Source organism: Microvirga massiliensis (assembly GCF_001006805.1).
In the GTDB taxonomy this organism is placed as follows: Bacteria; Pseudomonadota; Alphaproteobacteria; order Rhizobiales; family Beijerinckiaceae; genus Microvirga; species Microvirga massiliensis.
The window spans coordinates 121,683-169,870 of the sequence record NZ_LN811361.1; the positions used below are offsets into that span (position 1 = coordinate 121,683).

The 48,188-nt window shown below is 61.7% G+C and carries 39 protein-coding genes and 1 pseudogene; 18 read left to right on the forward strand and 22 right to left on the reverse strand.

Going from position 1 to position 48,188, the window contains the following annotated elements; translation table 11 throughout:
* Nucleotides 1-66: 66 nt before the first annotated feature.
* The gene (locus BN1233_RS30215; RefSeq protein ID WP_046867378.1) at nucleotides 67-396 is read right to left on the reverse strand and encodes a hypothetical protein; all 330 of its coding nucleotides are present in this window, start codon (nucleotides 394-396) and stop codon (nucleotides 67-69) included.
* A gap of 593 nt (nucleotides 397-989) precedes the next feature.
* Here BN1233_RS30215 and BN1233_RS30220 point away from each other — a divergent pair.
* Entirely contained in the window at nucleotides 990-1,790 is an 801-nt protein-coding gene (locus BN1233_RS30220) for an enoyl-CoA hydratase/isomerase family protein (RefSeq protein WP_046867379.1), read from the forward strand.
* A 56-nt stretch (nucleotides 1,791-1,846) separates the two neighbouring features.
* On the opposite strand, the gene BN1233_RS30225 is transcribed toward BN1233_RS30220, so the two are convergent.
* Nucleotides 1,847-3,070, reverse strand: coding sequence for an FAD-dependent monooxygenase (locus tag BN1233_RS30225; RefSeq protein ID WP_046867380.1), 1,224 nt, complete (start codon nucleotides 3,068-3,070; stop codon nucleotides 1,847-1,849).
* The gene (locus BN1233_RS30230; protein WP_046867381.1) at nucleotides 3,067-4,332 is read right to left on the reverse strand and encodes a GNAT family N-acetyltransferase; all 1,266 of its coding nucleotides are present in this window, start codon (nucleotides 4,330-4,332) and stop codon (nucleotides 3,067-3,069) included. Before BN1233_RS30230 ends, BN1233_RS30225 begins: the two co-directional genes overlap by 4 nt.
* 1,413 nt (nucleotides 4,333-5,745) lie before the next feature.
* Here BN1233_RS30230 and BN1233_RS30235 point away from each other — a divergent pair.
* Nucleotides 5,746-7,254 carry an amidase gene (locus BN1233_RS30235; RefSeq protein ID WP_046867382.1) on the forward strand — a complete coding sequence of 503 codons (1,509 nt, stop codon included), beginning with the start codon at nucleotides 5,746-5,748 and terminating at the stop codon, nucleotides 7,252-7,254.
* A 284-nt stretch (nucleotides 7,255-7,538) separates the two neighbouring features.
* Here BN1233_RS30235 and BN1233_RS30240 read toward each other — a convergent pair whose 3' ends face one another.
* From BN1233_RS30240 to BN1233_RS30285, 10 genes are all read right to left on the reverse strand, one after another.
* Nucleotides 7,539-8,834, reverse strand: a complete 1,296-nt coding sequence (locus tag BN1233_RS30240) for an amidohydrolase family protein (RefSeq protein ID WP_046867383.1) — start codon at nucleotides 8,832-8,834, stop codon at nucleotides 7,539-7,541.
* A gap of 9 nt (nucleotides 8,835-8,843) precedes the next feature.
* Nucleotides 8,844-9,788 carry an ABC transporter permease gene (locus tag BN1233_RS30245; protein ID WP_046867384.1) on the reverse strand — a complete coding sequence of 315 codons (945 nt, stop codon included), beginning with the start codon at nucleotides 9,786-9,788 and terminating at the stop codon, nucleotides 8,844-8,846.
* Complete coding sequence (locus BN1233_RS30250) at nucleotides 9,781-10,854, reverse strand: ABC transporter permease (protein ID WP_046867385.1); 1,074 nt, start codon at nucleotides 10,852-10,854, stop codon at nucleotides 9,781-9,783. The genes BN1233_RS30245 and BN1233_RS30250 overlap by 8 nt, the downstream gene beginning before the upstream one ends.
* Nucleotides 10,851-12,410: an ABC transporter ATP-binding protein gene (locus BN1233_RS30255; protein WP_046867386.1), complete on the reverse strand. Its 1,560-nt coding sequence runs from the start codon at nucleotides 12,408-12,410 to the stop codon at nucleotides 10,851-10,853. The genes BN1233_RS30250 and BN1233_RS30255 overlap by 4 nt, the downstream gene beginning before the upstream one ends.
* A 144-nt stretch (nucleotides 12,411-12,554) precedes the next feature.
* Nucleotides 12,555-13,559 carry a BMP family protein gene (locus tag BN1233_RS30260; RefSeq protein ID WP_046867387.1) on the reverse strand — a complete coding sequence of 335 codons (1,005 nt, stop codon included), beginning with the start codon at nucleotides 13,557-13,559 and terminating at the stop codon, nucleotides 12,555-12,557.
* 274 nt (nucleotides 13,560-13,833) lie between these two features.
* A complete protein-coding gene (locus BN1233_RS30265; protein WP_046867388.1) occupies nucleotides 13,834-15,381 on the reverse strand; it encodes a M81 family metallopeptidase in 1,548 nt (515 codons plus the stop codon).
* Between the two features lie 75 nt (nucleotides 15,382-15,456).
* Nucleotides 15,457-17,124: an ABC transporter ATP-binding protein gene (locus tag BN1233_RS30270; protein ID WP_244470808.1), complete on the reverse strand. Its 1,668-nt coding sequence runs from the start codon at nucleotides 17,122-17,124 to the stop codon at nucleotides 15,457-15,459.
* A complete protein-coding gene (locus tag BN1233_RS30275; protein WP_046867389.1) occupies nucleotides 17,121-18,017 on the reverse strand; it encodes an ABC transporter permease in 897 nt (298 codons plus the stop codon). The genes BN1233_RS30270 and BN1233_RS30275 overlap by 4 nt, the downstream gene beginning before the upstream one ends.
* A complete protein-coding gene (locus tag BN1233_RS30280; protein WP_046867390.1) occupies nucleotides 18,014-18,955 on the reverse strand; it encodes an ABC transporter permease in 942 nt (313 codons plus the stop codon). The genes BN1233_RS30275 and BN1233_RS30280 overlap by 4 nt, the downstream gene beginning before the upstream one ends.
* Before the next feature lie 116 nt (nucleotides 18,956-19,071).
* Nucleotides 19,072-20,658 carry an ABC transporter substrate-binding protein gene (locus tag BN1233_RS30285; protein ID WP_046867391.1) on the reverse strand — a complete coding sequence of 529 codons (1,587 nt, stop codon included), beginning with the start codon at nucleotides 20,656-20,658 and terminating at the stop codon, nucleotides 19,072-19,074.
* A 383-nt stretch (nucleotides 20,659-21,041) separates the two neighbouring features.
* Between BN1233_RS30285 and BN1233_RS30290 the strand changes: the two genes are divergently transcribed.
* Nucleotides 21,042-22,172: a M20 family metallopeptidase gene (locus tag BN1233_RS30290; protein ID WP_046867392.1), complete on the forward strand. Its 1,131-nt coding sequence runs from the start codon at nucleotides 21,042-21,044 to the stop codon at nucleotides 22,170-22,172.
* A 273-nt stretch (nucleotides 22,173-22,445) separates the two neighbouring features.
* On the opposite strand, the gene BN1233_RS43460 is transcribed toward BN1233_RS30290, so the two are convergent.
* The gene (locus BN1233_RS43460; RefSeq protein ID WP_147707630.1) at nucleotides 22,446-24,053 is read right to left on the reverse strand and encodes a HupE/UreJ family protein; all 1,608 of its coding nucleotides are present in this window, start codon (nucleotides 24,051-24,053) and stop codon (nucleotides 22,446-22,448) included.
* Here BN1233_RS43460 and BN1233_RS30300 point away from each other — a divergent pair.
* Complete coding sequence (locus BN1233_RS30300; RefSeq protein ID WP_052763995.1) at nucleotides 24,012-25,166, forward strand: NHL repeat-containing protein; 1,155 nt, start codon at nucleotides 24,012-24,014, stop codon at nucleotides 25,164-25,166. The two genes, BN1233_RS43460 and BN1233_RS30300, sit on opposite strands and share 42 nt — an antisense overlap.
* Before the next feature lie 240 nt (nucleotides 25,167-25,406).
* Here the strand turns inward: BN1233_RS30300 and BN1233_RS30305 are convergent, their stop codons facing one another.
* Nucleotides 25,407-26,060: a GntR family transcriptional regulator gene (locus BN1233_RS30305; protein ID WP_046867393.1), complete on the reverse strand. Its 654-nt coding sequence runs from the start codon at nucleotides 26,058-26,060 to the stop codon at nucleotides 25,407-25,409.
* A gap of 273 nt (nucleotides 26,061-26,333) precedes the next feature.
* Between BN1233_RS30305 and BN1233_RS30310 the strand changes: the two genes are divergently transcribed.
* The 5 genes from BN1233_RS30310 (at nucleotide 26,334) to BN1233_RS30330 (ending at nucleotide 34,116) form a co-directional block, all read left to right on the forward strand.
* The gene (locus BN1233_RS30310) at nucleotides 26,334-27,671 is read left to right on the forward strand and encodes an SLC13 family permease (RefSeq protein WP_425311756.1); all 1,338 of its coding nucleotides are present in this window, start codon (nucleotides 26,334-26,336) and stop codon (nucleotides 27,669-27,671) included.
* A gap of 96 nt (nucleotides 27,672-27,767) precedes the next feature.
* Entirely contained in the window at nucleotides 27,768-29,162 is a 1,395-nt protein-coding gene (locus BN1233_RS30315; RefSeq protein WP_046867395.1) for a malonyl-CoA decarboxylase, read from the forward strand.
* Nucleotides 29,155-30,687, forward strand: coding sequence for a malonate--CoA ligase (locus tag BN1233_RS30320; RefSeq protein WP_046867396.1), 1,533 nt, complete (start codon nucleotides 29,155-29,157; stop codon nucleotides 30,685-30,687). The genes BN1233_RS30315 and BN1233_RS30320 overlap by 8 nt, the downstream gene beginning before the upstream one ends.
* A gap of 135 nt (nucleotides 30,688-30,822) precedes the next feature.
* Nucleotides 30,823-32,421: an amidase gene (locus BN1233_RS30325; protein ID WP_244470809.1), complete on the forward strand. Its 1,599-nt coding sequence runs from the start codon at nucleotides 30,823-30,825 to the stop codon at nucleotides 32,419-32,421.
* Between the two features lie 498 nt (nucleotides 32,422-32,919).
* Complete coding sequence (locus BN1233_RS30330; RefSeq protein WP_046867397.1) at nucleotides 32,920-34,116, forward strand: MFS transporter; 1,197 nt, start codon at nucleotides 32,920-32,922, stop codon at nucleotides 34,114-34,116.
* 111 nt (nucleotides 34,117-34,227) lie between these two features.
* On the opposite strand, the gene BN1233_RS51265 is transcribed toward BN1233_RS30330, so the two are convergent.
* The 3 genes and pseudogenes from BN1233_RS51265 to BN1233_RS43465 all read right to left on the reverse strand — a co-directional run bounded on the left by BN1233_RS51265 (nucleotide 34,228) and on the right by BN1233_RS43465 (nucleotide 36,701).
* A complete protein-coding gene (locus BN1233_RS51265) occupies nucleotides 34,228-34,512 on the reverse strand; it encodes an MOSC domain-containing protein (RefSeq protein WP_425311757.1) in 285 nt (94 codons plus the stop codon).
* A pseudogene (locus BN1233_RS51270) lies at nucleotides 34,486-34,922 on the reverse strand (MOSC domain-containing protein); the annotation flags it as partial. The gene BN1233_RS51265 and the pseudogene BN1233_RS51270, both read right to left, overlap by 27 nt.
* A gap of 1,143 nt (nucleotides 34,923-36,065) precedes the next feature.
* Entirely contained in the window at nucleotides 36,066-36,701 is a 636-nt protein-coding gene (locus BN1233_RS43465) for a helix-turn-helix transcriptional regulator (RefSeq protein ID WP_052763982.1), read from the reverse strand.
* Nucleotides 36,702-37,746: 1,045 nt separating this feature from the next.
* Here BN1233_RS43465 and BN1233_RS47435 point away from each other — a divergent pair.
* Complete coding sequence (locus tag BN1233_RS47435; protein ID WP_147707632.1) at nucleotides 37,747-38,070, forward strand: hypothetical protein; 324 nt, start codon at nucleotides 37,747-37,749, stop codon at nucleotides 38,068-38,070.
* Between the two features lie 436 nt (nucleotides 38,071-38,506).
* Nucleotides 38,507-39,016, forward strand: coding sequence for a phasin family protein (locus BN1233_RS30355; RefSeq protein ID WP_046867400.1), 510 nt, complete (start codon nucleotides 38,507-38,509; stop codon nucleotides 39,014-39,016).
* A gap of 271 nt (nucleotides 39,017-39,287) precedes the next feature.
* Here the strand turns inward: BN1233_RS30355 and BN1233_RS30360 are convergent, their stop codons facing one another.
* Nucleotides 39,288-39,683, reverse strand: coding sequence for a response regulator (locus tag BN1233_RS30360; protein ID WP_046867401.1), 396 nt, complete (start codon nucleotides 39,681-39,683; stop codon nucleotides 39,288-39,290).
* Between the two features lie 306 nt (nucleotides 39,684-39,989).
* Between BN1233_RS30360 and BN1233_RS30365 the strand changes: the two genes are divergently transcribed.
* From BN1233_RS30365 to BN1233_RS30375, 3 genes are all read left to right on the forward strand, one after another.
* Entirely contained in the window at nucleotides 39,990-40,280 is a 291-nt protein-coding gene (locus BN1233_RS30365) for a hypothetical protein (RefSeq protein WP_046867402.1), read from the forward strand.
* A 625-nt stretch (nucleotides 40,281-40,905) separates the two neighbouring features.
* Nucleotides 40,906-41,178 carry a hypothetical protein gene (locus tag BN1233_RS30370; protein ID WP_046867403.1) on the forward strand — a complete coding sequence of 91 codons (273 nt, stop codon included), beginning with the start codon at nucleotides 40,906-40,908 and terminating at the stop codon, nucleotides 41,176-41,178.
* Nucleotides 41,179-41,444: 266 nt separating this feature from the next.
* Complete coding sequence (locus tag BN1233_RS30375; RefSeq protein WP_046867404.1) at nucleotides 41,445-41,687, forward strand: hypothetical protein; 243 nt, start codon at nucleotides 41,445-41,447, stop codon at nucleotides 41,685-41,687.
* A 287-nt stretch (nucleotides 41,688-41,974) separates the two neighbouring features.
* On the opposite strand, the gene BN1233_RS30380 is transcribed toward BN1233_RS30375, so the two are convergent.
* Together BN1233_RS30380 and BN1233_RS30385 are read right to left on the reverse strand one after the other, a co-directional pair.
* A complete protein-coding gene (locus BN1233_RS30380; RefSeq protein ID WP_046867513.1) occupies nucleotides 41,975-42,340 on the reverse strand; it encodes a hypothetical protein in 366 nt (121 codons plus the stop codon).
* A gap of 145 nt (nucleotides 42,341-42,485) precedes the next feature.
* Nucleotides 42,486-42,674 (reverse strand): hypothetical protein, encoded by a 189-nt coding sequence (locus BN1233_RS30385; RefSeq protein WP_046867405.1) that lies wholly within the window; start codon nucleotides 42,672-42,674, stop codon nucleotides 42,486-42,488.
* 801 nt (nucleotides 42,675-43,475) lie between these two features.
* Between BN1233_RS30385 and BN1233_RS30390 the strand changes: the two genes are divergently transcribed.
* The 4 genes from BN1233_RS30390 (at nucleotide 43,476) to BN1233_RS30405 (ending at nucleotide 47,135) form a co-directional block, all read left to right on the forward strand.
* A complete protein-coding gene (locus tag BN1233_RS30390; RefSeq protein WP_046867406.1) occupies nucleotides 43,476-43,967 on the forward strand; it encodes a Ros/MucR family transcriptional regulator in 492 nt (163 codons plus the stop codon).
* 171 nt (nucleotides 43,968-44,138) lie between these two features.
* Nucleotides 44,139-44,378: a type II toxin-antitoxin system ParD family antitoxin gene (locus BN1233_RS30395; RefSeq protein WP_244470810.1), complete on the forward strand. Its 240-nt coding sequence runs from the start codon at nucleotides 44,139-44,141 to the stop codon at nucleotides 44,376-44,378.
* Nucleotides 44,371-46,626 carry a PAS domain S-box protein gene (locus tag BN1233_RS30400; RefSeq protein WP_046867407.1) on the forward strand — a complete coding sequence of 752 codons (2,256 nt, stop codon included), beginning with the start codon at nucleotides 44,371-44,373 and terminating at the stop codon, nucleotides 46,624-46,626. The genes BN1233_RS30395 and BN1233_RS30400 overlap by 8 nt, the downstream gene beginning before the upstream one ends.
* A gap of 116 nt (nucleotides 46,627-46,742) precedes the next feature.
* Entirely contained in the window at nucleotides 46,743-47,135 is a 393-nt protein-coding gene (locus BN1233_RS30405; protein ID WP_053086452.1) for an HAD family hydrolase, read from the forward strand.
* 822 nt (nucleotides 47,136-47,957) lie between these two features.
* On the opposite strand, the gene BN1233_RS47440 is transcribed toward BN1233_RS30405, so the two are convergent.
* The gene (locus tag BN1233_RS47440) at nucleotides 47,958-48,125 is read right to left on the reverse strand and encodes a hypothetical protein (RefSeq protein WP_154678313.1); all 168 of its coding nucleotides are present in this window, start codon (nucleotides 48,123-48,125) and stop codon (nucleotides 47,958-47,960) included.
* Nucleotides 48,126-48,188: the final 63 nt, after the last annotated feature.

Genomic DNA, 48,188 nt, shown 5'->3' on the forward strand with positions numbered 1-48,188 from the left:
CACGGTGCGAGGCCTGCTTTGCAGCGAAGATCTCGACTTCGTATGAAACCCGATCGATCCCGGTGTCTATCGTTCGGTAAAGAATGTCAGGACAACCTTGCCCTTCTCGCCAATGAGGCAGACGAACCGGTTGGGCTTGGCGTTCTTGACGCGCTGAAGATTGGCCTCGCCCATGATCACCATCTTGATCGGGGTATCCTCGACCTTCGTATCGGCCTTGGCAATCGAGAGGCCGTCGATATCGAAAGTCAAATTCTCAATCGAGGGTGATTCCTCCTTCAGTGCTGCAAGGCCCGATACCCGGCAGGCCTCTACTTCCGGCCGGACTTGGGCGTAAGCGTGCGTGGCAAGTGACGAGCATGCGAAACATATCAGTCCAGCGATAGCGTATCGCATCGGTCATTCTCCTTGGAATCGATGGGCAGCACTCCGAACGACAGTTCGAAGCCACATGGAACGGGCAATTGCACCCGAGGCACAGATCAGCGCCGTGGCTTGGATGACGTGTCGATCGTGATGGTCTGGCCGGTTTTCGGATCGAGGATGGTCATGGAACTGCCCGCTCCGTGTCACGGTGGGGAAACGCTGCACGAGCGAATTCAGGCAATTTCGACTCGAATTGTAGTTAATGAAATCACACCGAGCAGAGCGCAGCCGAGGAAGCGGCATGGCCTATGCTATCCCACGGAACCTTCGGCGTGTTTCGGAGTTGCCGCCATGGTGCTTGCTTCTTGCCCGACCAAGCGCCACAGAGCCTCGTGCCCAACCTCCCGGTCGCGAGGCTCTTTTCATGAACAGCCCGAGACGAAGCCGAGTGTCGGACCGGCATGGAGGCCGTGGCGCCGAAGACCTCCACGATTACGAGCAAGTCAGCGCGTTCACTGGTTCCACATCGTGTCCCATCCGGGCATGCCGCACGTCTATGTCTGGACGAAGCGTCTGTTTGAGATTTCACTGGCAACAGTGGAGATCAGTCGGGGAGGACGGATATGAGCGACAGCACAGTCAGTATCGGAAGCTCGGGCGGAGTCACGGTCGAGCGCCGCGGCCGGATCGCGCTCATTCGGTTTACGGCCACTGCCCGTGTAAATCCGCTTTCGGTTCCTCTCATGCGGGATCTCATCACGGCGTGCCGCCTCTTCGATGACGACGCCCAGATGGGTGCCATCATCGTGACCGGACGACCGGATGCGTTCAGCGCCGGCCTCGATCTTCGATCGGACGAGACGCGAAGAATGGCGGAAGGCGGCCTGGACGGGCGCCGCGCGCTCGCCGACACCGGACGGCGGCTTCTGGATGCGGTGGCCAATCTCGCACCTGTGACCGTCGCGGCGATCGAGGGGCCGTGTCTCGGCGGTGGCCTCGCGCTTGCAGCGGCAGCCGATTTCCGGGTTGCCGGCCGGGGAGCGATCTTCGGCGCGCCCGAGGTCGGCGTCGGGCTCAGCATGGGGTGGGGGTCTCTCGCGCATCTCGCGGCCGCCATCGGCATTCAGGCTGCGCGGCGGCTCGTGCTCGCGGGTGAGCGGCTCGATGCCACGCAGGCACGGCAGGCCGGCCTGGTCGAACGCGCAGTGGAAGACGGCGAGGCCTGCAACGCCGCCCTGAGTTTCGCATCCGAGGTATCAGAGCAGCCGGTCGCGCCGCTGCGCATGGCGAAACGAGCCCTCGCCACCATGGTGAAGGCGAGCGGCACGGCCCTGGCGCTGGACACCGACCAATTCATCGCCTCGGCCTCATCCGACACCTTCGCGGCGAGCCTCGACGTGTTCGCGAAGAGATCCGCGAGCTGACGAGTTGGCAGCGCGGAGAAGCCTAGCCGGTCTTGAAAGCTCGCCTGTTGAAGGCATCAAGGATACTCTCGGCCTCCTACGTGAGTCTCCTCCCCTCTATAGTACTGCAGGAGAGTTTTGGATCGACGCACTTGGCGCAGCAACTTGCGAGGTGCCGAGGTCGCCTTGCTGAGTCGATGATAGACGAGCGGTGGCATGCGGGCGAGCCATGGCGAGCGGCGGCTCTGCATCAACGCGAAGAAATGCGCGGCTTCGAAACCGATATAACGGTCGACATTCTCGAACCACCGAGCACTGAAATACGCCTCTCTCTGCGGGAGCGACAAGGCGTGCCGTCGATCTCTTTGATATGCCTCGAGCCCTATTGCGACGTCGGCCGAGTTTCGCAGGTGAGAGGCCAGAGCCATGGCGTCCTGCATCGCTAGACGCGTGCCCGATCCGATAGAGAAATGTGTCGTGTGTGCGGCATCTCCGACGAGCACGACGTTATGCGCATACCAGGTCTGGTTTCTGACTGTCCGAAAGTTGAGCCAGGGTAGGCTAGACGCCTCGGAGCTTCGACTGATCAATCGGCCGCCGCTCAGCTGTTGGGTGAAGATTTTCTCCAGCAGGGAAAGACTATCCTGCATGCCTAATGTGTCGAAGCCGAGACCAGACCACGTTTCCGGCGAACACTCGACGATAAAGGTGCTCGTCTCTCCATCGCAGCCATAGGCATGAAACCAGATCCACCCAGCCTTGGTCTTTGCGAAGCCGAAGTTGAACGAATCGAAAACCTTTGTCGCTCCGAGCCACACGTATTTGTTGCGTCCGATCGAGATTGTCGTCTTGTACCGATCTGCATGGAGTCGCCGCAATCGGCTGCCGGCCCCATCCGCCGCGACGATCAAATCCACGTCGTGCAACTCTCTAGAATCCACAATCTCGCGCTCGAACTGAACCTTCACTCCGAGTTCCACCGCCCGTGCGACGAGAATGTTCAGGAGACTATGGCGGCGGATGCTGAAGCCGGTTGATCGGACGCGAACCTTCGGCTGGCCCGCGATATCGAGCAACTGATCGACCCAGCGGTATGATTGATCGACAATCGCCGCGGCAGTCTCAGGATCATTCTCGTGCAGTTCCCTGACGAGATCATCCCAAAATACGACACCCCACCCGTCGGCTACGCCCGAGCGGTTCTGCTCGAAGATCGTGACCTCATTTTGCGGATCGTTGCGCTTCAGCAAAATGGCAAGGTACAGGCTGGCCGGTCCTGCCCCAACACATGCAACCTTCACGAAGCATCTCCTGCTGACGTCTTATTCACAGCAACCCTGGACCAGCCATCCACTCGAGCCCTCTCGAGGCAAGCAAAGGATTTCAGACAAGTCTTCCAGAGATTTGCCGTTGCTCGATCGAAGCTACCCTTCAGGACTCGTGTGAGCTCTCGTCCTTCCAGCAGGATGCGCCCACCAAGCCCGGATGCGACAAAGACGTGAAATCCTGCAGCAGCAGCCTCATCGGTAAACCGGGATTTGAATTCGCTACCGAATACTCCGAGTTCGACGATTTCGCACGAATTCTCGAACGCCCAGCGAATGGTCTCGACGGCCAGCACTCTCCCAGGCCCGAATTCTTTCCAGGCATCATCCCAGGCGATCATTTCGCAATCGAGGCGCCCTCCTGTGCAGAATCCGAACTGAGCCGCGACTCGCTGATCGTTCACCAGCAGTTCAATAAGAACAAGTTCTCCCGCATCGAGTCTCATGCGGCAGTGAGCCAAATAGAACTCTCTCTTTGAGGCGAGGGTTGCAGTTTCTTTCCCGCTGCAAGCGAGCCAAGCGAGTTTCCGGTCGATTATCCAATTCAGAGATTCGGACAAGCGGCGGCTCTCGTCCACAACGACCCGCTGCAGATGCCCCTCCTTTTCGAGCCTCTTGATAGATCTCCTGTGATCCTGTCGGAAGCCTGATGAACGCGACCGAAGATAATCGTCCCAATTCGTCCACTCACGGCAATTCACATAAGGCACAGATATCAGATCCCATCGAGCCGCTCGGGCTTTCTCCACATGCCGCCACAGATGAGCCGTTGTACGAATGGCGGGAAACCGGAGGATGTCGAACTGCGAAGCCGCAAGTTCCCATGCGTCTGCGACCCATGCCTCATGTCCTACCTCTGGGCTTACCAGCATGTCACAGTATTCGTAGAATTCTGGCCCCAGGCCCCGCGCTATTCGCATTGGGCCGAGCGCCTGGACTGAGAGCGGCAAAATCAGAACGACCCTCTCACGAACTCGTCCGACGATGATGAAGAGCTTGCGCCCCTCCGGCCGGCAGACCGTCTCCCACGCTGCCAGTGCTCTTGCAAAGCTCTGTTCCGAGAGCTTGCTCTTCTGCTGCAGGACTATCGAGTTCCAGCCGACCTCGAGTGCGTGAAGGTCTTTCTCCCTCTCCACAACATCGAACGACAGTGACCCAGTCGCTGAGCCAAGGATCGGGAGGACATTCTCGCTCGGAGAGCACCGCTCTCGGAAGCTATTCTCGGCTATTGCTGGCATCGTTGCTGTGCGAGAGACAATCCAATATTGCGTCCTGAGGACGGGTTGCTGGAAACTGATAGGTAAGAGAGATGAGACTCGTAGGGTATTCAGTCACGCGGAGTGCCCTGCGAGATCGCAACAGGCCTCCGCCTCGCTCCTCTGTATGTGTCGCGTAGTCGACATATCCCATGACGAATTTCCCCGAAGCGGGATCGCGCTCGTAGGCTCTGCGTAACATCGCGAGTTGTAGGTACCAGGCTGCACCTGAATTTTCCTGCCTTGAGGCGCCATCGAGGAAATAAGTGTTACTTCCGAACTCGACTTCAATGAGAGCTGCCAACGATCGACCTCCCGCTGAAACAACGGCGGTGATTGTCGACTCGGGACATCGAATGACCATGCCGAGATAGCTTATTGCGGATCTCCATCCATTGAACGGAAGGAATTTTCTCCGGCACATGGCTGAACGAAGACGCAGGAGCGCTAGACACGGCAGCAGGCCCCTTCTGCCTTGTCGCACCTCGAGTGATAGATCTGGAAGGTCAGCTGCTGCTCTCCGGGCGTTCCTTCTGCAGTTGAGGCTAACGCTTTTTAGATAACTCTCCCACGTGGGCCACTGCCCGAAGTCGACTGCGTGAACGAACAAGGGTTGGATGCGCTCGACAACAACGCCCTTGATCCTAGCGAAGTCCTGTTCCCGCGGTGGCTCTAAGCTCCATCGCCAGCCATACTCGTAATGCCCTGGCCCAAGTTCCTGCAGTAGAGCCGACATAGCTTGACGCCAGTGGATAGAGTCATCCTTCAGGAGTTGAAGCCGGTCGAGGAACAGCCGCTTATGTAGACCCACTGCGACTGCGCACTGACCAATTTTTCGTCGGGTGCCGCCTTTGTCGACATAGATTTCGAACAGGTTTAGATCGTAATCGCGCCAGTGCTTTATTGCCCAAGCCCTGAGCTGCCGGTGGGCCGACAGATAGGATGCTCCACTAATCTGTGCGAATGCATCCCATTGCCGGGGATCAACCTCGTTGTTGAGCAAGCATGTAACTCTGAAACCTTCTGTTGTGAGACGTACGACGGCTTCAGCTGCTTGAGCGGGTTCCGGACCACCACCGTCAATCAAGATCGTATTGGCTGGGGAGCGGAATTGTACAGGGATGCGCGAATCCTGGCCCAAACCTCGGCGAGGAACAGCGGCAGAAATTGACGGACTCCCATTCAGCATCCGGGATCACTCATACAGCGTCAACATCTCGTCTGACATGGGTCAGCTTGACATTATGTCAAACGCCCGTCCCTACCTTTTTTGCGGTACTACGAGGCGGCACACGACATGGATGGGAAGAGCGACTGTCGGGAACGGCAGGGGGTTAGTAAATACGCTCGGCATCCTGTTTTTGTTATCTGTCGGCGACCAACAGAGGGCGAGCGATGAGCCTTGCCGAGGACTATTCGACGCTCGACGCCACGGCTCTCGCCGATCTGGTGCGCACTCGGGCAGTCACGCCTGCCGAACTGGTCGAAGTCGCCATTGCCCGGCTGGAGCGCCTCGAACCGGAACTCGCCGGGATGGCCGAGTGGACGCTCGACCAGGCGCGGGCGGCCGCACGGGAGCCGATTCCGGATGGGCCTTTTGCAGGCGTGCCGTTCCTGCTCAAGGACAACATGCATTTTGCGGTCGGCATCCCGTATCACAACGGCAGCCGCATCTGGCGCGGCTGGGTGCCGCCGCAGGACAGCGAGATGGTCCGCCGCCTCAAGACCGCGGGCCTGATCATCCTCGGGACCACGAAGGTGCCCGAGCTGGCGCTGATGCCAGTGACCGAGCCCCGGCATTTCGGCCGGGCGAATAACCCCTGGGCTCTCGATCGCACCACTGGCGGCTCCCCGGGCGGATCATCCGCGCACGTAGCAGCTCGATCCGTGCCGATGGCGCATGCCACGGACGGGGGTGGATCGATCCGCATCCCGGCGTCCTGTTGCGGCCTTTTCGGGCTGAAGCCCACCCGGGGGCGGACTCCCGACGGCCCCTTTCTGGGTGAGAGCTGGCACGGCGCCTCGATCGGCCATGCCGTTACCCGCAGTGTCCGCGACAGCGCTCGCCTGCTCGATGCCATTGCGGGACCGGACCTAGGAGCTCCTTACGGGATTGCCCCGCCCGAGCGGCCTTTCGCCGAGGCGGCCATCACACCGCCCGGCCGGCTCCGGATCGCATTCAGTGCGGTGGCTCCGAACGGCGCAGCGGTGAGTCCGGAGTGCGCAACCGCCGTGGAGAATGCAGCGCGATTCTGTGCGGAACTTGGCCATCATGTCGAGGAGTCTGCGCCGCATATACCGGAGGGATATTTCAACTGGTTTCTGATCGCGTTCCTGGCCGCGGTAGGCCAGGAATTCGCCTTTGCGGAAGAGATCACCGGCGTGAGGGCCCGACGCGCCGATGTCGAGGAAAGCACGTGGCTCTGCCGTGAGCTGGGGCGGGCCTTCTCGGCTGCGGAACTCTCGGTTGCCCTCGAGCGGCTGCACCGGGCAAGCCGCCAGATCGCCGTCTTCTTCGAGACCTGCGACCTCTTGCTGACGCCGACGCTGGCTGCGCCACCAGTGCGACACGGTGAGCTACATCCGCAGGGACTCGAGGCAGCGCTGCAGGCGCTTGTGGCCCGCCTCGGGATCGGTCGCTACTTGCGCTACGGCCCGCTCCTGCGGCAGGCAGCCGACCGCGCCTTCCGATTCATCCCGTTCACGCCGATCTGGAACATCACGGGTCAGCCGGCGGCCAGCCTGCCCTTGCACTGGACTTCTGATGGTCTGCCAGTCGGCGTGCAGGCAGTGGCCCGGTTCGGAGATGAAACGACATTGCTGTCGTTCGCGGCGCAGATCGAGCAGGCGCGCCCTTGGGCGCAACGCATGCCGCCCGTCGCGACGGAGCCTCATTGCAACTGACTGCTGGGATGAGGCTCAGGCGCGAAGCCGCGTTATGCCCCTTCGCGCCTCTGGTTGTCATTGCGTGCTGCGGTCATCGAGCCTGACACGGATCCACTTCTGCCTCATCGTCATTGCGAGCGGAGCGAATCAATCCAGCAGCGCACCCATCAAGGGGTAGATTGCTTCGCCTGTGGCTCGCAAGGACGAAGAGGGCGTATAGAGAGCGTACAGAAAAACTCACGCGCGATCAAAGCGCTGCGAGTTCTGGTCACCCATACCGTCATATCTCTTTGAGAGAGTGCCTACTGCACCGCACGAGGCGCATAATTAGCAGCATCGACCGCACCGGGCCGCTCCGGGAGCGACAGCGCGGTGCGGCGGGCAGGTGTCTCGGCGATGATCTGGCCGCGGCGGACGACGAATAGGCGCGTCGCCTTCAACCGGATCGCCTCGATGGGATCTTCGGCCTGGAGCACGACGAGATCGGCATGGCAGCCGGGCTCCAGGCCGTATCCTTCAAGGCCCATGGCCCGCGCGGGATTGGCCGTGACGGCGTCGAAGCAGAAGCGCATTGCCTCGCGGCTGGTGAGCTGGCCGACATGCAATCCCATATGCGCGACTTCGAGCATGTCGGCGTTGCCGAGCGAGTACCAGGGATCCATGACGCAGTCCTGGCCAAAGGCGACGTTGACCCCGTGGCTGCGCATCTCGGCCACGCGCGTGAGGCCGCGCCGTTTCGGATAGGTGTCGTGTCGTCCCTGAATGACGATGTTGATGACGGGATTCGCAACGGCATGGACGCCTGCCTCCGCGATCAATGGCAGAAGCTTTGAGACATAGTGATTGTCCATGGAATGCATGGAGGTGAGATGCGAGCCCACCACCCTGCCCTGCAGGCCGAGGCGATGCGTCTCATAGGCCAGCGTCTCGATATGGCGCGAGAGCGGATCGTCGGTTTCGTCGCAATGCATGTCGACACGCAGGCCTCGCTCCGCCGCGATCTCGCACAGCGCCCGCACCGAGGCGGCACCGTCCTGCATGGTCCGCTCGAAATGCGGAATGCCGCCGACGACGTCGACGCCCATGTCCAGCGCGCGCTTCAGATTCTCGGCCGCGCTGGGCGAGCGATAATAGCCGTCCTGCGGAAATGCGACGAGTTGGAGATCGAGATAAGGTTTCATCCTCTCGCGCACGTCCAGCAGCGCCTCGACGCCGGTCAGGCGGTCGTCACAGACATCGACATGGGTGCGGATGGCAAGCAGCCCCTGTGCGACGGCGAGATCGCAGTATCGCAGCGCCCGCTCGACGACGGCCTCGACGATCAGGAGCGGCTTCAGCTCTCCCCACAAAGCGATGCCCTCGAGGAGCGTGCCGGACTCATTGAGGCGCGGAATGCCGAGGGACAGGGTCGCATCCATGTGGAAATGGGTGTCGACGAAGGGCGGCGAGACGAGCCGGTTCCTGGCCTCGATCTCGCGTACGGCTTCGGCCTCGATCGCAGGGCGCACCTCTACGATGCGCCCGTCTTTGACAGCGATGTCCTGGTTCGTGCGCCCATCGGGCAGGTTGGCGTAACGGATGAGAAGATCGAGCGGCATGAATGGCCTTCAGCGTTGTCCCTTCACGTATGGGATCATGAGGGCGTTGGGGTAGGCCGCCCGCCGCGACATCACCACGAGCGCGGCGATCGAGAGCGCATAGGGCAGCATGAGGAACGCCTGATAGGGCACGACGGCGCCGGCGATCTGCTGCAGGCGCACCTGGAAGGCATCGAAGGCGCCAAAGAGCAAGGCACCAAGAAGCGCCTTCCAGGGATTCCATGACGCGAAGACGACCAGCGCGATACAGATCCAGCCGCGCCCCGCCACCATCTCGAAGAAGAAGGCGTTGAAGGCCGACAGCGTCAGGAAGGCGCCGCCGATCGCCATCAGTGCGGAGCCCGCCATCACCGCGCCGATGCGCAGAGTATAGACGTCGAGTCCCTGCGCCTCCGCCGCGGCCGGGTTTTCGCCGACAGCCCGGATCGTAAGGCCAAGCGGCGTGCGGGCGAGGACATAGGCCACTACGACGATCAAGGCGATTGCAAGATAGGTCAGCGGCGTCTGCTGGAAGATCGCGGGGCCGATCAAAGGCAGGTCCGACAATCCAGGCACGTTCATCGGCGCGAAGGGCTCGATCCGCGGCGGCGTCGAGACGTCGGGAAGGACGATTCGATAGGTGAAATAGGACGCGCTCGTCGCCAGCAACGTGATACCGAGGCCGGTGACGTGCTGCGACAGCCCGAGCGGAACGGTGAAAAGGGCATGGAGCAGGCCGAACGCTGCCCCGACCAGCGCCGCGACGAGAACGCCGGTCCACAGATCCGCGCCGAAATAGACGGCCATCCAGCCGCTCATGGCGCCGGCCGTGAAGATACCCTCGATGCCAAGATTGAGCACGCCTGCGCGCTCGCAGACGAGCTCTCCGAGCGTGCCGAGAATGTAGGGCGTCGCGATGCGCAGAGCCGCGGCCCAGAAGGTCGCCGTCGTCAGGATTTCGAGCGCCTCAAGCATGTCCGGCGCTCCGGGCGGCGAAGCGAATGCGGTAGCGCACGAACAGGCCGCCGAGCAGAACGGCGAGCAGGGCCATCGCGACAATCAGGTTGGCGATGTAGCTTGAAACTGCGATCGCGCGACTCATCGAGTCGGCGCCGACGAAAACCGCTGCGACGAAGAACGCCGCTGCGATGACCCCGATCGGGTTCAGGGATGCCAGCATCGCGACCACGATGCCGGCATAGCCGTAGCCGGGCGACAGGTCCTGGGTGAGATAGCCCTTGAGGCCGGCGACCTCACCTACACCGGCAAGCCCTGCGAGAGCTCCCGACAAGAGCCCGACCCTGACCAGTGTTCCAGTGACCGACATGCCCGCAAAACGGGCCGCCGACGAATTGGCGCCGACAGCGCGAATCTCGAAGCCCCAGATCGTGCGCGTCATGAGAACCTGGACGAGCACGACGGCCGCGAGCGCGATGAGCAATCCGGCATGCACGCGGGCGCGCGGCAGGAGCGGCGGCAGTGCAGCCTCGGGGACAATCGGCTCCGATTGCGGCCAGCCGAGCCCCAGCGGGTCCTTCATGGGCCCCTCGAGCATCATCGAGACGAAGAGCAGGACGATGAAGTTGAGGAGGAGCGTCGTGACGACTTCGTCGACGCCGAAACGCACTTTGAGCCATGTCGGGCCGAGCATCAGTAGCGCGCCGGCCACCATTCCGGCGATCACGACGAGCGGGATGAGCACGAAGGGCGGGGCCGAGACTGCACCGGAGCCCAGCGCCACGGCTGCCAGAGCGCCGGCATAGAGTTGCCCTTCCGCCCCGATGTTGTAGAGCCGCGCACGGAACGCGACACAGACCGCGAGGCCGGTCAGGATCAGCGGCGTACAGCGGGCGAGCGTCTCGGTGAGTGCGAAGCGTGAGCCGAGCGCTCCCTCGAAGAGAAGCCCGTAGGCACGTCCGAGCGGTGCGCCCGAAAAGGCGAGTGGGATCGCGGCGAGCGCCAGCGCCAGCGCTCCTGCGAGAACAGGAGCACCGATACGGAGTGTGAGAGAGGCATCGCCACGCAGCTCGAGCCGGATCATGCCATGGCCTCTTGCAAGCCGCTGCGCTCGCCCGCCATGGCGAGGCCGAGTTCGCGGATGGTGATGCGGGCGGTCGGCCAAGCCGGCGTGAGAGTTCCCCGGTAGAGGGCTGCGATCCGGTCGGACAGCGCCAGCAATTCGTCGAGATCCTCCGAGATCAGCAAGATAGCCGCACCCCGGGCCCGTGCAGCGAGAAGCCGCTGGTGGACGGCGGCAACGGCGCCGAGATCGAGGCCGCGGCTCGGCTGGCTCGCGAGGATCACCTGCGGTGCGCGCTCCAGGACCCGGGCAAGAATGAGCTTCTGGATGTTGCCGCCGGAGAGAAGCCGCGCCTCCGCCTCGGGACCGGGACAGCGCACGTCATAGGCCGTGATGGTATCCTCGGCGCGCCGACGCAGCGCTCCCGTGCGCAGGAATCCCGCCCGCTGCCAGGCCGGCTCCCGAAGGTCCTCGAGCGCGATATTCTCCCAGACCCGCATGGCCCCGACGATACCGTCGTGGTGCCTATCCTCTGGGATGCGGCCGACGCCGCGAGCGAGCAACGCCCTCGGCGCGAAGCGCTGGACCGCATTACCGGCAATCCGCACTTCGCCGCGGTTCGGGGCAACGAGGCCGGACAGGAGAGCGGCCAGAGCGCCCTGCCCGTTTCCCGAGACTCCGGCGATGCCCACGATTTCGCCGGCCCTCACCGCGAGCGTAACGTCGTGGATACTCTGGCGGCCGCGCGGATCACGGGCCTCGACATCGTTCAGCGCAAGCAGCACTTTACCTGGCTCCTGCGCCGTCCGGACCTGCTCTGGCACGGCGCGGCCGACCATCAGTTCCGCGAGCATATGACCGTTGGTGTTCGCGCGCGGCAAATCGGCGACCTTGCGGCCGCCGCGCAGCACAGCGATGCGGTCGGCAAGCCCCAGCACTTCATTCAACTTGTGGGAGATCAACACGATGGCGAGGCCGCTCTTCGCCAGACGCCGCAGCGTTGCGAAGAGCGCCTCGCTCTCCTGCGGGGTGAGCACCGCTGTCGGTTCGTCGAGGATGAGAATCCGCGCACCGCGATAGAGTGCCTTGAGGATCTCGACCCGCTGCCGCTCCCCAACCGAGAGGCGGCCCACCAAGGCCTCAAGATCGACGGTGAGCCCCGCGTCGCGCATCAACTCGCCAAGACGAGTCCGCGCGGTGCGTTTCCCACGCCAGGGCTGCCAGAGGGACTCCGTCCCGAGCATGATGTTGTCGAGGACGGAGAGATTGTCGGCGAGGGTGAAGTGCTGATGAACCATGCCGATGCCCATCTCGAGCGCGGCATGGGGAGAGCCGGGCGGCAGCGGCACCAGTGTACCGTCGCGATCCACCAGGATGCGCCCCTCGTCGGCGACGTAATGGCCGAAGAGGATGCTCATCAGCGTCGTCTTGCCCGCTCCGTTCTCCCCGAGCAGGGCCAAGACCTCACCGCGCCGGAGTTCGAGATCGATGGCATCATTAGCAACGAGGGCGCCGAAACGCCGGGTGATGCCCTCGAGGCGCAAGACGACAGGAGCGGGACCGGCGGTCTGCAGCATGGAGGGATCGGTAGCGCCTCTTGGGAGCAGAGCCTACCCCTATCCTTTGCGAAGAATGGGGATGACTTCACCCGGCACGGCAGCAAGCCGCACCGGATCGCTCCGACCTGCGACCTGCTCGAAGTAAGGCCGAGGAGTACAGGCCTACATGGTCGATTTCGGTTCGCTGTCGTCCACCTTCACGGTGAACTTGCCCTCCCGAATGTCCTTTTCCTTGGCCTTGACCTGATCGATCACATCCTGCGGTACGAGCTTCGGGTCGAGCGGCGCGAGCGAAGAGCCGCCGACTCCCATATGGCTGAATTTGCCGTAATCCTCGGCCTTGAACTGGCCCTTGCTGACCGCCTCGATGGCGCGGTCGACGGTCGGCTCCATGTGCCAGAGGGCACTCGCCACGACGGTGCCGGGATATTCGCCTGCGGTATCGATGACGTTGCCGATAGCTTTGATGCCACGCTCCTTGGCGGCGTCGGAGACGCCGAAGCGTTCGGCGTAGAGGACGTCCGCACCCTTGTCGATCATCGCGAAGGCAGCTTCCTTGGCCTTGGGCGGGTCGTACCAGGAGCCGATGAAGGTCACGAGGAACTTGACATTCGGATTGACCGACTTGGCGCCGTCCATGAAGGCATGCATCAGCCGGTTGACTTCGGGGATCGGATAGCCGCCGACCATGCCAATCGTGTTCGACTTGGTGAGCTTACCCGCCACCAAGCCGGTGAGGTACGAGGGCTCCTGAATGTAATTATCGAAGACCGAGAAGTTCGGCTCCTGTGGTTTGCCCGAGGACCCCATCAGGAAGGCAACTTTCGGATAGTCCTGCGCCACTTTGCGAGCGGCGCGCTCGACGCCGAAGACTTCGCCGATGACGAGATCCGTCCCCTTCTCGGCATATTCGCGCATGACGCGCTCGTAGTCGGTGTTGGCGACGTTTTCCGAATACTGATACGTGACGTCACCACGCCCCTCGGCAGCCTTCAGCGCCTTATGGATCCGGCTCACCCATTGCTGCTCGACCGGCACCGTATAGATGCCGGCGACCTTGATGGGCTTCTTCTGTGCCCAGGACGGCGTTCCTGCGACGGCAAGTGCCGCGAGCGCCGCGAAGCCCAATACGGCAAATCGCCGGGTTATCCTCTCCCAACCAGCCATGACACGCACCCCTCTTCGTTAGGCTGTTCCGGAACGAACTTACCGGAAGCAGACGCCTTGCCAACCGGATTCATGTCTCTTCAGGGCCCGAGCTCGTGACTGGGATCAGATATGACAGGCCTTACGGGCGGTGGGTGCGCGCCGAGCCCATGCAACGGTAGCGGGTCAGTTGCCGCCGGAGATCAGCCCGATCGGACGCGAATTGATCATGCGTGTCGCGTCTGGTGCGCTGAAGACAAGTCTGTCGCTCGCGCCACGGCAAGCCGTAAGAAACTCACGATCCCTCAATTTTGCCGTGTTCGGATCTCGAGAAGGACGGCCCATTCGGACGAAGCCGAACTCCCTCCGCGAGACTGGTCCACGGAAGCAGGCTGGGATCCATCGGCATCGAGCCTGGCGCCGTGCAGATCAGGATCTCGCTTGCAATCGGCTCGAAGTCGGCACGGAAATGGACCGAGCTCTTGACCACCAAGATCGCCTGGTCGCGCGGTTCGATACCGATGAAGCGGAACATGGCCTGATCGGCCATCTGCGCCTTGCGCGACGATACCACGATCCGGATGCCTCCCAGGCGCAAACAGGCGCACGGGCCGAGATCCATCAGGCCATGGCCATAATAGGGACCACATGTCCTGAATCGCCCATCCGAGAGTTGCTCGACGAAGTAATCCGCCTCAAGCGGTGCGTCATCCGGGATACCGGACCGTCCACCGAGTGCGATCCGAAGCGTCGAACCGATCCCGGATCGATGGGCTGCCTTGGCGGCATCAGGATCCACGAACAGCCCGATCGCGGCTCGGTCGACGCCGACGCGCAGGAGCGCGCGCAGCATTCCAGTCGTATCGGAATTGCTCCCGGCACCGGGATTGTCCTGCGCATCTGCAAGGATGATCGGCCGGCCGGAGGTGCCTCGCTCGCGGGCAATGTGAACAGCCGTATCGGGCTCGAGGAGCTTCCCGTTGAAAAGGGACTCCCGTGCGGCGACCAGTCCGGCCAGTTCATCGGCTGCAGCTTCGGCCTCTTCCTGCTGCACGGCGTAAGTGAGAACCGATGGGCGACAATCCGGGAAATCGGCGGCCGGGAACCCCGGTGCGAAGCTGAGGCTCGAAACCCCACTCGCCTCCATTCTCGCCAGCTCGGCATAGATCTCCCTGCAGGGTTCGGCCTCCGTTCTTTGCCAGACGATCGGGATGAGGAACGGGATTTGCCGGAACGCCTTCGCGGGACGCCCGCCCGACTCGATCATCTCTGCAAGGGCCGATGCTGCCCGCCGCCCGGTCTCTGCCATATCGACGTGGGGATAGGTGCGGAATGCGATCAGCATATCCGCCTCCTCCACCATCCTCGGTGTGACGTTCGCGTGAAGATCCAGGCTCGCGACGATGGGGATCCCGGGCCCGACCGCTCGTCGCACCCGATGAAGGAGTTCGCCCTCCCCGTCGTGCAGGTGTTCCGTCACCATGGCCCCATGGAGGTCGAGATAAATCCCGTCGAGGGGAGCGGCTCGCGTCAGACCATCGACGATTTCACCGGCGATGGTTTCGAATGCATCACGCTCGACTAGGCCGGAAGGGCTCGCCGCGCACCACAAAGTGGGGACAAGGATCCAGCCTCTCGCCTCCGCATCCTCTACGAAGCCAGCAATGCCGACATTCACGCCACGGGTTTGCGTGATCAGCTCATCACCCCGGCAGAGACCCGGCCAGCCACCTCCCTCCTCGAAAGCCCTGAAGCTCGCCGTGCTGGGCGCAAAGGTATTCGTCTCGTGCAGGAAGCCGCCGACGCCGATGCGGAGAGGTTTCCGTCCATGGTTTCGGATCATCCGATCTTGCCCCTTTGCTCCCTCACGCCAGTTCGTGCGCTGTCCGATCCAGGCAATGCAACCTGCCTCGCGACCTCATCCAGCAACTTCGCCGAATGCAAATCCGTGGCCCGGCGCCGCCTGGAGGAGCGCACGTGTATAGGCGTGCTTCGGGGCCGCGAAAACCTCGGCGGTGGCGCCTTCTTCGACCACGATCCCGCGCTCCATCACCGTGATGCGGTCGCAGATCTTCGCCGCGACCCTCAGATCATGCGTGATGAAGAGCATTGCGAGATCGAAGCGCTGCTTGATGTCCTCGAGCAGTTCGAGAACCTGCGCCTGCACCGAGACATCCAGGGCGGAAACGGCCTCGTCGGCAATCAGGATCTCCGGCTCCATGGCCAGCGCACGGGCGATCGCGATCCGCTGGCGCTGCCCGCCCGAAAACTGGTGCGGATAGCGGTCGAGCACATCCGGTGAAAGGCCCACGAGAGACATCAATGAGCGCGCCCGGCCGAGCGCTTCCTCGTGGCGGAGGCCGAAATTGACCGGCCCCTCGATGATCGAAGCGCCGACGGTACGGCGGGGATTGAGCGAGCGGTAGGGATCCTGAAACACGATCTGCACGCGACGACGGTGCGGGCGCAGCCGGGTTTCGGACAATCCGGCGATGTCCGCTTCTCCGAGGCGGATCGCGCCGGCACTCGGTTCCATGAGACGCGCAATGCACCGTGCGACGGTGGTCTTTCCTGACCCGGATTCGCCGACGATGCCAAGCGTCTCGCCCCGGCGCACGCGCAAGTTGACGTTCTCTGCTGCGCGCACGACACGGCCCTTCCGGAAAGGACCAGCCCGGCCGTAGGTCTTCGTCAGCCCGACCGCCTCGAGCGCGACCGGACCCGTGGCGGGCTTGCGCGGTGTGGGGGTGAGGCTCGGCACGGCGGCGATGAGCATCCTGGTATAGGCGTCCTGAGGCCGTCGCAGCACCTCGGCAGCCGGCCCCTCTTCGACGATGCGACCGTGCTGCATGACGGCGACCCGATCGGCGATCTCGGCAACGACGCCGAAGTCGTGCGTGATGAAGAGCACGCCCGTGCCGCGCCGCTGCTGCAGGTCCTTGATCAGCGCAAGGATCTGCGCCTGCGTGGTGACGTCAAGGGCGGTGGTCGGCTCATCAGCAATGAGCAGGTGCGGGTCGAGCACCATGGCGGTCGCGATCATGATGCGCTGCCGCTGGCCGCCGGAGAGCTGGTGCGGATAGGCGTCGTAAAGGCGCTCAGGTTCCGGCAGGCGGATGGCCGCCATGATATCCACTGCTTTGGCACGGCGCTCGGCTCGTCCGAAGCTTGTGTGGATGCGCAGGACCTCGTCGATCTGGTCACCGACGGTGAGGACCGGGTTCAGGGCCGTCATCGGCTCCTGGAAGATCATCGCCATCCGTGTGCCGCGCAATTCGCGCAGGCGGGCTGCGCTCGCCTTGAGCACGTCCTCGCCCTCGAGCAGAACCTGGCCGGCGCCCGGCGTGAGATCGCCCTTCGGCAGCAACCCCATCACCGTGTACGCCGTGACCGACTTGCCGGAGCCGGACTCGCCGACGATGCAGACCAGTTCGCCCGGCTCCACCTTCAGCGAGACGTTCTCGACGGCATGGGGCCGGTCGGCATTGCGCGGCAGGCGAACCGTCAGTCCGCGAATGTCGAGCACGGCGTTGGCTTGGCCGGGCTCTTGTTGGTGAGGAGCCGGCGCCGCTTGGAGCAAGGTCACTGCGTTCCTCCCATGCGCTTCGCGACCTTGGGATCAAGCCGGTCGCGGAGAGCATCACCGAGCACGTTGACGCAGAGGATCGTGAGTGCAAGGGCGACGCCCGGCAGCAGCACGATCCAGGGTGCAATCGGGAAGAAGGTGCGGCCCTCGGCCATCATGTTGCCCCACGATGGGATTTCAGGCGGCGTGCCGGCGCCCAGGAAGGAGAGGATCGCCTCCGTCAGCATGGCAGAAGCCGCAATGTAGGTGGCCTGCACGATCAACGGCGGCACGCAGTTCGGCAGGACGTGCCGCCACAGCAGGAGCGGCAGCGGTGTGCCGACGGAAATGGCGGCCTCCACATAGGGCTCCTCGCGCACCGACAGCACGATCGAGCGCACGAGTCTCACGACGCGCGGGATCTCGGGCACGGAAATCGCAATGATGACCGTGAGCATGCTTGCGCCCGACAGCGAGACGAGAGCAATCGCCAGAAGAATGCCGGGAATCGACATCAGCCCGTCCATCACGCGCATCACGGTTCCGTCGAGCCATCGGACGTAGCCGGCCCCGACTCCGATCAACGTTCCGATCAGCACGCTCGCGAATGCGACGGCGAGACCGACCGTCAGGGAGACACGCGCTCCATAGACGATGCGGCTCCAGACATCGCGACCGAACTGGTCGGTGCCGAGCCAGTAGAGTTCGGAGGGCGGCTTCAGGCGCTGCATCGGAGCCAGCGCCCGAGGATCCGTGGTCCCCATGAAGGGCGACAGGATCGCGACGAGCACGATCAGCATCAGGACCAGGGCAGCGGCGGCTGCCAGTGGATGCAGCCCCCCTGCAATCCGCCGCCAGGGCGAAACCGCTTCCGGGATCGGCTTCGCAACGACAGGCTCCGTTCGCGTGCTCAATAGCGGATCCTCGGATCGAGCAACGTGTAGGCGATGTCGATGAGAAGGTTGATCAGAATATAGACGAACGAGAAGACGAGGATGAGCCCCTGGATGATGGGATAATCGCGGCGCAGGATCGCGTCGACCACCAGACGTCCGAGGCCCGGCAGATTGAACACTGTCTCCGTCACGACGACGCCGCCGATCACCAGGGCGATTCCGATCCCAATGATCGTGACGATCGGCACGGCCGCGTTCTTCAGCGCGTGACGGAACAGCACTTTGGATTCGGTCTGGCCCTTCGCGCGCGCCGTCCGGATGTAGTCCTCGCTCAGGGTCTCGAGCACGCTCGCCCGGGTGATGCGGGTGATGAGGGCGATATAGATCGAGGAGAGCGCCACCGTCGGCAAGGTCATGTGCTGCACGAAGCTCCAGAAGTCCTCGAAGGGGCTGCGGTAGCCCTGCGTTGGAAGCCAGCGCAAATTGAGGCCGAACTGGTAGATGAGCAGATACCCCAGCACGAACACGGGGAACGAGAAGGTGACGACCGCGACGACCATGATGAGCCTATCGACCCAGGAGCCCGCCTTCCAGGCCGCGAGCACACCGAGCGGCACCGCGATCAGCACGGAGAACGTGACCGTCGACAGGGTGAGCATCAGGGTCGGTTCGACGCGCTGACCGATGAGGGTCGTCACCGGCAGCTGTGTGAAGATCGACGTGCCGAGATCCCCGCTCGCGAGCCGAAGGATCCAGGTTGCGAACTGCTCGTAGATCGGGCGGTCGAGGCCGAGATTGGTCCGAATGCGCTCGATCTGCTCGAGAGTTGCATTGTCGCCCGCCAGCACAGCCGCGGGATCGCCGGGCGTCAGGCGCAGCATCAGGAAGACGACGATGGCGACCACGGCCATGACGGGAATGGTCGCCAACACACGGCGAAGGATGAGAAGAAGCATGCCGTTTCGATCTGGTTCCGACCGTCGCGAGCCTGAACCGGAATTGCATTCCGGACGTCATTCTGCCCGCTGCCCCGGATAGCGCCGGGGCAACGGGCTAGCAAGGTCCCACGCGCCTAGGCCACTTCCATGTTCCAGAAGAACTGGACGGGCGAGCGGATCATGCCCTTGACATTGTCCCTGTATCCGACAGGCACGAAATACTGGCCGCAGTTGATGTATGAGCCGATCTCGTAGGTGCGGCGCTGGAATTCCGCAGCCACTTTCTTGGCTTCTTCGGACGTGGCCGCGCTCGCGAAATCGCCGCGCAGCTTCTCGATCTGCTCGTCCTTGTGCCAGCCCGGCCAGCCCTGCTCGCCGACCGCTGCGAAACCAACACCCGTGAGCGGATTGATCACGTCGCCGCCGATCCACCAAGTATGGAACATGTTCCAGCCGCCGTTCGAGACCGGCTCGCGCGACGTGCGGCGCGATCCCAGGGTCGCCCAGTCCATGGCGACGAGTTTCACGTTGAACCCGACGCGGCGCAAACTTTCAGCCGTCACCAGCGTGAAGGGGTTCAGCACGGGATGATCCGTTGGGTGCAGGATGGCAAACTCCTCGCCCTTGTAGCCGGCCTCCTGCAGAAGCGCCTTCGCGTCATTCAGATTCTGCGTGACCATCTCCGCGCCGGCATCGGTGTGATATGGCGTGCCGACAGGGAAGATCGACTTGTTGACCCTGTAGAGTTCAGGGTTTCCGATCGCAGTGCGGAGATAATCCTCCTGGTTAACGGCCTTCATGGCAGCACGGCGGATGAGAGGGTTGCTCGACGGAGCGACCAGATGATTGAACCGCCCCCACCCCATGTTGCCGACGGGATCCAGATTCTCGACCTTAACCCCGGGAGCCTGCTGCACGATCGGCACGAGATCGGGGGTCACCTGCTCCCAGAAATCGATTTCGCCGGCGAGGAGCGCGTTCATGGCCGTGTTGGTATCCATCACGTGCCACTCGACGCGATCCACCTTGGCGATCTTGCCGCCCGCCGCGGAAGAGACGGGCTCGCTACGCGGCTTGTAGGTGGGACTCTTCACCCAGACCGCGAGATTGCCGGGCCTCCACTCATCCTTCCTGAACATGAAGGGACCGGAACCGATCGCCTCCTGAATCTGCTGGTCGGCCGGTGTCTCGGCGACGCGCTTCGGCATCATGAACGGTACGTTCGACGAGATCTTGCCGATCGTGTCGAGCACCAAGCCATATGGCTGCTTGAGCGTCATCACGAAAGTCTTGGCGTCCTGCGCCTCGAGCTTGTCGACGACCTTGAACAGGCGCTGCCCCATGGGGTCGCGCTTGCTCCAGCGGATCAGTGAGGCAACGCAGTCCTCAGCCGTGACGGGCGTATCGTCATGCCAAGCCAGACCGTCGCGCAGCTTGAAGACATAGCGCAGGCGATCGGGACTGACTTCGAACGTGTCGACCATCTGGGGTTGCGGCTGGAAGTTCTCGTCCAGCGCGAACAGCGTGTCATAGACCAGATAGCCGTAATTGCGGGTGATGTACTGCGTCGTGAAGATCGGGTCGAGGATCTGCAGATTGGCATGCGGAACCACCCGGAGCACGCTTTTCTTCGATTGCGCAAGAGCGGAGCCGCCCGGCAATGCGAAGGAGGCCGCGGCAGCGCCTACTCCAGCCAGCACATCACGTCGTGTCAGATCCATGGCTTCCATCCTCCCTTTTGGGCCGGCGCCGGGCGCACGGCACTCTTGTTTGGGGACAGCATGCATGATGCGTCCCGTTTCGCGGCGCATGAGATCAGGGGTCGGTTGTGCTGTCAAACGAGATGGCGATCCGGTGAGGGGCAACGTCCGTGTCGGCCCACAACCCATTCTTCGGGGGCCTCCGAAGCAGAGAGCGCGAGGTGACCGCAGAGAGCAGCTCCGAGCACCTCACTGCAGACCCCATTCTGCCGAGGGCGCTTCGAAGGCGATCCCGGCAGGGATACCGGTTGAGGCCCGCCGCCCAGCCGGGCTACGCTTGACCCTGTGATGCCGGGTCAGGCTGCCCTTCCGCACCATCGTGGCCCGTCTTGCATGAGGAAATAATGACCACCCCATTGGATGCCGTCGCGCTGACCCGGGAACTGCTTGCGTTCGAGACGATCAACCCGCCGGGCCACGAGCAGGCCTGTGCAGAACACCTTGCCCGCAGTCTCGAGGGTGCCGGATTGAGTGTCCGTCTCCACGCCTTTGGAGACCGGCGCACCAACCTCGTCGCAACGGTGGGCGGGAACGGGGACAGGCTGCCCCTGTGCTTCACCGGCCACCTCGACACGGTTCCCCTCGGGGCGGCTCCCTGGCGGTTCGACCCGTTTGCCGGCGAGATCGCGGAGGGCCGCCTCTACGGGCGAGGGTCGAGCGACATGAAGGCCGGCGTCGCGGCTTTCGTCGTGGCAGCCTCCAGCCTTGCAGAGCGCCTGACCGGCACCCCGGGGGTCGCGCTCGTCATTACCGGCGGCGAGGAGACCGGGTGCGACGGCGCGGCAGCCTTGGCCCGGGATGACGTTCTGGGCCGGGCCGGCGCCCTCGTCGTCGCCGAGCCGACGGCGAATGCTCCCCTGGCCGGCCACAAGGGTGCCCTGTGGCTCAAGGCGGTGACGCGCGGCGTCACCGCGCACGGCTCGATGCCCGAACTGGGCGTCAACGCCGTCTACAAGGCCGCGCGCGCCGTCTCGCGGCTCGAGGACTTCGGCTTCAACCTCGAGCCCCACCCGCATCTCGGCAAGCCCACGCTCAACGTCGGGTCGGTCCACGGCGGCCTCAACATCAACTCGGTCCCGGACCGGGCTGAGATCGGCATCGATATCCGGACCGTGCCGGGCCTCGATCATGATCGCCTCCGCCACGGGATTGCCGGCTACCTGGGTGATGACGTCGAACTCGAGCCGCTCGTCGACCTCGGACCCGTTTGGACGGATCCGCGAGACCCGTGGTTCGAAAGCGTGCTGAACACGGTAGCGGCGGTCACCGCCGAGCGGACCGGGATCCGCACGGCCGCTTACTTTACGGACGCCTCGGTCCTGACGCCAGCCTACGATGGGCCACCGACGGTAATTCTGGGGCCAGGCGAGCCCACGATGGCCCACCAGACGGACGAGTACTGCCGGATCGACCACATCGAGCAGGCGGTCGAGATCTATCGGCGCCTGATCCTTCGGTGGTGCGGCCTGGCTTGAGAGGCGACGCCCTGGCCGGTTGTACATTTATGGTCGTGTGGCACGATCTGATGGGCTGCCACCGCGCCAGCGAGCACGCCGCGCATCGCGTGATGGTTCAGGTCTGCGGGAGTTCGTGCGAGATTGATCGTGGAACACGAGTGCCCCCGAAACAATGACACTCATGCTTTCGAGAGTACATGCGCATATCCCGCCTTCTGATCACATTGACCTGTGAGGGATGCGCGGGCGCACAAGGTTCGGCAACCTGAATCAGCTCCACCGAAAGACACCTCACCTCCCTGCAAAGCTCTTCTCGCCATGCAACCAGCGTCTCATGACTCCATTTGCTACCGAGACCCCGGCTGCGAGAATCAGTACCGCCATGAGGCCGCGCATCGCGCCCGCGAGAAATGCCGCATCGAGACTCGGAAATGGAAACTGCATCAATTGCTCTCCGCGCTCGACCATCCAATGCCAGCCGGTGTGAGCCACAAGCGCTGACAGGATGATGATGCCGAGCCGCTCGGGAAGTGCATGCCGGAAGAGCAACCCCAGCGCCGGAACCAGCATGACGAGCAGCATGAGTTGGCCGATCTCGATGCCGAGATTGAACGCGAGCAGTGAAGTCAGGAGGTGATCACCGGCGAACTGAAGAGACTCGCGCAGCAGGAATGAGAACCCGAAGCCATGCACAATCCCGAAGGCGAAAGTGACGATCCACCGCCGCTGAGTGTTGCTGCCGATGATGTTCTCCAAGGCCATGTAGACGATCGTGACGGCTATCAGTGTTTCGATGAGCGGTGGAAACCACAGCGCATCCGGCACGAAGTTGAACGCGGACGCGATCAACGAGATCGAATGCGCTACCGTGAAGGACGTTACAATGATCGCAAGTGGTTTCAGCTGCCGGAACGGGATGACCAGGCAAAACAGGAAAAGGAGATGGTCAATGCCTCCGAGAATGTGCAAGAAACCCGAGGCGGTAAAGTTGAGTGCCGCCTGATACCAGCGCGGGTCGAGGTATACTAAGCCCGGGTCGCCGTGAAACTCGAATGCCCGCGCACCGCCTTCCGGCGGCAGGAACCGGAGCGCCGTTGACACTTTCTGCCCGAACCGGTCCACTCGGGGATGGATTGCAAATGCCGAGCGGTCGGATCCGATCTGGTATTGGAGCAGCACGTCGAGCATCTGCTGGTTCCAATAGAGATCCAGGTCATCCGAAAGCGGGGGCCCCGCTACGTGGCTTCGTGCCTGCTCGTAGGACGTGAACGATCTGTCAGACGGGAGCGACACGCGCGCGTGCACGATTTTCGGCGGGGCAAGTCGGGGGCCGTTCTCGTAGAGATCGAAGTTGCCTATCAGCCAGATTTTCGCCGCGTTGCGCAGAGCCTCGTCGGCGCGCGAAACATCGAGATAGCCAGGACCACGGGTGGGAAAGTCCGTGTCCTGCATGGCGAGCAACGGCACCCGAATCAGTAGTTCGAGTGCTTGGCCGGTCGGCCTCAAGAAGGCGTTGATCCTTACATCGGCAGGGATGTCATGGGCAGTAGCGCTGACGGCGAACAAGAAGCCCAGAAACATGGCCATGCCCCCTGCTGCCTTGCGCAGGATAGTGAGCCCTTCGCCCAACCTCACAAGCGATCCTCCCGAGCAGGCGGCGCGGCGGCAAGCCACCCCGACAGATTCTTTTTGTACTGACAAACGGGATTGTTGCGCACATACTTTAGAGAAGTCCAGTGGCGTTCCACGCGTGACTTCAGTCGCCGGCCTGCTGCTCTCGCGGATTGCCAATAGCTGCCGGACAACATGGGTGGATTCATGATTACGCTCCAAGGACGCGGCAAATTCCTCTACGGTATGGCGTTGGCAGCGAGCATCGCTGCCCTGGGTGTGGGTCAAGCGGTATTACAGGACAAGGCCGAGGCCCAGGGCACGGAGATCCAGGCGCCCAGGTTCGAGGTCGATCCGTTTTGGCCCAAGCCGTTGCCGAACAAATGGCTACTTGGTTCGGTCATCGGGGTCTGGGCCGACGAGCAGGACAATATCTGGATCATCCATCGCAGCTCATCGACACTCCACAACAACGAGAAGGGCGCAGAATTGAATCCGCCGATTGCCGAATGCTGCCGTGGTGCACCTCCGGTGCTGGTATTCGACCAGGAAGGGAATCTGGTGAGAGCCTGGGGCGGTCCTGGCGAGGGCTATGAGTGGCCTCAGTCAAACCACGGGATCCATATCGATCACAAGGGCAATGTCTGGATCGGCGGCAACGGCGAGAAGGATGCCCACATCCTCAAGTTCACCAAGGATGGTAAGTTCCTGATGCAGGTCGGGGGAGCCGGCAAGAATGCCGGAAGCAACGACCCTGAGAACTTTGGGCGCGTCGCCAAGATCTGGGTCGATCCGAAGACCAACGAGGCATATCTGGCCGACGGTTATCTCAACAAGCGCGTTGCGGTCCTCGACGCGGAAACAGGCAAGATGAAGCGCTACTGGGGCGCCTACGGCAACAAGCCAGACGATACGGACCTCGGACCGTACGATCCCAAGGCTCCGCCGGCACAGCAGTTCCGCAATCCGGTGCACTGCGTCGAGCGTGCCAACGACGGTCTTGTCTATGTCTGCGACCGCGTGAACAATCGCCTCCAGCTCTTCAACGCAGATGGCAAGTTCGTGAAGGAAGCCTTCTACGCGAAGGATACGCTGGCCGCGGGCGCCGTGTGGGATATCGCGTTCTCAAAGGACCCTGAGCAGCGCTATATCTTCATGGCGGACGGCCAGAACGAGAAAGTACGCGTGATTTCCCGGGAGACGCTGGAGGAGTTGGCCTCGTTCGGGGAAGGCGGCCGCCAACCCGGACAGTTCTACGGCGTCCACAGCATCGCAAGTGACTCCAAGGGCAATCTCTACACGACCGACACTTATGAAGGTAAACGGGTCCAGAAGTTCGTGAACAAGGGTGTCGGCAACATGCCGCGCGGACATCAAGGCGTCCTCTGGCCGAGGACCTAACCCGAGCCTCTGCTGGCCAAGGACGGCGCCGGCGACTACCCGGCGCCGTCCTTGGCCGCGGTGCTTCGCTCGGCATGCAGAGCCCGGTCAACGACGCATGAAGACTATTGGATGGGATTACGACGGCCATCCCATCCGGTATGCGTCGTCGCTTTGATGCCCGGCCTCTTAGGAGCGGGCTTGCCGGAACTGAGAGTATTGCAAACCCCTTCCACACATGGACCAGTTGTATTCAGATGGTTATGCGACCTTCGCCGAACCAAAGCTGGATATGAAGTCGTTCAGTCGCTGGCCCTGAATCAGGATATGGTCCCGCAGGCGCTGCTCCGCCTTTGTGGAATCCCCGGCGAGAATGGCCTCAACGATCTTCTGGTGTTCGGCCAACGAGTTGGAGACGCGATGGCGGGCGCGTAGCTGAAGCCGGCGATAAGGTTTCAGGCGAGTATGAAGTTGCCGGGCCTGTTCAGCCAGATAGGCGTTGTGACAGGCCTCGTAAATAACTTGGTGGAAACGCTCGTTGGCGTAGTAGTAGCTGTCCGAGGCGCCATCCTTGGCTTCTGCGACACATGCCTCGTGAGCCTCGACAAGCTTACTGCGCTGCTCATCCGTAATCCTGCGCGCGGCCAAAGCGCCGCACATGCCTTCCAGCGCCGCCATGGTCTCGAAGCGCTCAATAATTTCCTTGAACCCGAGGCTCGCCACGAATGCGCCACGGCGCGGCTGTAACTCGACCATACCCGTCGACGCAAGTTGCATGAGTGCCTCGCGGACGGGTGTGCGCGAGACCCCGAACCGGCTGGCTAGGCTCTGTTCATCGAGGCGTTCACCCGGTTTGAAGTGCCCGGTCACAATGTCCTGCTCGAGTTGATCTCTTAGGCCTTCGGCACGACGCATCCCACCCTCCGGTCAAGTTTCCAGCATTATACACCGTATCCTCCGATCCGTCTGCCGCATCATGTAACACCGTTACCTAATACTTACATGCGGTTTTTGTATACGAAATCCTTGACCAAGGATGCGATATGGTCTATTCGGAGCACAACATGAGGGAATTTCGGGCCTGAACGTCATCCCCGCCGAGGCTGCGCTTCGGTCCGCGACGAGGCCGACGATCGGAGGAAACGGCTCGTGACGCCTCAATTGATCTCCATTTATGCGCTTTGCGCCATGTTCGTGGTTGCCACCATCTGGCCGGTGAACATGGGCGTGCTCGCCTTTGTCAGCGCCTTCCTGGTCGGCACTCTCGCGGCCGGCATGCAAACGAAAGACATCATCGCCGGCTTCCCGGGAAGCCTGTTTCTTACCCTCGTCGGCATCACCTATCTGTTCGCCATCGCGCAGAACAACGGCACGATCGACTGGCTGGTTCGGCTTGCCGTCAGGGCGGTGCGCGGCCGGATCGCGGCGATCCCCTGGATCATGTTCGGCATCACCGGGGCGCTGACCGCCGTCGGCGCGGTCAGCCCGGCCGCCGTCGCGATCATCGCCCCGATTGCCCTCGGCTTTGCGAGCAAGTACGGCATCAATCCCCTGTTGATGGGCCTGCTGGTCATCCACGGCGCGCAGGGTGGTGGATTCTCGCCTATCAGCATCTACGGTGGCATCACCAACACGATCGTCGCGAAGGCCGGGCTTCCGGTCAACGAGCTATACACGTTCTTCGCAAGCCTCGGCGTCAACCTTGCGGTGTCGGTGCTCCTGTTCTTCCTGATGGGTGGGCGCAAGCTGCTCGCCGCGAGGGCCGGTGTCATCAATGGTGTGACCGTCCCGCACGTGGAAGTGGCCGTTCCGCAGCGCGGGCCGCAGGCCTTCGGGGATTCGGAGGCGGAGGCGCTTACTGAAGAGATGATGCTCGAGGAGCACCGTGGCGATCCGATCGTTGAAGATCATCCCGAGAAGGAACAGGTCGGCGGATCCCAAGCCTATCAGATCCTCACCCTGATTGGGCTGATCGCCCTGGCGGTGCTGGTGCTGGCCTTCAATCTCGACATCGGCTTCGTCGCTATCACGATCGGCCTTGCCCTGTCGCTCATCGCACCGAACCTGCAGAAGCGCGCCATCGGCCAGGTAAGCTGGCCCGAGATCATGCTGATCACCGGAGTCAGCACCTACGTGGTCGTCCTGGAGAAGATGGGCACGATCTCTTTCGTCGGTGACAGTGTCGCGGGTCTCACCTCACCGCTGCTGGCGGCCCTGCTTCTCTGCTTCATTGGAGCAGTGGTCTCGGCATTCGCCTCCTCCACGGCCGTATTGGGCTCGCTCATCCCGCTGGCCGTGCCATTCCTGCAGGCGGGCACCGGCGTCGACGCGGTTGGCTTCATTGGTGCGATGGCGGTCTCTTCGACCATCGTCGATGTCAGCCCCTTCTCGACGAACGGCGCTATCGTGCTGGCCACCGCGAAGGGTGTCGACCGAGATGCGTTCTTCCGCAAACTCATGGGCTACGGCGCCCTGGTCACGGTGGTGGCGCCGATCATCGTCTGGCTCCTGCTCATCGTGATCTAGCCGGGCCACGCCACTCCAGGGCGGCCCCGGGAGCCGCCCTGGCCGCAGCCTCCGTCCAACGCGAGCGTTCACCACAAGCAGGCCTGAGGTCCACAGATGAGCACGAGCTTCTTCCAGGATATGCTGGGTAGCATCGCCGAACGCGGCCGTTACCTCCTCGACCACCCGGCCACTCGGCCGGTGAGCGACAGGATCAGACGCACGGGCTCCGCGAAACCCGTCGAGACCATCGAGACCCTCTCGCGCTCACTCCTGTCAGGACGCGGCGAGGCCTCCGGCGTTGCGCTGGCTCGCCAGGTGCTCGATTTCTACGCGAGCCTTCCAGTCGAGGAGCGGATCGCGTTCTTCCGCCTGCTCGCCCGTGACTTCGGCCCCGATCAGCAACGCCTCCGCGATGCCTGGAGCGATTACGACAAGACCCCGACCCCCAAAAATCTCCAACGCCTGCTTCGTGCCGTCGAGCCACCGCGTCAGGAGCTGTTCCGCCGTCTGAACCTGGCACCTGGTGGCACGGGCGCCTTGGTCACCATGCGGCAAGACCTTCTTGAGCATGGCGGGAACGACGCCGATCTCGCCAGCGTCGACGACGATCTCGTTCACCTCCTCTATTCCTGGTTCAATCGGGGCTTCCTGATGATGCGGCGCATCACCTGGTCGTCGCCGGCCGACATTCTCGAGCGGATCATCCGCTACGAGGCCGTCCACACGATTCAGGACTGGGATGATCTGCGCCGCCGAGTCCAGCCTCCCGACCGCCGGTGCTACGCCTTCTTTCACCCATCTCTCTTCGACGAGCCTCTGATCTTTGTCGAGGTGGCGCTGACAAAGGACATTCCATCCTCGATCCAGGAGATTCTGGCCGACGGCCGAAAGGTGCTCGCCGCAGAACAAGCGACCACGGCGGTCTTCTACTCGATCAGCAACTGCCAGCCGGGCCTTCGCGGCATCTCGTTCGGCAATTTCCTCATCAAGCAGGTGGTCGAGGACCTTTCTCGCGACCTGCCGTCACTCAAGACCTTCGTCACCCTCTCACCGGCCCCAGGCTTCGGCCGCTGGCTCGAGCGTATCGCGGAGGATCCCACGGAATTCGGCCTCGAAGGTCTCGACACCGCACCCCTGGCGCTTCTCGAGAATCCCGACTGGCACCGCGATACCACGGTCGCGGAACAGCTCTGGCCACTCCTGATGAGTCTTGCTGCAGCCTATTACCTGAGGGCAAAAACAAAGAGCGGCCAGCCGCTCGATCCGGTCGCCCGCTTTCACCTCGGCAACGGCGCGCGGCTGGAACGCCTGAATTGGCTCGGAGACACCTCGGCCAAAGGCGTGCGCGAAGCCGCCGGCCTGATGGTCAACTATCTGTACGACCTGAACACTATCGAGGCCAATCACGAGGCCTATGCGAACCAAGGCATGGTCGCCGCCGCGCACGCCATTCAGCGTCAAATCCGCGACCTCACATCCAACGCCGCCAAGGAGGCGCGTCATGTCTGAGAACCTCTTCGCCATCTTCCGCGGCCGCTTTCCGGCCGATCTCTCGAAGGTGTTCTTGGAAAGACCCAACGGCTCCGTGGTCACCTATGCAGACCTGACAGCTCTCTCCGGGCAGCTCGCGAATGCGCTCAAGAGACTCGGCGTCAAGCCCGGTGACCGGGTCGCCGCGCAAGTGGAGAAGAGCGCCGAGGCGCTGCTCGTGTATTTGGCCGCCTTGCGGGCAGGCGCGGTCTACCTGCCCCTGAACTCCGCCTACACGGCTGGCGAGATCCGCTATTTTCTCGGCGACGCCGAGCCGACCGTGTTCGTCTGCCGGCCCGAGGTCGAAGCGGAGATGAAAGCACTGGCCACCGAGGTCGGGGTGCCGCGGGTCGAGACGCTCGGATCGAACGGAGACGGCAGCTTGATGGAGGCAGCCCGGGCAGAAGCGCCCGAATTCGAAGATGTTGTGCGCACAGGCGATGACCTCGCCGCCATTCTCTACACGTCCGGCACGACGGGCCGCTCGAAAGGCGCGATGCTGAGCCACGGCAATCTCGCGTCAAACGCCGAGGTCCTCCGGGACACGTGGCGCTTCACGCCCGAGGATCGGCTTCTGCACGCGCTGCCGATCTTTCACACGCACGGCCTCTTCGTCGCGACCAACATCACCCTGATGACTGGCAGCACGCTGATCTTTCTTCCGGGCTTCAACGCGAACGAGATCATCCGGCTTCTGCCGCAGGCGACGGTCATGATGGGCGTGCCGACCTTCTACACGCGCCTTCTCGCGCGGGAGGATTTCACGCGCGACCTCGCCGCCCGTATGCGCCTGTTCGTCTCGGGCTCGGCGCCCCTCTCCGCCGAGACCCACAAGGAATTCCAGGAGCGCACCGGGCACGCCATCCTCGAGCGCTACGGGATGACCGAAACCAACATGAACACCTCGAACCCCTATGGCGGGGAGCGGATCCCCGGGAGCGTCGGGCTCCCGCTGCCCGGCGTCGAGATCCGCATCGCAGACCTGCAGACCGGCCGGGCTCTGCCGCAGGGCGAGGTCGGCGTAATCGAGATCCGCGGTCCGAACGTGTTCAAGGGCTACTGGCAGATGCCCGAGAAGACCAAGGAAGAGTTCCGGGAAGACGGCTTCTTCATCTCTGGAGATCTCGGCCGCGTCGATGAGCGGGGTTACATCTACATCGTCGGGCGAGCCAAGGATCTGATCATCTCTGGCGGCTTCAATGTGTATCCGGCCGAGGTCGAGGCCGTAATCGAGGCGATTCCCGGCGTGGCCGAATGCGCGGTAGTCGGCGCTCCGCATCCCGACTTCGGTGAGGGTGTGGTTGCTGTGATTGCGCCTAAACCAGGTGCACATCTCGATGAAAAAGGCGTTCAGACCACGCTCGCAAACGAGCTCGCCAAATACAAGCAGCCCAAGCGGGTTTTCATCACCAATGACCTGCCGCGTAACGCCATGGGAAAAGTTCAGAAGAAGGACCTGCGTGACCAGTATGCAGGCGTTTTCACGGCTGGCGGCGCATCTTGAGCAATACGGCAGCTTTACGCAGATCCTATTGCGGTGGGCGGGAAACCGTGGAGGGCGGAGTAGTACTCACTCCTCGTCCAGGAGTGAGCTCATGACATAGTCGGATGAGATCATCATTCGGAATGGAGGAAACAAATGACGACGTCCGAATTGAACTCGAGGAGCAGCAGCGACGACTGCCCCACGAGCAATCTCTCTCCCAATCGGCGCTCGGTTCTGAAATTGGGGGCGGTAGCAGCCGCGACACTGGTCCTGGATAATGTGAGATCAACAAACATGGCATATGCTTGGACCCCCAATGATATCGTGAATATGGATGGAGCAACACTTTCGGACGCGATCAGAACCAGGCAGGTTTCTTGCGTCGAAGTCATGTCCGCCTATCTCGATCACATTGATCGCATCAATCCGAAGGTGAATGCGATCGTGGCACTGCAGGATCGTCAAGACCTGCTGCGGCAGGCTCAAGAACGGGACAATCAAATCAGTCGAGGCGAGTATCAAGGCTGGCTGCATGGCTTTCCCCAAGCAATCAAGGATCTCGAACCGACCAAGGGCGTTGTCAGCACTCAGGGGTCTCCACTCTTCAAGGGCTTTGTCCCGCAAGTCGACTCGATCATCGTCGAGCGTATGCGGCGCGCGGGCTGCATCGTGATCGGAAAGACCAACGTCCCCGAGTTCGGGCTCGGATCGCAGAGCTACAACCAAGTCTACGGCACAACATTGAATGCTTACGATCCGTCGAGAACCGCTGGGGGCAGCAGCGGTGGCGCCGCAGCGGCTCTGGCCTTGCGAATGCAGCCTGTCGCAGACGGCAGCGACTACATGGGCTCGCTCCGAAATCCTGCTGCGTTCAACAACGTCTTCGGTTTCCGCCCGGCCTATGGCCGGGTTCCCAGCGAAGGGAAAGATGTATTCCTGCCGTCGTGGAGTGTGAAAGGCCCGATGGCCCGGACCGTGCCCGATCTGGCAATGCTGCTGTCGGTTCAGGCTGGATACGACCCACGTGTGCCGCTCTCCATTCGCCAAGATCCGCAACAATTCACGAATCCGCTCAAGCGCGACTTCAAGGGGGTTCGAGTTGCCTGGGTCGGAGATTTCAAGGGCTACTTGCCTTTCGAGCCGGGCGTCCTAGACCTTTGCAGGAGCGGCCTGAAGGCGCTTGAACAAGTCGGATGCTCGGTGGACGAAGCGATCCCGGATTTTCCGATGGATCAGGTCTGGCAAAGCTTCGTGACCATTCGCTGGTGGCACACCAGCAACGGGCTTGGAGACCTGTATGATGATCCAGTGAAGCGGGCGCAGCTGAAACCCGAGGCAATTTGGGAAATCGAGAACGGCCGAAAGTTGACCGCCCGGGAGGTTTTCGCTGCGTCAGCCGTGCGTTCCGCCTGGTATCAAGCGGTCCGTCAGTTCCTCGACAGATATGAGTATTTCGTACTCCCCACGGCGCAGGTCTTCCCCTTTGACGCCAAGACCCACTGGCCCAACCAAGTGAACGGTCGCCAGATGGATACTTATCATCGATGGATGGAGGTCGTGGCTCCTGTCACTCTGTCCGGCTGCCCCGCTTTGAGCGTGCCGGTTGGATTCAACGATCAAGGGCTACCGATGGGAATGCAGATCGTCGGGCGCAATCAGGCCGAGTTCAGTTGCTTGCAGCTTGCGTTTGCCTATGACCAGGCAACGAACTGGGTCAACAGGAAAAAGCCACGTCTTCTGGAGAGCGCCTGATCAGATGGACTGATGGAGCGGTTCGCGCGAGAGCCGGGCGGGACGGCCCGTCCGGCTCTCGATAGACCAGCTGCGACAGCTCGGTGAAGCGCTGGGAGCGCTCACCGTACCGGAACTCCGAACCGCCAGGACAGCCGGTGCTCGAATTCAGTGTTCACCTGCGTGTCAGATTGCCTGTGACGAGCAATCGCGAACCTTATCGTCTGGCGGTGAGCCCTTGCGAGCGCGGTGAAGATCCGGCGGAAGACAGAGACGGATTGGGCCGCATGCGCTGGGCACTCTCGCTGGACATCGGCATCGTGACGAGAGGCAGCGCGGGAAAGGAGTCGGGAAGCCATGGTTCACCTCCGAAGCTGTGGCTCAGTGATGCAGGCGTCCCCTCCCTTGGCCTTATATAGGGTCTTATTGCTGCGCTGCAACATTCGGTCGGTCGAGAGTTGCGTGAGGCCCGCGGCCGCGGCCTATGATAGGCTCAGGAACCCCGCGAGGACGCCCCGAATGTCGCCTGACCGCCTCTCCCGCCGCACGGTCGCCTTCATCAACATCGCACACGCGCTCGACCACTTCGTGCTGCTGATCTATCCGACGGCCGTGATCGCGATCACGGCGGAAACGGGACTGTCCTACGCCACCCTGATTGGCCTTTCGACGGGAGCGTTCGTGGCCTTCGGCCTGTTCTCACTGCCGATGGGTTGGTTTGCGGATCGCCTCGGACGCCGCAATCTCCTGGCCACTTTCTTTGGCGGCTGCGGAATCGCCTGCCTCGGGCTCGCGACGGCGAGTTCACCCGCGGCCTTTGCGATCTGGCTTCTCGTGCTGGGCCTGTTCTCGGCGATCTATCATCCGATCGGCACCGCGATGCTCGTGACGCATGCACGGCGGCTCGGACGAGAGCTCGGGATCAACGGAGTGTGGGGAAATCTCGGCGCAGCCACAGCCTCGGGCATGACGGCCCTTCTGTCCGCGAGCCTTGGATGGCGCGCCGCATTCGTCGCTCCAGGTCTCGTCTGCCTTGCCGTCGGGGCCGCTTTCCTTCTGCTCGTGCCCCACGAAGGCGATCGGGAAGGCCAATCGGGCAATGCTACGAGTGCCATCCCGGTCGCCCGTCCCGTCATTCTCCTGCTGCTGTTCGCGGTCGCGATTGTGGCGGGTGGAATGACCTTCAACATCACGACGATCGCTCTCCCAAAGATCATCGACGAACGTGCGGGCGCCGCCCTGCCCCTCGTCCTGACCGGTTCGCTTGCCACGGCCATGTTCGTCTTCGGCGCGCTCACGCAACTGCTCATGGGACGCCTGGTCGACCGCTTCACGCTGCCGACGATCTTCGCCGCCCTGTCGGTGCTCCAGCCCCTCGGGCTCGGCCTCGCGGCCCTCACGATCGGTGTGCCGATGCTGCTCGGCCTGGTACTCGCGATGGCGGCGATCTACGGTCAGGTCGTCGTGAATGACGCCATGGTCGCACGCTACGTCCCGGCTCGATACAGGGCGAAGGCCTATGGCGTGCGTTATTTCCTGGGATTCACGACCAGCGGTCTCGCAGTGCCCTTGATCGCGCTCCTCCACGGGTCGAGCGGCTTCGGCCTCGTGTTGGTTGCCGCCGCGAGTTTCGGTGCTGTGATCTTCCTGTGCTCGCTGGCCTTCTTCCTCGTCGCTCAAGGTTCACCCGCGCGACCGGCGGTGGCGCCGGAATAGGCGTCGACATAGCAACGAGCCCGATTCATGGGCATCGAGATCGAGCCTCGCCCGGATTGGCCGGGGACCATCCTATGGTGTGGAGCTTCCATGTCCGTTGGGCGGACTGATTTATCGGCCGGCCAAGCGCAGCGACGTATCCTCGACATAGTCCGGATCCGACTTGCGCGCGAAGCCGCTGCGCCAGGATAGGGAGAGTTCCGCGATTTGCGATAATCTCCTCGCAAGGGCCGGATCCAGCCGCGGATCGAAACGGGCGGCGATCACTATCGAGAGTGGCCAGCCAGGTTGCGGGCGCTCCATGAGGATGACCGGATCGCCCGCCCGGACCAAGCCCTCCCGGAGAACCCGATAATACCAGCCGGTCCGCCCGGATTTCTGAAAGCGCGCTGCCATGTCTTCCCGTCCGACGTGAGTGGACAGCTTCCAGCAGGGCAGGCGCCCCTGCGTCACCTGAACGAGCGCCTCGCCGATCCGGATGACGTCACCGACGCAGACGTCGTCTTCCGTGATGTCCAGGATGGAGACGTTCTCGCCGAAGCCCCCGGCGCTAACTTGTCCGAAAGCTCGGGCATCTGCCGCTTCCAAAACTCGTAATGCTCGGCTGCGTAGTGATGTAATGCCTTTTCAGGACCGCCATGAACCGACCGGTCGGCCTGCTCGTCACCGCGAAGTCCCATCTTCGTCAACCAGTGCTCTCCATCGGTGCGCCCCTTACCGATTGCACTCGCCGGCCTGCCTTCCCAGAGAGAGACGGCCTTGCCAATGAACACGGCGCCCTGGGTCAGCCCGGCAGGAAACGGCATTCGTCTCTCGGGTATACGGCAATGCTCCTTCCCGGCTTATTGCCGCTTTCCGCTGGCAATTCAAATCCCTGGCGTGGACTCGCGAGTTGCCTCACCACGGATGGTGCAACGAGCTGCGACGCCCGGGTCGCGGCTTGCCCGTCCCACCGCAATTCCGTCCTTGCGAGCCGCAGGCGAAGCAATCTACCCGTCGACTGGTGCGCTGCAGGATCGCTTCACTTCGTTCGGAATGACGAGGAGTATGCATGGACGTTGCGAGAAAGGACAGCCGCGGAACTTGTCCTCCATGATGAAGGCCAATCACACGGGCCGCCATGCTCCTGTCAAGATGCATCAGCCACTTCTGCAATCGGCAAATCGCTCGGAACGGCGATATCGCCGATGCTGAAGACTGAATCAGATTGCACAGCAATCTCAGGCCTCATTGAATCAATCTGCATCATCGCCCAACATGCACCCGTTACCATCATCAGCGTGGAAGAATGAATGGGAGTCTGCGCATGATGAGATCGCCTCCAGCGGCACGCTAGAACACCGCATCGCTGTATAGACAGCACCCTCGAAAGCAGGTGCGTGCAGATAAGCAGGCTCTCCTGTTAGCAGGAGAGCCAAAACGCTGTTGTCTTTCTCACGAGATCTGAATGAGCGCTGCTTGTTTCTCGCTTTGACGGAAGCTGGGCTTACGAGTTGCGTGGAAGCCTCATCCGGCAGAAGTGCAGCACACGAGTGCGCTTCGATCAGAAGCCGAGCATGGCTTTTGCTGGGCCGGTGTCCTCCAGTGCGACTACACTCCGAGGCGCCGCTCGAACCAAGTCCGGGTGACTCGGAATCATCTCGGAGGCACTGGCGACCCAGAGTTAATTTTGTGGCTCACCCGACCCGCCGACGAAAATGGCAACGGAGACGATGACCCAGATACCTAAGGCCAGAATCGATGCGCCGACTGTATCAGATGACATGGTAAGTCCTCCTCACCGCACTGAATGCGCGCACGAAGCAATTTGAGATTACGGGCAAGGAAGCAGCCAATTCTTCTCTCATTTGGGGGAAGTTGAGCTGGAATACCTATTTCCGGCACTTGGTATCGCCCGGAAACGAGAAATCAGCACTAAAGTTTAGCAGAACTATCGCGCTGCTTTGATTTCATTCGCTCTCGGAGACAACAGCCAAGCGTGTCAGGAGCGCGACGAGTTCTGCCTGCCGGTGCGTGCCGGTCTTGGCGAAGAGAGCCTTCATCTGGGCACGTACGGTGCTGACCGACACTCCCGTGTCATTTGCAATCTCTTGCAAGCTGCTCCCGCAGAGCAGCCGGTTTGCAATGCGCGCCTCAGCCTTGGTCATCTCGAAAACCTGCTGAAGAATGGCATCGGACGCCTCGACGCAATCCTCTGGGTCCACCAGAATCAGGACGAGCGCGGCCCCGTCGATCTCGGCTCGTGCATCCGGATCCACCGGAACGACGTAAGCAATGAGAGGCCGTTTGTCCGGCCGGATCAGCCCCAGGCCCCGTCGCCGCCATTGCTTGTGAGTGCCGCCGTATTTCAGGTGCTGATCGAGCATTGTCTGAAAGAGCGCATCACACGTGCGATTATGCGCGCACAAACGACCGTTCTTGATAGAAACGCACTCGCCGAATACCCGCTCAGCCCTTGGGCTTCGATGCAGAACCCGCTTGTCGGCATCCAGGAGAATGCCGCCGCATTTCATTGCTTCGAAAATATGAAACAGAATGCGGACGAGCAGGCTTGGTGCGGGCGTGGCACTGAGCTTCTTGTCCATGAAAGGCTTCGGTGTGTTGATGGACCTGCGTACAAGATGTCACTGCCAAGCATCTCGGCATCCCCTAAATGGGGTACGCGGATCATATAGAACTTCGACGGACCTTGTTTGTTCCGATTGGACTCCGGATATAGAGGCGGGCTTTTATCGGAATTTTACGATGCGGAAGACGAGCCCGAACGGCTTTTACTGTCCAATACCAACCTAAGCCCGTTGAGATGTGGTGGGAGACCGCCGCACATCGACTTCTCGACGAGCAATGAAGAAGAACCCGAACTTGGCTCAGCGGCAACGGCTCGGGCCAGCCGACAAGGGGTGCTCGTAATCTCAGCTGCGAGTTGATCCCGGATCGCAAAAGATCCGGCGTTATACGTAGGGACTGATGCAATATCGGTATGGAACGTATGGCAAAGCCCTGAACGCATCAGATCCTTATTTGCCCCATATGGGGGATGCGCTAGCGTCCAATTACCTCCACGATGGATCTGCCCTTGACGGCTACAGGTTAACGTAAGTTATGCCGCTTCCGGCGCAGCCACTATCGTCGCACATCAAATGGCGCGTGCAAGGTGCAGGGAGAGTGTTATGGAGACACCCCAATCTCGCTCCGGTGAGGGGCCCAACTCTGATTACAAGGATACGCTGCAACTTCGCCCTGATGATCACGACTACATCGAGACGCTTCATCTCCGTCCTGATGGGACGATCGACTGTGACTACTACATCGAACGCTGCCGCCGCCGCATAGCCGAATCCGAAGCGCTACAGAGGAAGTGGGAGCGGCCTGAAGCTCATCCAATGTCGCATACAAGTGGATGGAGAACGACCGGTATTGCAGCAGTCGCTCTCGTGGTTGCAATGGCAGCTCTGCTGGTCTGACACACTCGAATCGAAAGGTCGAAAGCGAAAAGCAGAGAGCCTGCACGCAGGCGATGATGAACTGGCTTTTTCGAACATAGGTGAATAAAATCCTCTGCTCATCAAAGCAGCTTTCTTGCATTCACTCTTGCATTCCAATCCTCCAATCATGAAGGGGCACGAGAGCGTGACCGTATTGGTGTTCCTGTCCGCCTTCGTCGAGGTGCAACGAGACCTCGACCGTGCCCGCCGTGCGGTTGCGGAAGCCAAACTTGCCCTCACGATCTGTCGCGAGAAGCTGGATTGTGTTGTTGATCACGCCTTTGCGCAGCGCAAGTTTGGTCCCATCGAAACCCTGTTTCGAGAGGAGGAGGCTGCACGCAAGGTATGTGAGCGGGCCATGAAACACCTCGCAAGGTCAGAAGAGCGGTGGGTTTCCATGCGAGCCGCCTTGGCGAGTGAAGAAGAGCAGGCGCAGGCATGGCCGATACTACGCCATCGATTACACTGATCGGCGGAGAGGTCCTCATGGCAGGTGGTCATCCTTAGTAAATGCCCGATCGGGCCTCATGGCTTACGGTGAAGCATGCTTCACGAGACAGATAAAGCGGCAGCCACCGCGCTTATAGATCGCCTGGGACATCCTCCAAGGCTATGTAGATCAGTCCTACGGCATTGCCATTGTCAGCGCTTTCCCAAGGAATGACAAGGGACCCACAGCAACACTGATATGACGCAAAGGCGTCACGGTACTGACTCGAACAGTGTCCAATCATCAAACTGGTCCTACCACAGTGTCGGGTTCCCGACAGACCATGTGAAGTTCAACAGGTAATCGCTATCACCTCGTGGGTGTCCTGGCGTGCATTCCAGATCGAGCTGGATCGTATGGCGCGCGGCACACCCGCACTGTTCGAGATCAGAAATTCTTTTACAAGGAGCGAGACATGGCAGACACCCGAAAGAACGCAAGCGAGGCAGCCAAGGAATCCGCCGATGCTGGCCGCGAGGCAGTGGATGCAGCGGCAAGCGCAGCGCAGGATGCAACTGTGGTTGGGCTGGATGGTGTGCGGCGCGTGACCGAGCAGGTCACACAGGCTCTTGGCGTCGCTGGTCAGAATAACGAAGCAGTCCATCAGGCGAGCGAGAACCTCGGCGCGCTCGCCGAAACCAGCACTGTGCTGACGCGTGGCATCCAGGATGTCTCGCGTGAATGGCTGAGACTCTCGCAGCACGGGCTTCAGAAGAACATTGAGGGACTGACGCAACTGGCTCGCTGTCGGTCGATTCCGGACCTCGTCGCAGTTCAAAGCGATCTGCTCCGCAACAATTGGCACTACATGATCGACGTGAGCCGCTGGGCGGCCCAGTGCTCGATCGAGATCATGAACGAGGCTGCCGAGAAGATCGGCAGTGAGACGAAACAGGCCGCTGATCGCACGCGCAGAGCAGCCTGACGGATTGCGTCCATACAGTGTGAGAATGCGAGAGCGCCCCACAAGGGCGCTTTCCTTTGTCGTGCTCGGAGCCCCGGCAATCTTAGGTCGACTACAACGCACGCTGTGCGCTACGCAGCCTCAGCCCCAGCCATTCGATGCGCAGAGAATTCTCGCCGGGGTCGCCGCCCTGCTGAGATCACGGTCACGACGGCGCTTGGTGAGTGCACCGCGTCCGACAGGCGAGAACCCAGCGAGAGAGACTGGAATAACAGCTTGGCTGCGAGATGGTTCAGTAGCTCTGACGCGCTCCCGCGCGGTCTGGACGCGCCAGAGTATCGAGGGTGGCCGTGATCTCGTCCAACCGGCCCGGTTTCTCGATCCAGGGCACGTCATCGAGGTTATCTGTGCTCATCCGCTTCCGGTCATGGCCGGAATACACCAAAAATGGCAGGTGTCTGGCGCGTAACTCGCAGGTTAAGCCGAAGCAGAGCCCATCCTGGAGGGTCAGGTCGAGAATAGCCACGTCCGGCCGGGCATAGTCCAGACTCCCGAGGGCCTCGTGCTGGCTCGCAAAGGGGCCGATGATCCGATGCCCCTCGTCCTTCAGAGCATCAGCGAGAACAAGGCCGATCACAGCCTCGTCTTCAACGATCATGATCCGCAAGGCATCCGTGTTCGCCTGCATGTCGTCTCCTGTGCTGCATGATTCGGCGCGCAGAAGGTCGGTGCCGGATGCGACGACAGTGGGGCCAAGCTTTGTTCAGACGTAGCCCGAAGCGCGGAACGGACGAGAACGATCGACCGCACCGGGATCGCAACCGCACGGGGCCGAGCCTGTCAGGCCAGCGAGCCTCTAGGCTCAACATCTGATTGCTGGTCCTGAACAGGCGATTGCGCGAACCCGCGAACACCAAATAGTCCACGGACCAGCACTCTGAGGTGTGGCACGGGGCTTGCTTATCCTGAAAGACCATGTCTCAGGAGAGGCGAGATGAGCGTTTGTTCCAAGAACAGTGCCCCGGACCGGGAGGTCCTCTCTGCCAGCACCTATTCGCCCGCGATCCTACCCCGGCTGCAAACGACCCTGGCCGCTCTGGCGGACTTGGATCATGCCTACGAGGTAGACTTGGAGACCGTGACGGAGAGCGGGGTTCCTGATGCTATCAAGCAGGAAGTCATCAGGACGCTTCAGCAGCGCCATCAAGTCTCACGTGCCCCTTACGTCCGCCAGCTTGCAGCCCTCCACAGGCAAGCCGTGACGGCGGCGTTAGCCGCGCCCTGAAACACGCAGCGTAGGATTTGAGAGAAGACGCGCTTGCCTCTCAGGCGTGGTGCGAAGTCACTCAAGACGCCGTTCCATGGAGAACCAGCAGGCGTCGTCTCCAAGCGCCAGCCTTTCCATTTGGCGGCCGCCGAGGGTTTGTTCCGTCACCGGCTGCCGCTGCCGCCTGTTCGGATGACCGGGCCGCCAAAGGTGAGTACCGGATCGCGCAATTTCGCACTGGGCTTCGAAGCAGACGCGAGGCAAGTCCTGGTCAGAATTAATTCTGCCGCCGTGTCGGGTTCCCGACAGACAACCTGGAGTGCTGCCGGTAGGTGAGCCGTCCGGCATGCCTGTGCAATGCACGGCCAGAAAAAAGGCCGCCCTGATGAGCGGCCCGAAGTTTAGGGAGGAAACGCCCAAGAAGGGCACAACCGGGCGACGCCAATCGCCCTGTTGCAGCGCACAAACTAGTTCACATCAGAACCGATGGCAAGCCCGAGGGGCAGTGATGCCGCCCCACTTGCTTGCGGCATTGTGCCCGCGAGTGCGTTGTTCTGAGTGAAACGGCAAAGCTCATTCTGGTGAGCGCCAGCGCTCTCCCACTCGGGGAGATGCCCAAATCTGATATGCACGAGGAAACGCCATGCCCACCGAGAGTGAACGCCTGCCCTCCAGAGTGGCGGCGCGCGTGTATACGCCCGAGATCACACCGCTGCTGCAAGCGTTGCTATCGACGCTCGCCGACATCGACTTTGCCTATGAGAGTGACCTTGAGGTCATTCAGACCAGTGCAATCGATGAGGACCTCAAGCAGAGGGCCGTGGAGAAGCTCCAGCAGCAGCACTGGGAACGGCGCAAGCCTTACCTTCGGCAGATCGCGGCCTTGCAACACCGCATCCAGCCGATGGCCGCGTAGCTCAGGCAGCGGACGTGTAGAGGTAACACCACGCCTTCCAGCAATGCACTTTGTCGATGCCGTCCATATGGGAGGATGATGCCCGTCCCCTGAATGGCAGGATGGTATCACCAGCGAGCCGCAAGATGCTTCCGGTCTGCCCCAGTGTCCTTGACGGACGAGTTCCCTCAGGAGGCGATGAGCTTTCCGAGATCGCACGCCGTTCCTTGTTTCGCCGCATTGTAAGGCGAAGCTTCCAGGCTAGGTGCGACCTGCATGATGTTCCGATGTCCGCAGCAAGTCACCAGCCCTATCCGCTCGCTCGGGCGCAGGCCCTCGACACCTGGGCTGCGGGGCGCGAGCGCGCGATTGCAAAGCTCGCCAGTGAGGCAGACGCCCTGGAGAAATGCGATCTTGCCGAAGAGGCGGTCTCTCTCCGGCACGCAGTCTCACGATTGCAGGAGAGTGCGCGCCGGGAGCGCGCCGAAGCCGCCGCGCTCCGGGTGGCGTCTGACGTATGCACGGAGTAGGCTGTACTCCATCGTCCCCCGGCAGCGGGATTGATTTCATCGGCATGATGATCGAGATGGCGTGCTCGTAGATAAGCTAGAAATCTGCACTCCGCTTCAGCAAAATCGAACGCTTGTTGCACTACGTCAGAGGAGCCCTGAGCTTAACTCATTCTCCAAGAGGAGGGTGAATGAGGCTTTGCTCTCACGTGCGATTGAGGAATATGCCTTGCAGCGTCTGCATCGGCTAACTACGATCCCCTCTTACATCTCAAGAGCAACATCTCGGAGCGTTTGACTCCTCTCCATCAATTCGCAAGCTCGGGAAGTTTGGTCGTGTCATTCACGAACAAGCGATCCTCAACACGATTGAACTCGATTCTCATCTCGGGCTCGCCGACGCCACGTGGCACCGACATCGTAACTCTCTGACCCGACAGAAGTGTCGTGGTCAGGCGAACAGGTGTGGAGTCCACGCCCGATGCAAGCGTCGCCACCAATCTGTATCCGTCCTGCTCGACGGTGTAGTAGGCCGACCCTGAAACATCTCCCAGCGAGATGCTTGCGCCAGCCACGGTCTTGACCTCTGTGGCACCTGCCCTTGGTGGGACCAAGACGAGCCCGAATCCGACAGCGAATGCATATGCAGCAGTCAGTACGACGATCTTTCTCATGATCCATTGTCCTTCCCGGTGGTAAAGCGCTTCACGTTGCGGCGATCCGATCTCAACCTGCTCGTCGCGCAAGGGCTGGGAGGGTGCACGAAGTGGCAGAAGATGCTCCCTCCCCTGTGGGAGAACGAGACGTGGTACTCGGCTCTCAGGAATCGAAGCTGACAAACGGGTAGCGACGCTCAGCCTCGCGCATCATTTCCCTGGCTTCGATGAATACCTCGGGCAGCACTCTGATGAAGACGATGAGGCCCGAGAACAATTTCATGAAGTCCGGGCGGTTGGCTCCGCGCATCTCGAAATGCGCTGTGCGCGGATGAACGGCTGACGCTGGCATGATGCACTCCTGGCGAATGAGAACGCCCCTGAGTACTTCCAACTCGTCTGATGTCGTTGGTTATAGAGTGTTCGCGATGCCGCAATGCAGCAAGAACCACGCTTGCAGGGCCGCATGCTCCTCACGCATGGAACTTGCCGGAAATGCTTTCGAAGCATGCAAAGTATTCAGAAACCGTGCATCTCGCCTGCTGTTTGGGCAAATTTTGGCCGCGCGTCTCGGTTGTCCCGTCCCGTGTAGGTGATAGCCATTGTCGCGTGATGCCGCGCCGCACAAGTGGCTTGTATGACGGCCCGGCGTATTCTGCCTGACCTCCCGTCGGCTCTGTAAACCCGGTCGAAGAACGGATTCAGAGTGAAGCGAAGGAGCGAGTTGTCCGGCGCAGTGCATCACGGGCACGCAGGACGAAGGTAGTCGAGCATTCCTCACCCTCCGCCGCTCACGACCACGTGGCGCTTTCCCTTGTAGCGATCATAGCAGGCGCGATCCCAGAGGCGGAGAACGTAGAGGATTCCTCACCGGAAGCAGTCGTTACGGTGCCGCAGAGCCCAAGAAGGCTGAACGTAAGCGAAGCCCCCTGCCACTCCGGAAGACAGGGCAGCCCTGGAAGGGCCGTTTGTCAAAGACATTCTGGTGAGATTTGTAGGAAGGAGCCCCTGACGGAGAGTTGTTTGATGCAAAAAATCTCCATCAGATGTCCTTGAAACAGCCGGCATGTTTCGTTAGCTGCCGGGCACTTCACGTTAAACATCTATCGGTCGGCAGTGTCCGACCTGTCGTGAGAAGTTATCACATTACAGGATGGCTACTGTGGCCGATCAGGCAGGCTCCTCTCGAAGTGCCATCGAGCTTACGGCTGATATCATTTCGGCCTTCGTCAGCAATAATTCGATTTCAAAGACCGATCTGCCTGGGCTGATCAGTGGTGTGCATGCGGCCCTCCAGAATGGAAGCAACCCTAATCCCGCACAAGAACCCAAGCCCGCACCTGCCGTGCCGGTGAAGAAGTCAATCACCCTCGATTTCCTGATCAGCCTGGAGGACGGCAGGCCCTACAAGTCGTTGAAGCGACATCTCACTCGGCTGGGTCTGACGCCTCAGCAGTATCGCGAGAAGTGGAGCCTCCCGGCGAACTATCCCATGGTGGCTCCTAGTTACGCTGCGCGGCGCTCCGAACTCGCGAAGAGCAGCGGGCTCGGCCAGAGGCCCGGAGTAGCGGCGAAATTGGCTATCTCTTCTTCGAAGATCACCGCTCCGGCTGCGAAGAAGAGTGGGCGCAAAAAAGCCGGTTAGGTTTTTGAAGAACCGTCCCACGGCCAAGGCAGGCCGGAGGCTAACGATCCCGGCGCTTGCAGCGTGCGTTCTTCTGGATCTTGATAATCTGCTTGAGAAGCACTGCGCATCTTCGAGGAAAGGGTTTGAGGCGTACCCAGCTCAGGTCCACCATAGATTATTGCCGGAGTCATGCCGCCCACCTATGTTGCGGGTGCCAAGCTTTTCTACCTTTCGGACATGCCCGCCAAATCCTTCCTATCGGCGTCCCTGGCGCCCGAACTGGCCGCGTTCGTAGCCGCCAAAGTCGCCTTGGGCCGCTACCGCAGCGCCAGCGAGGTCGTGCGGGCTGCGCTTCGTCTACTGGAGGAGCGGGAGGGCCGTATGGAACGCGGTCAGGACCGGCAGGACCCGGCCAGGCGCCATGGATAGCAAATCACCTCCGCTCCGGCCTGATTTCCTCAAGGGCGGCGGCGAAATGGGCGCGCTCATTGGCGCGCTCGATTGGTCGAAAACCAGCTTAGGGCCGCTCTCTGGGTGGCCGCAGTGCCTTAAGACCGCCGTCAGCCTCATGCTGCCCGCGCAAGCGCAGATCGTGCTGTTCTGGGGGCCGGAGTTCGCTGCCCTCTACAACGATGCCTATGCCCTGACCATGGGCGACAAGCATCCAAGGGCACTTGGACGCCCGGCGCAGGAGAACTGGGCGGAACTGTGGGACGACTTGGAATCCCTGCTCCAGAGCGTGCTTCGCATGGGCAAGACGGTCTTTGCCAAGGATCGCCACTTCTACCTCGAGCGCTACGGCTACCCTGAGGACGTTTACTTCGACATCTCCTACTCTGCGGTCCGCGATGAGGGGGGCACGGTAGCGGGCGTCCTCTGCATCGTCAGCGAGACGACGGAGCGCATCCTAGCGCAACGCGCCCTGGCGAAATCCCAGGAGCGCCTGTCCTATGCCCTGAATGCGTCCGGCATGGTCGGCACTTTCGACTGGCATATCCAGTCAGATACTTTCTACTCCGACCCACGGTTCGCGGCGATGTTTTCGGTCGATCCGGCCAAAGCAGAAGAAGGTGCGCCACTCTCCGACTACCTCGCGGGCATCTTTCCTGACGACCGGGATCGCATCGCCAAGGCGATCAATCATACGATTGCGACCGGCGAGAGATACGCTCAGGAATACCGTCTCCTGCAACGGGACGGAACAGTTCGCTGGGTCGAAGCACGCGGCGAGTGCCTCTATGATAAAGAGGGCAAGCCGCTGCGGTTTCCCGGTGCCGTGGTGGACATCACCGCGCGCAAGCTGGCCGAGGTAGCGCTGCGTAAGAGCGAGGCACGTTTTCGCAAACTCGCCGACAACGCGCCCGTGATGGTGTGGGTCACGGAACCGGATGCGTCCTGCACCAACCTGTCCCGCTCCTGGTACGAGTTCACCGGCCAAACGCTCGAAACCGGTCTCGGCTTCGGCTGGCTCGATGCCGTGCATCCCGATGATCGCGTCTGGTCGGACGAAGTGTTTCTCGCCGCGAACACCAAGCGCGAGGCGTTCCGGCTCGAATACCGCCTGCGTCGGGCTGATGGCGAGTACCGGTGGGCGATTGACGCCGCCGCACCTCGTTTCGGTGCGGATGGCACGTTTCTTGGCTACGTTGGCTCTGTCATCGACATCACGGAACGCAAGCAGGCCGAGGATGCACTCCGCGGGAGCGAGGAGAAGTTGCGCGCTCTGTTCGAGCAGACCACGGGCGGAATCGCCCAGGTCGATACGACTGGATGCTTCCTGCTGGTCAACCGGCGCTATTGCGACATTGTCGGCTACACCGAGGCTGAACTTCTGGGGATGCGGATGCAGGATATCACCCATCCCGAAGATTTGCCCAACAATGCTATCCTTTTCCAGCAGATGATCGAAGCCGGTACCAGCTTCGTGATCGAGAAGCGCTATGTGCGCAAAGATGGTTCGCTCGTGTGGGTGAACAACTCCGTTGCTCCGATCCGCGATGCGGCTGGCCGGGTGCAGCAAGTCGTCGCGATGGTGATCGACATCACCGAGCGCAGGCGGGCCGAGCGCCTGCAACGCGTTCTGATGCACGAATTGAACCACCGGGTGAAGAATGTTCTCGCGACGGTCCAGGCCATCGCGCAACAGACCTTCAGAAGCGGCCACGGGGACGACGCGGCGCGGATCGCTTTCGAGGCCCGCCTGCTCGCTCTATCCAAGGCCCATGACCTGCTCACGCGCGAGAACTGGGACAGCGCCGAACTCTCGGAGGTCGTAGTCGAGGCGCTCGCGCACTACCGCCGCGAGTGTTTCGAGATCGACGGACCGCACGTGCGCCTGACCCCGAAGGTGGCGCTGGCACTATCCCTGGCGCTGCACGAGTTGGCGACCAATGCTGCCAAATACGGCGCTCTCTCGGTGCCCACAGGACGGATTGCGGTCACGTGGACGATGAATTCCGATGATCCGCCGTACCTCACCTTCCGCTGGCAAGAGCGTGGTGGCCCTGTGGTTTCGCCGCCGACCCGAATGGGCTTTGGCTCGCGCCTGATCGAGCGCAGCCTGGCCCAGGAATTAAGGGGCGAGGTCCGGATCATCTATGATCCCGCCGGGGTCATCTGCGATGTGAATGCGCCCCTGGCCGACGAGGGAGAGACTGCTGTGGAGAAGGCGGCCTGAATACGTGGGGAAACACCACCGCATATGATCCGATCAGAGGCGGATTGCCGCTTCGTCGGGATCACGACAGGCGTTGCGTCCCTCAGAAGGTATTTGCGGACTCAGCACCCATGAGAATGCTCCGGCACCTTGCGCAGCCGTACGGCCGCTTTGGTAGAACGCAAGTTCGAAACCGAGCTGCGCAATCTGGCCGTCTCTATGGCTACGGTATCAAAGGCTTCGTGCTCTCGATGGCCGAGACCGCGATCGAGGTGACGGACCAGTGCATTCCTGCCGAGGAATTCCAGACGATCCTCGCCTTCGGCCGCACTACGAGGGAGCACGCGGTCGAGGTCTTTGTGGGGGCACGGGAGGTTCTGGAGGCGCTTCGCGCCCGTGATCACGAGCTATGGCTGATTTCCAAGGGAGACCTGTTCGATCAGGAGAGCAGGATTGCGCGCTCCGGTCTGGCTCAGTTGTTTGAGCACGTCGGGATTGTCTTCGAAAAGGGTCATGCTACCCATGAGTAGCTTCTGGCGCGGCATAGCGTCGACCCGGACGAGTTCCTGATGGTGGGCAATTCATTGCGCTCGGATGTACTTCCGGTGATTGCGGCGAGAGCGCAGTCCGCCCACGTTCCGTATGAGATCACCCGGCGCACGAAGCCGTGGAGGCGGAGGAGAGCACCGGTTGCTGGACTGTTCCCAACCTGCGGACGCTTCTCGACGGAGCGTCCCCGTAGCAGAACGCACTCGCCCTCTCTGGGATTTTCCTGTCGGTCTGGATGAAGTGCCGATCTTGTTTTCCAGTGTGGCCCTTTCTGAGCGCCTCGAATCGAGACGATCTGGACGAGGAGACCTTTCGTTTACCCATTGAAGGTCTGTAACGGCGCGCCTGGGCCGCATCGTTGTTCGTTCCTCCTTCCTGCGCCAGGGCATGGTTTCAGCCACTGATTTAAGGAAACTGTCCTGGAGGGTGAGCGATGCCCTTTCGTCCAAGGAATATAACAATCACACTAGGGCAGGAATATTGAACGACGGAAGATCCAATGTCTGTCACATTGAGAGCACATGATCTCCGCAAAAAGAGCAACTACAATCATGTTGGAGCCTGCCTGAACAGGACCCCTGCCCAATCCTCCTTGCACGTATCTGAGTCAGATCGTGCGACGCAGGCTCCGGCGGTGTATCGTCAAATCAGAAATGCCCTCGGCGACGTCAGATCGTCCAAGTCGAGGCAGTCACTTTGGTACTGTGCCTGGCGAGTCTTCCGGTGAAGAGTCCGTCCGGGTCTTGGATCTGCCGTCGCCTCTTTCAGTAAATCGAGTAGTGGTTGCGCATGCGCGTGAACAGCTATTCTTGCATGCTTGTGCCGGGCGTGAACTGGTCGAGATTGGTGGGCGCCCGCACGATAGCCTTCTGAATCAAATCGTCGAAAATGCCCGTGATCGAGATCGCAAAGCCGCGATGGTGTGGGATGGCCCTCAGGATATCGCCTTGGATGTTAGCAGCTAGCGTCAAGACAAGCCTCGCAGAACCCAGCCAATATCAGCATGTGCACCAGTCTAGAGGCTGTTATGGACT

Excerpts from the sequence above, each read along its gene's own strand:
- BN1233_RS30245 (WP_046867384.1), bottom strand. The coding sequence starts at position 9,788 with ATGCTTGAGGCGCTCGAAATCCTGACGACGGCGACCTTCTGGGCCGCG.
- BN1233_RS30395 (WP_244470810.1), top strand. The coding sequence starts at position 44,139 with ATGCCGCCCACCTATGTTGCGGGTGCCAAGCTTTTCTACCTTTCGGAC.
- BN1233_RS30330 (WP_046867397.1), top strand. The coding sequence starts at position 32,920 with ATGTCGCCTGACCGCCTCTCCCGCCGCACGGTCGCCTTCATCAACATC.
- BN1233_RS30305 (WP_046867393.1), bottom strand. The coding sequence starts at position 26,060 with ATGCGTCGTGCCGAAGGCCTAAGAGATCAACTCGAGCAGGACATTGTG.
- BN1233_RS30325 (WP_244470809.1), top strand. The coding sequence starts at position 30,823 with ATGACGACGTCCGAATTGAACTCGAGGAGCAGCAGCGACGACTGCCCC.
- BN1233_RS30255 (WP_046867386.1), bottom strand. The coding sequence starts at position 12,410 with ATGCTGCAGACCGCCGGTCCCGCTCCTGTCGTCTTGCGCCTCGAGGGC.
- BN1233_RS30285 (WP_046867391.1), bottom strand. The coding sequence starts at position 20,658 with ATGGATCTGACACGACGTGATGTGCTGGCTGGAGTAGGCGCTGCCGCG.
- BN1233_RS30235 (WP_046867382.1), top strand. The coding sequence starts at position 5,746 with ATGAGCCTTGCCGAGGACTATTCGACGCTCGACGCCACGGCTCTCGCC.
- BN1233_RS30390 (WP_046867406.1), top strand. The coding sequence starts at position 43,476 with ATGGCTACTGTGGCCGATCAGGCAGGCTCCTCTCGAAGTGCCATCGAG.
- BN1233_RS30365 (WP_046867402.1), top strand. The coding sequence starts at position 39,990 with ATGAGCGTTTGTTCCAAGAACAGTGCCCCGGACCGGGAGGTCCTCTCT.
- BN1233_RS30290 (WP_046867392.1), top strand. The coding sequence starts at position 21,042 with ATGACCACCCCATTGGATGCCGTCGCGCTGACCCGGGAACTGCTTGCG.
- BN1233_RS30250 (WP_046867385.1), bottom strand. The coding sequence starts at position 10,854 with ATGATCCGGCTCGAGCTGCGTGGCGATGCCTCTCTCACACTCCGTATC.
- BN1233_RS30385 (WP_046867405.1), bottom strand. The coding sequence starts at position 42,674 with ATGCCAGCGTCAGCCGTTCATCCGCGCACAGCGCATTTCGAGATGCGC.
- BN1233_RS30380 (WP_046867513.1), bottom strand. The coding sequence starts at position 42,340 with ATGAGAAAGATCGTCGTACTGACTGCTGCATATGCATTCGCTGTCGGA.
- BN1233_RS30280 (WP_046867390.1), bottom strand. The coding sequence starts at position 18,955 with ATGCTTCTTCTCATCCTTCGCCGTGTGTTGGCGACCATTCCCGTCATG.
- BN1233_RS30230 (WP_046867381.1), bottom strand. The coding sequence starts at position 4,332 with ATGCCAGCAATAGCCGAGAATAGCTTCCGAGAGCGGTGCTCTCCGAGC.
- BN1233_RS30220 (WP_046867379.1), top strand. The coding sequence starts at position 990 with ATGAGCGACAGCACAGTCAGTATCGGAAGCTCGGGCGGAGTCACGGTC.
- BN1233_RS30400 (WP_046867407.1), top strand. The coding sequence starts at position 44,371 with ATGGATAGCAAATCACCTCCGCTCCGGCCTGATTTCCTCAAGGGCGGC.
- BN1233_RS30315 (WP_046867395.1), top strand. The coding sequence starts at position 27,768 with ATGAGCACGAGCTTCTTCCAGGATATGCTGGGTAGCATCGCCGAACGC.
- BN1233_RS30265 (WP_046867388.1), bottom strand. The coding sequence starts at position 15,381 with ATGATCCGAAACCATGGACGGAAACCTCTCCGCATCGGCGTCGGCGGC.
- BN1233_RS30215 (WP_046867378.1), bottom strand. The coding sequence starts at position 396 with ATGCGATACGCTATCGCTGGACTGATATGTTTCGCATGCTCGTCACTT.
- BN1233_RS30355 (WP_046867400.1), top strand. The coding sequence starts at position 38,507 with ATGGCAGACACCCGAAAGAACGCAAGCGAGGCAGCCAAGGAATCCGCC.
- BN1233_RS30300 (WP_052763995.1), top strand. The coding sequence starts at position 24,012 with ATGGCGTTGGCAGCGAGCATCGCTGCCCTGGGTGTGGGTCAAGCGGTA.
- BN1233_RS30370 (WP_046867403.1), top strand. The coding sequence starts at position 40,906 with ATGCCCACCGAGAGTGAACGCCTGCCCTCCAGAGTGGCGGCGCGCGTG.
- BN1233_RS30320 (WP_046867396.1), top strand. The coding sequence starts at position 29,155 with ATGTCTGAGAACCTCTTCGCCATCTTCCGCGGCCGCTTTCCGGCCGAT.
- BN1233_RS30260 (WP_046867387.1), bottom strand. The coding sequence starts at position 13,559 with ATGGCTGGTTGGGAGAGGATAACCCGGCGATTTGCCGTATTGGGCTTC.
- BN1233_RS30240 (WP_046867383.1), bottom strand. The coding sequence starts at position 8,834 with ATGCCGCTCGATCTTCTCATCCGTTACGCCAACCTGCCCGATGGGCGC.
- BN1233_RS30405 (WP_053086452.1), top strand. The coding sequence starts at position 46,743 with ATGCTCCGGCACCTTGCGCAGCCGTACGGCCGCTTTGGTAGAACGCAA.
- BN1233_RS43465 (WP_052763982.1), bottom strand. The coding sequence starts at position 36,701 with ATGGACAAGAAGCTCAGTGCCACGCCCGCACCAAGCCTGCTCGTCCGC.
- BN1233_RS51265 (WP_425311757.1), bottom strand. The coding sequence starts at position 34,512 with ATGGCAGCGCGCTTTCAGAAATCCGGGCGGACCGGCTGGTATTATCGG.
- BN1233_RS30310 (WP_425311756.1), top strand. The coding sequence starts at position 26,334 with ATGTTCGTGGTTGCCACCATCTGGCCGGTGAACATGGGCGTGCTCGCC.
- BN1233_RS30375 (WP_046867404.1), top strand. The coding sequence starts at position 41,445 with ATGTCCGCAGCAAGTCACCAGCCCTATCCGCTCGCTCGGGCGCAGGCC.
- BN1233_RS30360 (WP_046867401.1), bottom strand. The coding sequence starts at position 39,683 with ATGCAGGCGAACACGGATGCCTTGCGGATCATGATCGTTGAAGACGAG.